Annotated in this window: 59 protein-coding genes and 1 tRNA gene (2 of these 60 cut by a window edge); 39 read left to right on the plus strand and 21 right to left on the minus strand. The window is 65.5% G+C overall.

Annotated features, from left to right (window positions below):
- The 5 genes from AC3FLX_RS14815 to AC3FLX_RS14835 all read left to right on the plus strand — a co-directional run.
- Positions 1 to 20: the 3' end of an FAD-binding oxidoreductase gene (locus tag AC3FLX_RS14815; RefSeq protein ID WP_488697700.1), read on the plus strand. Its footprint begins 1372 nt before the window's first position; only the last 20 of its 1392 coding nucleotides appear in the window; its start codon lies off the left edge, out of view; it ends in the stop codon at positions 18 to 20.
- Between the two features lie 48 nt (positions 21 to 68).
- On the plus strand, positions 69 to 473 hold the full coding sequence (gene arfB / locus AC3FLX_RS14820; RefSeq protein ID WP_488697702.1) for an alternative ribosome rescue aminoacyl-tRNA hydrolase ArfB: 405 nt from the start codon (positions 69 to 71) through the stop codon (positions 471 to 473).
- Positions 474 to 614: 141 nt separating this feature from the next.
- Positions 615 to 3809 (plus strand): bifunctional cytochrome P450/NADPH--P450 reductase, encoded by a 3195-nt coding sequence (locus AC3FLX_RS14825; protein ID WP_488697704.1) that lies wholly within the window; start codon positions 615 to 617, stop codon positions 3807 to 3809.
- Positions 3810 to 3924: 115 nt separating this feature from the next.
- The gene (locus AC3FLX_RS14830; protein WP_488697706.1) at positions 3925 to 5133 is read left to right on the plus strand and encodes an MFS transporter; all 1209 of its coding nucleotides are present in this window, start codon (positions 3925 to 3927) and stop codon (positions 5131 to 5133) included.
- A 33-nt stretch (positions 5134 to 5166) separates the two neighbouring features.
- Entirely contained in the window at positions 5167 to 6201 is a 1035-nt protein-coding gene (locus tag AC3FLX_RS14835; protein ID WP_488697708.1) for a GlxA family transcriptional regulator, read from the plus strand.
- A 32-nt stretch (positions 6202 to 6233) separates the two neighbouring features.
- Here the strand turns inward: AC3FLX_RS14835 and htpX are convergent, their stop codons facing one another.
- The 4 genes from htpX to AC3FLX_RS14855 all read right to left on the minus strand — a co-directional run bounded on the left by htpX (position 6234) and on the right by AC3FLX_RS14855 (position 10888).
- Positions 6234 to 7112, minus strand: a complete 879-nt coding sequence (gene htpX, locus AC3FLX_RS14840) for a protease HtpX (protein WP_488697710.1) — start codon at positions 7110 to 7112, stop codon at positions 6234 to 6236.
- A 115-nt stretch (positions 7113 to 7227) separates the two neighbouring features.
- Positions 7228 to 7593: a hypothetical protein gene (locus AC3FLX_RS14845; RefSeq protein ID WP_488697712.1), complete on the minus strand. Its 366-nt coding sequence runs from the start codon at positions 7591 to 7593 to the stop codon at positions 7228 to 7230.
- Between the two features lie 103 nt (positions 7594 to 7696).
- Positions 7697 to 9367 (minus strand): NAD(P)-binding protein, encoded by a 1671-nt coding sequence (locus tag AC3FLX_RS14850; protein ID WP_488697714.1) that lies wholly within the window; start codon positions 9365 to 9367, stop codon positions 7697 to 7699.
- 9 nt (positions 9368 to 9376) lie between these two features.
- Positions 9377 to 10888 (minus strand): polyamine aminopropyltransferase, encoded by a 1512-nt coding sequence (locus AC3FLX_RS14855; protein ID WP_488697715.1) that lies wholly within the window; start codon positions 10886 to 10888, stop codon positions 9377 to 9379.
- Between the two features lie 171 nt (positions 10889 to 11059).
- Between AC3FLX_RS14855 and AC3FLX_RS14860 the strand changes: the two genes are divergently transcribed.
- From AC3FLX_RS14860 to AC3FLX_RS14895, 8 genes are all read left to right on the plus strand, one after another.
- Positions 11060 to 11446 carry a DUF350 domain-containing protein gene (locus AC3FLX_RS14860; protein WP_488697716.1) on the plus strand — a complete coding sequence of 129 codons (387 nt, stop codon included), beginning with the start codon at positions 11060 to 11062 and terminating at the stop codon, positions 11444 to 11446.
- A 49-nt stretch (positions 11447 to 11495) separates the two neighbouring features.
- Entirely contained in the window at positions 11496 to 12533 is a 1038-nt protein-coding gene (locus AC3FLX_RS14865) for an SPFH domain-containing protein (RefSeq protein WP_488697718.1), read from the plus strand.
- Positions 12534 to 12539: 6 nt separating this feature from the next.
- Positions 12540 to 14117 (plus strand): DUF4178 domain-containing protein, encoded by a 1578-nt coding sequence (locus AC3FLX_RS14870; RefSeq protein WP_488697720.1) that lies wholly within the window; start codon positions 12540 to 12542, stop codon positions 14115 to 14117.
- A 13-nt stretch (positions 14118 to 14130) separates the two neighbouring features.
- The gene (locus AC3FLX_RS14875) at positions 14131 to 14289 is read left to right on the plus strand and encodes a hypothetical protein (RefSeq protein ID WP_488697722.1); all 159 of its coding nucleotides are present in this window, start codon (positions 14131 to 14133) and stop codon (positions 14287 to 14289) included.
- Between the two features lie 12 nt (positions 14290 to 14301).
- On the plus strand, positions 14302 to 14688 hold the full coding sequence (gene speD, locus AC3FLX_RS14880; protein WP_488697724.1) for an adenosylmethionine decarboxylase: 387 nt from the start codon (positions 14302 to 14304) through the stop codon (positions 14686 to 14688).
- A 69-nt stretch (positions 14689 to 14757) separates the two neighbouring features.
- Entirely contained in the window at positions 14758 to 15192 is a 435-nt protein-coding gene (locus AC3FLX_RS14885; RefSeq protein WP_488697726.1) for a Cd(II)/Pb(II)-responsive transcriptional regulator, read from the plus strand.
- Positions 15193 to 15631: 439 nt separating this feature from the next.
- Entirely contained in the window at positions 15632 to 16045 is a 414-nt protein-coding gene (gene rnk, locus AC3FLX_RS14890) for a nucleoside diphosphate kinase regulator (protein ID WP_488697728.1), read from the plus strand.
- Positions 16046 to 16335: 290 nt separating this feature from the next.
- Positions 16336 to 16680 carry a hypothetical protein gene (locus tag AC3FLX_RS14895; RefSeq protein ID WP_488697729.1) on the plus strand — a complete coding sequence of 115 codons (345 nt, stop codon included), beginning with the start codon at positions 16336 to 16338 and terminating at the stop codon, positions 16678 to 16680.
- Positions 16681 to 16847: 167 nt separating this feature from the next.
- Here AC3FLX_RS14895 and ypfJ read toward each other — a convergent pair whose 3' ends face one another.
- From ypfJ to gcl, 6 genes are all read right to left on the minus strand, one after another.
- Positions 16848 to 17741, minus strand: coding sequence for a KPN_02809 family neutral zinc metallopeptidase (gene ypfJ / locus AC3FLX_RS14900; protein WP_488697731.1), 894 nt, complete (start codon positions 17739 to 17741; stop codon positions 16848 to 16850).
- A gap of 192 nt (positions 17742 to 17933) precedes the next feature.
- Positions 17934 to 19400, minus strand: a complete 1467-nt coding sequence (gene pyk, locus AC3FLX_RS14905; RefSeq protein ID WP_488697733.1) for a pyruvate kinase — start codon at positions 19398 to 19400, stop codon at positions 17934 to 17936.
- Between the two features lie 43 nt (positions 19401 to 19443).
- On the minus strand, positions 19444 to 20766 hold the full coding sequence (locus AC3FLX_RS14910) for a glycerate kinase type-2 family protein (protein ID WP_488697734.1): 1323 nt from the start codon (positions 20764 to 20766) through the stop codon (positions 19444 to 19446).
- Positions 20767 to 20843: 77 nt separating this feature from the next.
- Positions 20844 to 21767: a 2-hydroxy-3-oxopropionate reductase gene (locus AC3FLX_RS14915; RefSeq protein WP_092602296.1), complete on the minus strand. Its 924-nt coding sequence runs from the start codon at positions 21765 to 21767 to the stop codon at positions 20844 to 20846.
- A 191-nt stretch (positions 21768 to 21958) separates the two neighbouring features.
- Positions 21959 to 22738 (minus strand): hydroxypyruvate isomerase, encoded by a 780-nt coding sequence (gene hyi, locus AC3FLX_RS14920; RefSeq protein WP_488697737.1) that lies wholly within the window; start codon positions 22736 to 22738, stop codon positions 21959 to 21961.
- Between the two features lie 123 nt (positions 22739 to 22861).
- Complete coding sequence (gene gcl / locus AC3FLX_RS14925; protein WP_488697738.1) at positions 22862 to 24646, minus strand: glyoxylate carboligase; 1785 nt, start codon at positions 24644 to 24646, stop codon at positions 22862 to 22864.
- A 287-nt stretch (positions 24647 to 24933) separates the two neighbouring features.
- On the opposite strand from gcl, the gene AC3FLX_RS14930 reads away from it, so the two are divergent.
- Positions 24934 to 25602 carry a hypothetical protein gene (locus AC3FLX_RS14930; protein ID WP_488697739.1) on the plus strand — a complete coding sequence of 223 codons (669 nt, stop codon included), beginning with the start codon at positions 24934 to 24936 and terminating at the stop codon, positions 25600 to 25602.
- A 114-nt stretch (positions 25603 to 25716) separates the two neighbouring features.
- Positions 25717 to 26667 carry a LysR family transcriptional regulator gene (locus AC3FLX_RS14935; RefSeq protein WP_488697741.1) on the plus strand — a complete coding sequence of 317 codons (951 nt, stop codon included), beginning with the start codon at positions 25717 to 25719 and terminating at the stop codon, positions 26665 to 26667.
- A 330-nt stretch (positions 26668 to 26997) separates the two neighbouring features.
- On the opposite strand, the gene AC3FLX_RS14940 is transcribed toward AC3FLX_RS14935, so the two are convergent.
- Positions 26998 to 27690 (minus strand): GntR family transcriptional regulator, encoded by a 693-nt coding sequence (locus AC3FLX_RS14940; RefSeq protein ID WP_488697865.1) that lies wholly within the window; start codon positions 27688 to 27690, stop codon positions 26998 to 27000.
- A 52-nt stretch (positions 27691 to 27742) separates the two neighbouring features.
- Positions 27743 to 29146: a C4-dicarboxylate transporter DctA gene (locus AC3FLX_RS14945; protein ID WP_488697743.1), complete on the minus strand. Its 1404-nt coding sequence runs from the start codon at positions 29144 to 29146 to the stop codon at positions 27743 to 27745.
- 396 nt (positions 29147 to 29542) lie between these two features.
- On the opposite strand from AC3FLX_RS14945, the gene AC3FLX_RS14950 reads away from it, so the two are divergent.
- Both AC3FLX_RS14950 and AC3FLX_RS14955 read left to right on the plus strand, forming a co-directional pair.
- Positions 29543 to 30799 carry an allantoate amidohydrolase gene (locus AC3FLX_RS14950; RefSeq protein ID WP_488697745.1) on the plus strand — a complete coding sequence of 419 codons (1257 nt, stop codon included), beginning with the start codon at positions 29543 to 29545 and terminating at the stop codon, positions 30797 to 30799.
- Between the two features lie 46 nt (positions 30800 to 30845).
- Positions 30846 to 32114, plus strand: a complete 1269-nt coding sequence (locus AC3FLX_RS14955; protein WP_488697747.1) for a M20/M25/M40 family metallo-hydrolase — start codon at positions 30846 to 30848, stop codon at positions 32112 to 32114.
- Positions 32115 to 32194: 80 nt separating this feature from the next.
- Here AC3FLX_RS14955 and AC3FLX_RS14960 read toward each other — a convergent pair whose 3' ends face one another.
- The gene (locus AC3FLX_RS14960; protein WP_488697748.1) at positions 32195 to 32725 is read right to left on the minus strand and encodes a MarR family winged helix-turn-helix transcriptional regulator; all 531 of its coding nucleotides are present in this window, start codon (positions 32723 to 32725) and stop codon (positions 32195 to 32197) included.
- Positions 32726 to 32784: 59 nt separating this feature from the next.
- On the opposite strand from AC3FLX_RS14960, the gene AC3FLX_RS14965 reads away from it, so the two are divergent.
- From AC3FLX_RS14965 to AC3FLX_RS14975, 3 genes are read left to right on the plus strand one after another with little or no spacing between them, the layout of a single operon-like run.
- Positions 32785 to 33249 carry a carboxymuconolactone decarboxylase family protein gene (locus AC3FLX_RS14965; protein ID WP_488697749.1) on the plus strand — a complete coding sequence of 155 codons (465 nt, stop codon included), beginning with the start codon at positions 32785 to 32787 and terminating at the stop codon, positions 33247 to 33249.
- Positions 33246 to 33695, plus strand: coding sequence for a GNAT family N-acetyltransferase (locus AC3FLX_RS14970; protein ID WP_488697751.1), 450 nt, complete (start codon positions 33246 to 33248; stop codon positions 33693 to 33695). Before AC3FLX_RS14965 ends, AC3FLX_RS14970 begins: the two co-directional genes overlap by 4 nt.
- 12 nt (positions 33696 to 33707) lie before the next feature.
- Positions 33708 to 34331, plus strand: a complete 624-nt coding sequence (locus AC3FLX_RS14975) for an FMN-dependent NADH-azoreductase (RefSeq protein WP_488697752.1) — start codon at positions 33708 to 33710, stop codon at positions 34329 to 34331.
- Here the strand turns inward: AC3FLX_RS14975 and AC3FLX_RS14980 are convergent.
- Positions 34320 to 34901, minus strand: a complete 582-nt coding sequence (locus AC3FLX_RS14980) for a GNAT family N-acetyltransferase (protein ID WP_488697754.1) — start codon at positions 34899 to 34901, stop codon at positions 34320 to 34322. The two genes, AC3FLX_RS14975 and AC3FLX_RS14980, sit on opposite strands and share 12 nt — an antisense overlap.
- Positions 34902 to 35088: 187 nt before the next feature.
- Here AC3FLX_RS14980 and arsC point away from each other — a divergent pair, with 187 nt between their 5' ends.
- Positions 35089 to 35448: an arsenate reductase (glutaredoxin) gene (arsC, locus tag AC3FLX_RS14985; protein WP_488697756.1), complete on the plus strand. Its 360-nt coding sequence runs from the start codon at positions 35089 to 35091 to the stop codon at positions 35446 to 35448.
- Between the two features lie 84 nt (positions 35449 to 35532).
- Here arsC and AC3FLX_RS14990 read toward each other — a convergent pair whose 3' ends face one another.
- The 3 genes from AC3FLX_RS14990 to AC3FLX_RS15000 all read right to left on the minus strand — a co-directional run bounded on the left by AC3FLX_RS14990 (position 35533) and on the right by AC3FLX_RS15000 (position 37264).
- A complete protein-coding gene (locus tag AC3FLX_RS14990) occupies positions 35533 to 35763 on the minus strand; it encodes a hypothetical protein (RefSeq protein WP_153946391.1) in 231 nt (76 codons plus the stop codon).
- Between the two features lie 169 nt (positions 35764 to 35932).
- The gene (locus AC3FLX_RS14995) at positions 35933 to 36610 is read right to left on the minus strand and encodes a 3'-5' exonuclease family protein (protein WP_488697759.1); all 678 of its coding nucleotides are present in this window, start codon (positions 36608 to 36610) and stop codon (positions 35933 to 35935) included.
- Between the two features lie 3 nt (positions 36611 to 36613).
- A complete protein-coding gene (locus tag AC3FLX_RS15000) occupies positions 36614 to 37264 on the minus strand; it encodes an MBL fold metallo-hydrolase (RefSeq protein WP_488697760.1) in 651 nt (216 codons plus the stop codon).
- Positions 37265 to 37564: 300 nt separating this feature from the next.
- Between AC3FLX_RS15000 and AC3FLX_RS15005 the strand changes: the two genes are divergently transcribed.
- Positions 37565 to 38338 (plus strand): septal ring lytic transglycosylase RlpA family protein, encoded by a 774-nt coding sequence (locus AC3FLX_RS15005; protein ID WP_488697762.1) that lies wholly within the window; start codon positions 37565 to 37567, stop codon positions 38336 to 38338.
- Between the two features lie 118 nt (positions 38339 to 38456).
- On the opposite strand, the gene rsmI is transcribed toward AC3FLX_RS15005, so the two are convergent.
- Positions 38457 to 39380, minus strand: coding sequence for a 16S rRNA (cytidine(1402)-2'-O)-methyltransferase (gene rsmI, locus AC3FLX_RS15010; RefSeq protein WP_488697763.1), 924 nt, complete (start codon positions 39378 to 39380; stop codon positions 38457 to 38459).
- 15 nt (positions 39381 to 39395) lie between these two features.
- On the opposite strand from rsmI, the gene AC3FLX_RS15015 reads away from it, so the two are divergent.
- The 16 genes from AC3FLX_RS15015 (at position 39396) to AC3FLX_RS15090 (ending at position 51438) form a co-directional block, all read left to right on the plus strand.
- Positions 39396 to 39818: a YraN family protein gene (locus AC3FLX_RS15015; protein ID WP_488697764.1), complete on the plus strand. Its 423-nt coding sequence runs from the start codon at positions 39396 to 39398 to the stop codon at positions 39816 to 39818.
- A gap of 30 nt (positions 39819 to 39848) precedes the next feature.
- A complete protein-coding gene (locus AC3FLX_RS15020; RefSeq protein ID WP_488697765.1) occupies positions 39849 to 40436 on the plus strand; it encodes a phosphoheptose isomerase in 588 nt (195 codons plus the stop codon).
- A gap of 169 nt (positions 40437 to 40605) precedes the next feature.
- The gene (locus AC3FLX_RS15025; RefSeq protein ID WP_488697767.1) at positions 40606 to 41451 is read left to right on the plus strand and encodes a BON domain-containing protein; all 846 of its coding nucleotides are present in this window, start codon (positions 40606 to 40608) and stop codon (positions 41449 to 41451) included.
- 10 nt (positions 41452 to 41461) lie between these two features.
- Positions 41462 to 41887 carry a c-type cytochrome gene (locus tag AC3FLX_RS15030; RefSeq protein ID WP_488697768.1) on the plus strand — a complete coding sequence of 142 codons (426 nt, stop codon included), beginning with the start codon at positions 41462 to 41464 and terminating at the stop codon, positions 41885 to 41887.
- 5 nt (positions 41888 to 41892) lie between these two features.
- Positions 41893 to 43161: an NAD(P)/FAD-dependent oxidoreductase gene (locus tag AC3FLX_RS15035; RefSeq protein WP_488697770.1), complete on the plus strand. Its 1269-nt coding sequence runs from the start codon at positions 41893 to 41895 to the stop codon at positions 43159 to 43161.
- A gap of 115 nt (positions 43162 to 43276) precedes the next feature.
- Positions 43277 to 44170 carry an EamA family transporter gene (locus AC3FLX_RS15040; RefSeq protein ID WP_488697772.1) on the plus strand — a complete coding sequence of 298 codons (894 nt, stop codon included), beginning with the start codon at positions 43277 to 43279 and terminating at the stop codon, positions 44168 to 44170.
- 289 nt (positions 44171 to 44459) lie between these two features.
- A complete protein-coding gene (locus tag AC3FLX_RS15045) occupies positions 44460 to 44789 on the plus strand; it encodes a c-type cytochrome (RefSeq protein ID WP_488697774.1) in 330 nt (109 codons plus the stop codon).
- Between the two features lie 141 nt (positions 44790 to 44930).
- The gene (gene soxY / locus AC3FLX_RS15050; protein WP_488697776.1) at positions 44931 to 45386 is read left to right on the plus strand and encodes a thiosulfate oxidation carrier protein SoxY; all 456 of its coding nucleotides are present in this window, start codon (positions 44931 to 44933) and stop codon (positions 45384 to 45386) included.
- 63 nt (positions 45387 to 45449) lie between these two features.
- Entirely contained in the window at positions 45450 to 45761 is a 312-nt protein-coding gene (gene soxZ / locus AC3FLX_RS15055) for a thiosulfate oxidation carrier complex protein SoxZ (RefSeq protein WP_488697778.1), read from the plus strand.
- Between the two features lie 28 nt (positions 45762 to 45789).
- Positions 45790 to 46245 carry a DsrE family protein gene (locus AC3FLX_RS15060; RefSeq protein WP_488697780.1) on the plus strand — a complete coding sequence of 152 codons (456 nt, stop codon included), beginning with the start codon at positions 45790 to 45792 and terminating at the stop codon, positions 46243 to 46245.
- Positions 46246 to 46371: 126 nt separating this feature from the next.
- The gene (soxA, locus tag AC3FLX_RS15065; protein ID WP_488697781.1) at positions 46372 to 47223 is read left to right on the plus strand and encodes a sulfur oxidation c-type cytochrome SoxA; all 852 of its coding nucleotides are present in this window, start codon (positions 46372 to 46374) and stop codon (positions 47221 to 47223) included.
- Positions 47224 to 47240: 17 nt separating this feature from the next.
- Positions 47241 to 47897 (plus strand): sulfur oxidation c-type cytochrome SoxX, encoded by a 657-nt coding sequence (soxX, locus tag AC3FLX_RS15070; RefSeq protein WP_488697782.1) that lies wholly within the window; start codon positions 47241 to 47243, stop codon positions 47895 to 47897.
- Between the two features lie 10 nt (positions 47898 to 47907).
- Positions 47908 to 48399, plus strand: a complete 492-nt coding sequence (locus AC3FLX_RS15075; protein WP_488697867.1) for a TlpA disulfide reductase family protein — start codon at positions 47908 to 47910, stop codon at positions 48397 to 48399.
- Positions 48400 to 48430: 31 nt separating this feature from the next.
- Positions 48431 to 50155: a thiosulfohydrolase SoxB gene (soxB, locus tag AC3FLX_RS15080; RefSeq protein ID WP_488697783.1), complete on the plus strand. Its 1725-nt coding sequence runs from the start codon at positions 48431 to 48433 to the stop codon at positions 50153 to 50155.
- Between the two features lie 69 nt (positions 50156 to 50224).
- Positions 50225 to 50300 (plus strand) — tRNA-Ala (locus AC3FLX_RS15085).
- Positions 50301 to 50496: 196 nt separating this feature from the next.
- A complete protein-coding gene (locus AC3FLX_RS15090) occupies positions 50497 to 51438 on the plus strand; it encodes a cation diffusion facilitator family transporter (RefSeq protein WP_488697784.1) in 942 nt (313 codons plus the stop codon).
- Here AC3FLX_RS15090 and AC3FLX_RS15095 read toward each other — a convergent pair.
- Positions 51430 to 52059, minus strand: coding sequence for a LysE family translocator (locus tag AC3FLX_RS15095; RefSeq protein WP_488697786.1), 630 nt, complete (start codon positions 52057 to 52059; stop codon positions 51430 to 51432). The genes AC3FLX_RS15090 and AC3FLX_RS15095 overlap by 9 nt on opposite strands.
- 496 nt (positions 52060 to 52555) lie before the next feature.
- Between AC3FLX_RS15095 and AC3FLX_RS15100 the strand changes: the two genes are divergently transcribed.
- Complete coding sequence (locus AC3FLX_RS15100; RefSeq protein WP_488697788.1) at positions 52556 to 53404, plus strand: CPBP family intramembrane glutamic endopeptidase; 849 nt, start codon at positions 52556 to 52558, stop codon at positions 53402 to 53404.
- Here the strand turns inward: AC3FLX_RS15100 and AC3FLX_RS15105 are convergent.
- Complete coding sequence (locus AC3FLX_RS15105; protein ID WP_488697790.1) at positions 53401 to 54024, minus strand: DNA-3-methyladenine glycosylase I; 624 nt, start codon at positions 54022 to 54024, stop codon at positions 53401 to 53403. The two genes, AC3FLX_RS15100 and AC3FLX_RS15105, sit on opposite strands and share 4 nt — an antisense overlap.
- 173 nt (positions 54025 to 54197) lie before the next feature.
- Positions 54198 to 54834, minus strand: partial view of an MFS transporter gene (locus AC3FLX_RS15110; protein ID WP_488697791.1) — the final stretch only. The gene runs 674 nt beyond the window's last position; 637 of the gene's 1311 nt are visible here — the last part of the coding sequence; its start codon lies beyond the right edge, outside the window; its stop codon occupies positions 54198 to 54200.

A 54834-nucleotide genomic window follows, 5' to 3' on the forward strand; every position in this document is an offset into this window, starting at 1 on the left:
ACATCAAGCCGTCGCCGTGACGCTTGCCGGCACACACCGTTGCGCCATGCGTTGCTATCATGCGCCGCATGGCCGACGACCTGTTCATTCCCCACCACGAGTATGAGATCACCGCGATTCGCGCGCAGGGCGCGGGCGGGCAGAATATCAACAAGGTGTCCAATGCGGTGCACCTGCGCTATGACGTGCGGGGGTCCTCGCTCGCCGCCGATCACAAGGACCGGCTACTGGCCCTGCACGACCATCGCATCACGCGCGACGGGGTGGTGGTGATCAAGGCGCAGCAGCACCGCAGCCTGGAGATGAACCGCGAGGAAGCCATCCGGCGGCTGCACGAGCTGGTGCGCAGCGTGGCCGAGGCCCCGCGTATCCGGCGCGCCACGCGGCCCACGCGGGCATCGAAGGTGCGGCGGGTGGACGCGAAAGTCCAGCGCGGGCAGGTCAAGGCGCTGCGAGGCCGGGTAATCGACTAGAGCCCGCGTCCCGATTCGAACAAAGATTTCAAACGCACGGCGCGGGGGTGTAAAAATGCGTCGATTGGCAGGCATGCTCTGGTCTCGCGCGCTGCTCAGTCACCGCCCTCAAACAGATTTCGACAAGGGACGCCCCCATCCATGTCATCCGTCACCGCTGCCGACGCATTGGAACCGATTCCGCGAGATCCGGGCTGGCCAATCGTTGGCAACCTGTTCCAGATCACACCGGGCGAGGTCGGCCAGCATCTGCTGGCGCGCAGCCGCCATCACGACGGCATTTTCGAACTCGACTTCGCCGGGCGGCGGGTGCCATTCGTGTCGTCGGTGGCACTGGCCGCCGAGATTTGCGATCCGGCGCGCTTTCGGAAAATCATCGGTCCCCCGCTGTCGTATCTGCGCGACATGGCTGGCGACGGACTGTTCACCGCACACAGCGATGAGGCGAACTGGGGCTGCGCGCACCGCATCCTGATGCCGGCGTTCAGCCAGCGCGCGATGAAGGGTTACTTCGACGTGATGCTGCGCGTGGCTAACCGTCTCGTCGAAAAATGGGACCGCAAGGGGCCCGACGCCGACATCGCGGTAGCCGACGACATGACGCGGCTGACCCTCGACACCATCGCGTTATCCGGCTTCGGGTACGACTTCGAATCGTTCGCCAGCGATGAGCTGGACCCGTTCATCGTGGCGATGGTCGGTGCGCTCGAAGAGGCGATGCAAAAGCTGACGCGGTTGCCGATCCAGGACCGCTTCATGGGTCGCGCGCACCGCCAGTTCGCCGAAGACGTGGCCTACATGCGCAACCTCGTGGACGACGTGATCCGGCAGCGGCGCAGCGCACCCCGGCCAGGCATGGACCTGCTGAACCTGATGCTGGAAGCGCACGACCCGGAGACCGACCAGCAGCTTGACGACGCCAATATCCGCAACCAGGTCATCACGTTCCTGATTGCCGGCCACGAAACCACCAGCGGCCTGCTGACATTTACGCTGTACGAACTGCTGCGCAATCCCGGCGTGCTGGCGCAGGCCTATGCGGAAGTGGATGCGGTGTTGCCCGGCGATGCACCGCCGGTCTATGCCGATCTGGCGCGCATGCCAGTGCTCGATCGCATACTCAAGGAGACGCTTCGCCTCTGGCCCACCGCGCCGGCGTTTGCCGTGGCGCCGTTCGAGGATGTTGTGCTGGGCGGCCGCTACCGGCTGCGTCAGAACCGCCGCGTCTCGGTGGTGCTCACTGCGTTGCACCGCGACCCCAAGGTGTGGGAGAACCCGGAGCGATTCGACATCGACCGCTTCCTGCCCGAGAACGAGGCGAAGCTTCCGGCGCACGCCTATATGCCCTTCGGCCACGGCGAGCGGGCGTGTATCGGCCGCCAGTTCGCGCTGACCGAAGCCAAGCTGGCACTGGCGCTGATGCTGCGGAACTTCGCATTCCACGACCCTTACGACTACCAGTTCCGGCTCAAGGAAACGCTGACGATCAAGCCGGACAACCTTATCCTGCGCGCGCGCCGCCGGCGTCCGCATGAGCGGATCGTGACGCAGGCCATCTCGGAGGCCGTGGCCGATACCGGGCAGGCGGAAGTGCGCGGCAATGGGCAGGCCATGACGGTGCTGTGCGCATCGAGCCTGGGCACCGCGCGCGAGCTGGCTGAGCAGATTCATGGTGGCGCGGTGGCGGCGGGCTTCGATGCCACGCTCGCTGACCTGGACGATATCGTCGATGCGCTGCCCACGTCGGGACTGCTGGTCGTCGTGGCCGCCACCTACAACGGCCGCGCGCCCGATTCGGGCCGAAGATTCGAAGCGATGCTCGATGCCGGCCGCGCCGATGACTACCGTGTCGACGGATTGCGGCTGGCGTTGCTCGGTTGCGGCAACTCGCAATGGGCTACATACCAGGCGTTTCCGCGCAGGGTGTTCGATTTCTTCATGCAGGCCGGCGCGGTGCCGTTGCTGCCGCGTGGCGAGGCCGATGGCAATGCCGACTTCGATCAGGCAGCCGAGCGCTGGCTCGCGCAACTGTGGCAGGCACTGCAGGCCGATGGCGCCAACACGGGCAGCGTCGGCGTAGAGGTACAGGTGCGCAGCGTCGACGCGATTCGTGCTGATACGCTGCCGGTCGGCACGCAGCCATTCACGGTGCTGGCCAATACCGAACTGGTCAGCGACCCGGCAGGGCTGTGGGATTTCTCGATCGAAGCGCCGCGTACGTCGACGCGCGAGATCCGCCTGCAACTGCCGTCGGGCGCGACCTACCAGACTGGCGATCATGTCGCGGTCTGGCCGCGCAATGCGGCGAGCGTCGTGACTGATCTGTGCGAGCGGCTCGGCCTCGACGCGGAGGCGATGGTCACGCTGTCGGCGCCGCACGGTGCCGGACGCGGCCTGCCCATCGGCGACGCGCTGCCGCTGCGGCAACTGCTGACGCACTTCGTCGAGTTGCAGGACGTCGTGTCACGCCAGACGCTGCGCGCACTGGCGCAGGCCACGCGCTGCCCGGTCACACGGCAAGCGCTCGAACGGCTGGCTTCCGAAGATGCCGCGGAAGGGTACGCCGCGCGGGTTGCCACGCGGCGCCTGAACGTGCTCGATGTCCTGGCGGCGTACCCGGCGATTGCGCTGACGCTACAGCAACTGCTGGCGTGCACGGTGCCGATGCGGCCGCGCTTCTATTCCATCGCATCCTCGCCGCTGGTGTCGCCGGACGTGGCGACCTTGCTGGTTGGCACGGTCTGGGCGCCCGCGCTATCGGGACGCGGCCAGTTTCGCGGCGTGGCGTCGACGTGGCTGCAAACGCTGCCGCCAGGCGCGCAGGTGTCGGCATCGATTCGCACGCCGAATCCACCATTTGCGCCGCCGTCCGATCCGTCGGTGCCGATGCTGCTGATCGGCCCCGGCACGGGCATCGCACCATTCCGTGGCTTCCTTGAGGAACGTGCGGCCCAGCAGGCGGCCGGGCAACACGTGACACCGGTGCAGCTCTACTTTGGCTGCCGCCATCCCCGGCACGACTGGCTGTTCCACGACGAGGTCGCACGCTGGGCCGATGCCGGCGTGGCGCATGTCCATACCGCTTACTCGGTCGTGCCTGGTGCCGCGCGTTATGTGCAGGATCTGCTGTGGCAGCGCCGTGCGGATGTCTGGCGGCAGCTGCAGGCGGGAGCCGTGGTCTATGTCTGCGGCGATGGCCGCCGCATGGCGCCGGCCGTGCGCCAGACGCTGATCGAGATCGGCGCGGAGCAGGGCGCCATGACGCCCGAAGCGGCATCGGACTGGTTCGCCGCGCTCGTCCAGCAAGGGCGGTACCGGCAAGACGTGTTCAACTGACACGGACCAACGCGCGGCCAGTGGTTTGGCAGGATTCCACGGAACCTTGTCTGTCGGCCGCCGAGTGGGACCCGTACGCTGGAAGTCATCCTCTTGTCCGATTCCGGAGACGCAGATGGCTTCCCTCGCAATGCGGCAGGCGCGCGTGCTGGCACTCTGCCAGGCGCTGTACACGTCCGCGCTATCCGTCGATTTGACCCTGACCGGGCTGGTTGGCTACACGCTGGCGCCCACCAAGGCCCTGGCCACGTTGCCCTTTGCGCTGATCACCGTGGCCTCCGCGTTGACGGCCATTGCCGCCGCGTTCGTGATCGAGCGCTTTGGCCGCCGCTTTGCGTTCTGCCTGGGCGGTGTTGCCTGCATGCTGGGCGGATGGGTGTCGGTTGCCGCGATCTGGCGCCATGATTTCTGGCTGTTCTGTGTTGGCACGGCACTGGTTGGCGTGTTTCAGGCGTTTGCCCGTTTCTACCGGCTTGCGGCGGCCGATGCGGCACCCGTCGCCGAAAAGCCGCGTGCGATCTCGGCGGTACTGACCGGCGGTGTGGTGGCTGCGGTATGCGGGCCAGCCATCGCCGCGTGGAGCGCCGACATGATGCAGCCGACGCCCTTTGCTGGCTCCTATGCCGTGGTGGCCGTGTTCGGCGCGCTGACGGTGATGCTGCTGCTGGTCGCGTATCGGGAATCGCCCGGTGCCGATCATGCTGGGACGGCTGCGGATCATCAGCCCGCGCGGCCGCTTGGCGCCATCGTGCGGCAGCCGGTGTTCCTGGCCTCGTTCGCCAACAACGGCATCGGCAACGCGGTGATGATGTTCATGATGACGGCCACGCCGATCGCGGCAATCGCCTGCCAGCACACGATCACACAGGGTGCGCAGATCATCGAATGGCACCTCGTGGGCATGTATGCGCCTTCGTTCTTCTCGGGCTGGCTGCTGCAACGCTTCGGCAATCCGGCCATGCTGGTGGCGGGCATTGCGCTGTCCGCGCTGGCGGCCGTTGTGGCGTTGTGCTCGACGTCGCTGGTGGCGTTCTACGTCGCGCTGCTGTGCCTTGGTGTCGGGTGGAATTTCATGTTCGTCGGCGGGACGACGCTGCTGACCAGTAGCTATCGACCCTCGGAACGCGCACGCACGCAGGCCGCGAGTGAGTTTTCGACGGCCGTGCTGACGGCGGTGGCCACGCTGGCTGCCGGGCAGGTGCTCAATGTGTGGGGCTGGCAGGGCGTGAACCTGGCGGTGCTGCCGGCCTTGGGTATCGCGCTGGTGATGACGCTGGTGTGGCAGCGCCGGGAAAGAATGACGCTGTCGGCGGCGGGCGTATGATCGCCTGATCCCTGTCAGGCTTCGCCATCGATCATGCACCTCGTCCCAGACCCGCCCCGCGTTGTCGTGATCGTCGCTCCCGACCCAGCTCAGGAGCTGGACGTCACCGGCCCCACCGCGGTCTTCGGCGCTGCCAACAAGCTTTGCGGGCGTGACCAGCCGCCCTACGAGGTACACGTCGCCAGCGTCAGCCAAGACGGCATCATCCACACGGAAAGCGGGCTGCGGATGCTGGCCGACGCGCCGTACCACGAGATCCTCGCCAGGATCGGCAAGCCCGTCGATACGCTGCTGATCTCTGGCGGTGCCGGGCATCGGCAGGCGGCGGACGATGCCAGGCTGATTGGCTGGCTGCGAGACCAGGCGACCACCGTGCGCCGTATGGGCGCGGTGTGCACGGGCGCGTTCGTGCTGTGCCGGACGGGCCTGCTCGATGCACAGCGTGTTACCACGCATTGGCGCCATGCCGAGCGGCTGGCGCAACGGTATCCCCAGCTCACCGTCGATGCCGATCCGATCTGGATTCGGGCAGGGCGTTTCTATACGTCGGCGGGCGTTACAGCGGGAATGGACCTGTCACTGGCGCTGGTCGAGGAAGACCTTGGCCATGCGGTTTCGCTCGACGTCGCGCGTGAGCTGGTGCTGTTTCTGCGCCGGCCAGGAAACCAGGCGCAGTTTTCCACGCTGCTGCGTGCACAAGCCGCGCAAAGCCCCGAGCTGCGCGCGTTGCAGACGTGGATGGCCGACAACCTCGGCCGCGATCTGTCGGTGGGCGCGCTGGCCGAACGTGCGGCGATGAGCCCGCGCAACTTCGCGCGCGTCTTTGCCAAGCAGGTGGGAGAAACGCCGGCGCGCTATGTGGAACGGCTGCGCGTGGAAGCCGTACGGCGGCTGCTGGAAGGCAGCGACCGCCGGCTTGAAGCGATTGCCAACGCCACGGGATTCGGCAACGCCGACGTCATGCGGCAGGCGTTTCTGCGCCATGTGCAGACCACGCCCGAGCGATATCGGGCAGCCTTCCGTGCCGACGGGGCCGGCGGTGCGGGAGAAGACGGCCTGGCGGCGTAGTACCTTGCGGCGCGCCGCCAGCCGTACCCGCATCAGCGGGCGTTTTGCAGTGCGGCGATGCGCGACTCGATCGGCGGGTGGCTTGAGAACAGCGCCATCCACGACTTGCCTCCCGAGATACCCAGGGCCTGCATGTTTTGCGGCAGGCCGTCGGCGTCGAGGCCGCCCAGGCGGCGCAGCGCGGACACCATCGGCGTGGCCGTACCCATCAGGCCAGCAGCGCCGGCATCGGCACGGTACTCGCGATGGCGCGAGAACGCGGCCACGATGATGCTGGCCAGGATGCCGAACACGATCTCGCAGACCACCACCGTGATCATGTAACCGATGCCGGGGCCGCTCGATTCCTCGTCGTTGCGGCGCAGCCACGAGTCGACAAAGTAGCCGACCACGCGCGCCATGAAGATCACGAACGTGTTGACCACGCCCTGGATCAGCGTCAGCGTGACCATGTCGCCATTGGCGACGTGAGCCACCTCGTGCGCCAGCACGGCTTCCACTTCGTCGTGCGACATCGATTGCAGCAGCCCCGTGGACACCGCCACGAGCGAGCTTTTCTTCGACGCGCCGGTGGCAAAGGCGTTGGGCTCGCCGTCGTAGATCGCCACTTCAGGCATCGGCAGGCCCGCGCGCGTGGCCAGCTTCTCCACGGTCTGCATGAGCCAGAGCTCGGTGCTGGTGCTCGGATGGGTGATCACCTGCGCACCGGTGGACCATTTGGCGATGGTCTTGGACATCAGCAGCGAGATGAACGAGCCACCGAAACCCATCAATGCGGCAAAGACCAGCAACATGCCAAGGTTCAGGCCATTGGCGGTCAGGAAGCGGTTCACGCCCAGCAGACTGGCCGTGATACTGAGTACGAGCATGACGGCGATATTGGTCGCCAGGAACAGGAAGATACGTTTCATGGTTGTGGGGCAATACAGGTAAGAACGCGGACGTGGCCGCAGGCGCGCGCGACACGCTTCACACGTGCCAGGCGACAAGGGTAGGCGTGGCACAAGTCAGCCACGCGAAACGGGATCAGCCGCGCGGTGGACGCGGCAGCAGGGGCAGGTCGGGATCAGGCAGCGCGGCGGCTGCATAGCGGGGCACCGCACCGCGCGCGATGGATGTCACGACGCGCGGCATGGGCGCGGGCAACAGTTGCTCGGCAAAGTCGGGGCCAGGTGGCGTCGGCTCGGCGCCGTCGGCCGGCATCGAGGTATCCGACGATACCGGCGTGGCGAAGTCGGCCTGATCGGCCGCCACGGCTGCGCTGGTGACAGCCGCGCCGTTGTCCTGCGCAATGGCCACCGCATGCGGGGTATGCACCAGATCGGCGACTGATACGGACGCGCCAATGCTCGCCCAGGCCTGCAGTGGCAGGAAGGCAAGCAGCACGATCATCAACAGGAGCCGAAGCGGGTGCACGGGGGCGGGTGACGCACAAGACAAAAACGATGCGTCGATTCTACAGGATGGCGGGCGGGCCGGTTGGGCGCGCCGTGCACTATCCGACGATTCTCAATGCGGCGCGCGTGCCCCACCAGGCGGCTTCCTCGAAGACCGACAGGCCGGACAGGTCGGCGTGCGCGAACAGGACTTGTCCATCGGCCGCGCGCAGGGCGGCGACACCGGCGTTGGACAGGAAGCCGGGCACGGGCGTCGTCATGGCATGGCCGCGCGCGGTGATCTCCACGGCGTCGGCATGGCGCCAGAATTCGCGCCCATAGACGGATTTCAGGTCGGTGACGGCCAGCTCCATCAGCGCGGCGGGTGATGCGTCGACCAGCCAGCGGCGCACCGCGTCCGGATCGCGGCCATTGGGCACGCCCGCCTGCGCATCGAGCGGGCAATATGCGGTGAACGCCGTTTGTGCCGGACGCGCCTGCCGAATCCACTGATGCGTGGCCACCACATAGCCCAGGCCGCGCGAGCCGTGCACGACGTTGTCCCAGGCCAGCGGCACGCCCGCCTGCTCCTGCGGATAGCCGCGCAGATGGAAGCTCGACACCAGCCACGGCGCGTGATGCTGCAGATGCACGGCGGGGTCGAATCCCAGCGGCCGCAGCGGCATCAGATGCGCGGCCACGTGCAACGGCATCGCGCAAATCACCCGGCGCGCCACGATGCACGACAGCCTGGGCGGGCGGCCGAAGCCATCGGGCCATTCCGCGTAAAGGATGCTAACGCCCCGCGTGGATGGCTCGATGCGGATCGCCGTGCCGCGCTGCCGCCAGGGATGCGACGCACCCAGGCGCGCATCGATCCTCGCCGTCAGCCGCGTCACCAGGCCGTGCAGACCATCGGGCCAGGTCAGCACGGCACCGTCGGCGGCGTTGCTGGCGTGGCCGCCACGGCTGGCGAAGTAGTGCAGACCGGCCCACGCGGAAACCACGTCGGCGCCGGCGCCATAGTCGTCGCGGCAGCAGTAGTCGGCGTACCAGTGCAAGGTCGGTGCCGTGTAGCCCTGCGCTTCGAGCCATTGTCGAAACGTCTGGCGGTCGAGTGCCAGCCACGCGGGGTCGCGCGAGGATTCGGCCAGCGGTATGGCGAATACTTTGCGGCCGTCGTTGCCGACGGCGATGCGCAGTTGATCGACCTGGGCAAGAAACCGCGCATGCTGGTCGTGATGAACGTCGCTGTCTGGCAGCAGGCCATCCTGCCACGCGCCGTCGTGGAACAGGCGCTCCTCGGGCGCGTGCACCAGTGCGCGCTCGTCAAAGCGCGGGCGGGCATCGAATGGATCGCGCTCGATCACGCCCACGTCGGCCAGCATCTCGCGCACATGGGTGGACTCCGCCGAGGGCAGGGGCAGGTAGTGCGCGCCGCGCGGAAAGCCGATATCGCCAAAGCGCCCGCCCGCCGCATTGCCACCGAACTCCGGACCCTCCAGCATGACGAAGTCACGCAACCCCGCGCGCGACAGTTGCCACGCCGCCGAAATGCCACCGACGCCGCTTCCAAGAATCGCCACATCCACGCGCCGCTCGCCGGTGGGCGGCGGCCAGTGCCGCGCGTCGCGCAGGGCGTGGCCTTCGGCCATGCCGGGGCGCAGCACGATGGGCGATGGCTCACGCAGGCCCAGGCCCGCCAGGAAGTGCGCGGCATCGTCGCCGATGCGTTCGCAACCGGCCAGTGTGGTGCCCGCCGCAGCAATCAGAAAGCGCCGTCGGTCCATCGTTTTGCGTTATCGGATGACGTTGCGCCAGTCCTGCTCGAAGTCATGCACCAGCGTCTGTTCGTTGAGCCGGTTTGCCTGGCCTTCACGCGGTGCCATGTCGGCGGGAAAACTGAACATCAGCTTCGTGCTGTCGGCGTCGAGGAATTTCAATGGCACGTCATAGCGCGACGGCGGCGCATAGTCGGCGCGCTTGCCGGCGATGATGAAACCCCATTCGCCAAACGACGGCACGTAGGTGTGGTACGGCCAGGTATGCAGGCCGGCCTCGCGCAGCGTGGCGGCGATATCCCAGAACGAGCGCGGCGCGTAGTAGGGCGAGGTCGACTGCACCACTGCGTAGCCTTTCTCCGCCAGGTGGCGCGACAGCAGCCGGTACATCGGCACCGAGTACAGCTTGCCGAGGCCGAAGTTCGAAGGGTCGGGCAGGTCGACGATGATCGCATCGAAGCTGTCCTGGCTCTGCTCCAGCCACTGCGCGGCGTCGGCATTGACCACGGTTACGCGCTTGTCGCCAAGCGATCCCTGGTTCAGCGCGCGTAGCGGCTCGCTGCGCGAGAACAGCGTGGTCATGGCCGGGTCCAGGTCCACCAGCGTCACATGTTCGATGCGCGGGTACTTGAGGATTTCGCGCAGCGCCAGCCCGTCGCCGCCGCCGATCACCAGCACGCGCCGCGCCCAGGGCAATGCCTGCAGCACCGGGTGCACCAGTGCCTCGTGATAGCGGTGTTCGTCGCGCGAGGAGAACTGCAGGTTGCCGTTGATGTAAAGGCGCAGGTCGTCCTTCCAGCGCGTAATCACCAGCCGCTGGTAGGGCGTGGTCTCGCTGTGGATGATCTCGTCGCCGAACATGCCGCGCTCGGCCCAGCGTGTGAGGTGCGTGGAGCCAGCAAAGCCCGCGGTCAGCAGCGCGAACACGATGCCGGCGCGCAGCGTGCGTAGCGTGGTGCCCTGTATCTCGTCACGAAAGATGCGTAGCGTGAACAGCGCCACCGCGACATTGAGCATGCCAAACAGGAAGCCCGTGCGCGACAGGCCCAGCCGTGGCGCCAGTACCAGCGGAAATACCAGCGACACGGCGAGCGCGCCGAGGTAGTCGAACGTCAACACGCGGCTGACCAATTCGCTGAACTGGGCACGGCGCGCATTGAGGATGCGCATGACCAGCGGAATCTCCATCCCCACCAGCAGCCCGATCACGAACACCAGCGCGTAGAGCGCGGTGCGGAATGGCGCGGACAACCACGCGAACACCACGAACAGCAGCGCCGCCGAGATGCCTCCCAGCAGGCCGACCAGGATTTCGATGTCGATAAAACGCGACAGTACGTCTTCGTCCTTCACGTACCTGGACAGCCATGAGCCGACGCCCATCGCAAACAGGTAGCAGCCTATGATGGAAGAAAACTGAAGGATCGAATCGCCCAGCAGATAGCTGGAGAGGGCACCGGCAATCAGTTCGTAGCCAAGCCCGCAGGAGGCCACGATCAACACCGACAGGACAAGGGTACGGTCGCGCATGGGCGGCGGCGTGCAGCAGAAGAAAAGCCGGCACGCAACACGCGTCCGGCGTTGTCAGAATTACTTCTATTGGAATAAATGCGGCTGCGGATATACTTTGCCGCAACCATATTTGCGGCATCGCATCGGCAGGACGGGAACCCCCAACCACACGTCAAGAACGACCCGAACATGCAACCTATCTATGCCTACGTCGAGCATCTGCTTGCAAGCCTTGTGCTGCTGGTCGTGTTCGTCGGAGTCTACACCAGGATCACGCCGTTCCACGAGTTCACGCTGATCCGCCAAGGCAATATCGCGGCGGCGCTGTCGCTGGGCGGTAGCACGCTCGGTTTCTGTTTTACGCTGTCATCGAGCATCCAGCACAACGACACCTTCCTGATGTTCCTGGTGTGGTCGCTGGGGGCGCTGGTGGTACAGGCCGTGGTCTATGCCGCGCTGGCGCGCGCGCTGCCGGACATGGACGCGGCCATCGAATCGAACAACATTGCGATGGGCGGCCTGATGGGCACGATGTCGCTCACGGTTGGCGTGCTCAACGCCGCCTGCCTGTCCTGAAGCCGGACGGTACGCGCGGCAAACCATTCACCCTTCGAGAGGTGCGGACATGAGTATCGGGTCATTCATCAAGAAGCAGTTCATCGACATCCTCCAGTGGACCGAGGACGCCGACGGCGTACTGGCCTGGCGTTATCCGATGGAGGACATGGAGATCCAGTACGGCGGCAGCCTGACGGTGCGTGAATCGCAGATGGCGGTCTTCGTCAACGAAGGCAAGATCGCCGATGTGTTCGGTCCGGGCATGTACAAGCTGACCACGCAGACGCTGCCGGTGCTGACGTACCTGAAGAACTGGGACAAGCTCTTCGAATCGCCGTTCAAGTCCGACGTCTACTTCTTCAGCACGCGGCTGCAGATTGGCCGCAAGTGGGGCACGGCGCAGCCGATCACGATCCGCGACGCGGACTTCGGCATGGTGCGGCTGCGCGCGTTTGGTCTGTACTCGTACAAGATTGCCGATCCAAAACTGTTCTACACCGAGATCAGCGGCACGCGCGCCGAGTACTCGCGTGACGAAGTGGAAGAGCAACTGCGCAACCTGCTGATCGCCACGATGACCAGCACGCTGGGCGCGTCGTCGATCCCGTTCCTGGACATGGCGGCCAACCAGACGCTGATGGCGCAGACCATCCGCGAAAAACTGGTGCCCGAGTTCGCGCGTTACGGTGTGGCACTGGACAACTTCGCGGTGACCAACGTGTCGCTGCCCGAGGAGTTGCAGAAGGCCATCGACACGCGCATCTCGATGGGCATGATGGGCGATATGGCCAAGTACACGCAGTACCAGGTGGCCAGCTCGATTCCGCTGGCGGCACAGAACGAAGGTGGCGTGGCCGGCCTGGGCGCGGGCCTGGCGGCAGGTGCGGTGATGGGCCAGGCGATGGCCGGCGGACTGGTCGGGGGCGTGGCCGGAGCGCCGGGCGCCCCCGCGCCAGCGGCCGGTGCCGCCGGTGCCGCGGCGCCCGCTGCCGACGACCCGGCCGCGCGGCTTGGCAAGCTCAAGGAACTGCTCGACAAGGGCCTGATTTCGCAGGTGGAGTTCGACTCGGCCAAGGCGGAGATCCTGAAGAAACTGGTCGGCTGATTCCGGATGCAAACGGTCAACTGTCCGGGCTGCGGCGCGGAGGTCAGCTTTCGCTCGTCCGCCGCGGTCATGGCGGTCTGCGAGTATTGCCACAGCACGTTGCTGCGCGAGGCCGACCAGGTACGCGATATCGGCAAGATGTCGGCCGTGCTGGAGGACTACACACCGCTCCAGATCAATTCCAGCGGCGTGTGGCAGGGGCAGGGCTTCACGCTCGTGGGCCGTATCCAGTTGCGCTACGACGCGGGCTTGTGGAACGAGTGGTATCTGCTTTTCGACGACGGTACGGATGGCTGGCTGGCCGATGCGTCGGGGCAATACATGCTCACGCGGCAGGTGCCACAAGAGGAGGCGAAGAAGGCCTCGGTCAGCAAGGCGCCCACGTTCGATCACCTGCGTCCCGGCGAGGCGCTGTTCTTCGGCAACCTGCGCTACATCGCCAGCGATGTGCGCGTCGCGCGCTGCACCGGCGGCGAAGGCGAGTTGCCCTTCAAGGTGGGCAGTGGCTGGACCGCGCAGGTGGCCGATTTCCGTGAGTCGGGCAAGTTTCTGACGCTGGACTATGCCGATGGCTATCCGCCGGCGGTCTACAAGGGCGAGGCCGTTTTGCTGCCGCAGCTCAAGGCCCAGTTCCTGCGCGAGTCCGATGCCATCGGCCGCACCGCCGACCGGTATCGCGGCAAGGCGGTGCCGCTGTCTTGCCCGAACTGCGGCAGCCCGATCAGCTGGCGCCCGGGCGTGGCGAACTTCGTGGTGTGTGCGAGCTGCCACAGCGAAGTCGATTGCACGACGTCGACGGCGATCGTGCTCGAAAAGCATGCCGAGATCGAAGCGCTCAAGACCAGCCTGACGCCTGGCGAGATCGGCAACATCGACGGCAAGCCATACGCGGTGCTGGGGCTGCTCCAGTGCATCGACGATGACGAAGACGAGGCGTCCACGTGGGTCGAGTACCTGCTGTTCAACGAGCAGGCCGGCTTTATGTGGCTGGTGGAGCAGGATGCCGGCTGGGATCGCGTGCATGTGCTCGACGTCTGGCCAGACACCGCGCAATCGTCGGTCGCCGTGCTGATGGGCCAGAAGTACGAGAAAGGCTACGCGTACCGGAGCACGGTGCTGTATGCCGCCGGTACGTTCAACTGGCGCGTACAGGCGGGCGATGTGACGCACCTGACCGAGTTCGGCCCGCCAGCGCGGCGTTTGACACGCGAGGCAACCGCGACCGAGATCGTCTGGACGCGCTCGACCACGGTCAGCCGCACGCAGCTGGCGCAATGGTTCAAGGGCAACAAGGCACTGGCGGAAGCGAGCAGGCTGCCCGAGCAGAAGCGCGATGCGCCGGCCGGCGGCGATCTGGCCTATTGCCGCCGTATCGCGTGGGGCACGGTCCTGGTGATGTGGCTGCTCAACGCGCCGATGGCGTTCTTCGGACGCGGCAATTTCACCGGGCTGGTGCTCGGCACGCTGCTGCTCTGGTTGCCGCTCTGGGTCGTGCGCTACATCTCCGATCCGGGATCGCGGCGGCGCGATAGCGATGGTGGCGATGCCGATTCAGGCGACGGTGATGGCGGTGGTGGCGATTAAGAAAGGCTGATACGTGCGATTTCTGTTCCTGGTCTACGGACTCATCATCCTGTTCAGCGTCACGTTCTACACGATGGCGTCGATGGGCTATTCGTCGGCGTCGGGAGGGTCGGCGCGCGGCTGGAGCGGTTCGAGCGGCAGCGGCTGGTCATCCGGCGGCGGTCACAAATAGATATAGACATCGATGAACGCGCCCCGGCTTGATTGCCCAACCGTTCTTGGCCGCCACCTGCTGCTGGACATGCGTGGCGTGCACGCCGCGTTGCTGACGGATGCGGCGGCGATCGAACGCGTGCTGCGGGATGCCGCGCTGGCGGCGGGCGCCACCCCGGTCGATGCACGGCTGCATCATTTCGGGCCAGGACTCGGCGTCACCGGCGTGCTGCTGCTCAAGGAATCCCATATCAGCATCCACACCTGGCCCGAGTACGGTTATGCGGCCGTGGATATCTTCATGTGCGGCACCGCGCGGCCCGAACTCGGGGTCGATGTCATCGTCGGCACCCTGTGCCCGGCCGACTGGCAGGTGCGAGACCATGCGCGCGGCCCGGGTTTTGCGCGTTCCGCCTGACGGGTCTACACTGCGTGCTTAACCCTGTAATCGCTACAGGGATCGAGGAACCAACGCGGAGATCCGGCCATGCGCATCGGCGAACTGTCGCGCCATAGCGGTTGCGACGTGGAAACCATCCGGTATTACGAGCGCGAAGGGCTGCTTGACGCCCCGCAGCGTGAAGACAACGGCTACCGCCGCTACGGCGACGGCCATCTTGTGCAGCTCAATTTCGTGCGCCACTGCCGGTCGCTGGGCATGAGCCTGGCCGATGTGCGCCGGCTGCGCGATTTCCAGCGCAATCCGTCGCTGGCCTGCGACGACATCGACACATTGCTGGATCGCCAGATCGAGCAGATCCACGCACAGCGTGTGTCGCTGGAAGCGCTGGAGACGCAGTTGCGCGCGTTGCGGCACACCTGCGAAAACCCGAATCCGCATCCGGCCAGCGAATGCGGCATTCTGCAGAACCTGCAGCAGGCAGCCGAAGGCGCCGCATGCGAATGCCATCCACGGCATTGATTCATCTCATACTGCCTGGGCGTTCCCCCGCGTCAGCGGGGAATCGTCCTGGCCGCCGTCACGGCGGGCCTGTGCTAGCATGGCCGTTCGCGTCGCATTGACGCTTATTCGTTACACAGAAAATTCTCACGATGTCTCGCCACTTTCCGTCCGCCGCACTTGTTCTGGTCCGCGCCATGCGACCGGCGCGCGCGCGCACGGTGGCGCAGCCCATCACCGCCAGCCGCCGGATCAACGCCCCGCTTGATCCCGCCCGGTTCCCGGCCTGACCGACCCCATTCCTAAGTAGCAAGGGTCCGGTGCCGAACCGGGCCGGAGCCACCAGCTTTTCCGCTGTAGAGCTTGCCAGCGCCCGTGCGGTGCTGGTCCGAACGATTTCCCCACGGCTGCCGTCCGCGTCGCACCGACGCGACGTCCGCCGCCTTTGCGAGAGGCACACATGGCAAAGACCAAGAACCCGACCCTCTATCTCACAGAACTCGACGTGACCCGCCTGGAAGGCATCGCCAGCCGCGCCGGCACCGCCGAACTCGACGAGATGCTCGATGAATTGCTGGCACGCGCGGCCATCGTCGCGCCCGATGCGATCCCGAAGGATGTCGTCACGATGAACTCGCGTGTCGTATGCACGCTGGAGGGAGAAGCGTCTCCGCGCGAGTGGACACTGGCTTACCCCGATGACGCCGACCTGGCGGCGGGCCGGCTGTCGGTACTGTCGCCGATCGGTCAGGCGCTGCTCGGCGCGCGCGCCGGCAACACTGTCGACTATCGCCTGCCCAACGGCAGCGCCCAGCGCGTGACCATTGTCAGCATTGCGTTCCAGCCCGAAGCGAGCGGGCAGTACACGCTCTAGGCGCGTGCAAGAACCCGGGCCACCCGCACTCTTTCGTACCGAAGGGTAGGTGGCCTGTTCCGTACTGCGGAATTCCCAGCCTGGCTGCCGTTCGGTGGCCGCCCCGAACCGTTCATCCACAGACCCAGCGTTTCACGGCGTGCAACGCACCATTCGTCGCAGCGGTATTTCTCGTAGAACTACTAGCCACTAACCTTCACTCCGTGCTCGTATCGCTACACAGATAGCGCGTCCGGGCAGCAGTCAGCTGTGTCCATAAAAAAGTTGTGAATCAGTTGAAGGAGTCCCAGATGAACGCCAAACGTATCCTTGGCGGCGCTCTCATGCTCGCCGCGTTTGCCGCGTCGGCAGCGATTGCCGCGCCAGCCACGACCAAGAAGGTCGGGAAGTTCGACGTGTACGCCGACGCCGCGCGCACCGGCAAGTTCGACACGTTCAGTGAAGGTTCGAAGATCGGCAAGTACGACACCTACACGGACGGAGCCCGTCAGGGCAAGTTCGACTCGTTCGGTGAAGGTGCACGTACCGGCAAGTTCGACAGCTTCAGCGAAGGCTCGCACGCATTCAGCGGCGAGATCTCCGGCTCGGCGCTGGATAATTCGCGCAACGGCGATCTGTACGGCTACAAGGTCTGATGACCTGTCCCGCCAGAACGCAAATCGGCGGCCCCGTGTCACCCCTGGGCCGCCGATTCTGATTTCCGGTTTCTCTCCCACCTGCGCGACCGACCTCCTCCTTCTCTCTCCGTCGCGCAGGTGATTTTTCCCGCCTGCAGTTCCTGCTCCGCTTCTTCCCAATCCCTTTACAGTTGCCGCGCGGCAAAGGTGTCGCATTTGCGGATGTCGCCGGTTGACAGCCCCTGGCGCAGCCAACGCACACGCTGCTCGCTGGTGCCGTGCGTGAACGCCTCGGGCACCACATAGCCCTGCGCCTGCCGTTGCAATCGGTCGTCGCCAATGGCGGCGGCGGCCTTCAAGCCCTGTTCGATATCGCCTGGCTCCAGCAGCTGCTGGTTCAGCTTGCCAGCGGTGGCGGCCCAGACGCCAGCCAGGCAGTCGGCCTGCAATTCCATGCGTACGGAAAGCTGGTTGGCCTGCGCCTCGCCCATGCGGCGTCGCGCGGCGTCCACTTTGCCGGATACGCCCAGCAGATTCTGCACATGGTGGCCAATCTCATGCGCGATCACATACGCCTGGGCAAAATCGCCGCCCGCGCCAAAACGCTGACGCAGTTCGTTGTAGAACGCGAGGTCGATATAGACCTTCTGGTCGGCCGGGCAGTAGAACGGACCCATTGCCGACTGGCCCGTGCCGCACGCGGTGGGCGTCGCGCCGCTGAACATCACCAGCGTGGGTGGGGCGTAGCGGCGGTTCAGATCGGTCTCGAAGATGTGTTCCCAGGTGCGCTCGGTGTTACCAAGTACCTTGCGCGTGAACACGGACAACTGGTCGGTCGCGGGCGGCCGGTGCGTTTGTGACTGTGACTGCGACTGCGGCACCTGCTGCTGTTGCTGCTGCAGCGCCGATCCTCCCTGCAGGATCAGAGACGGATCGATGCCGAAGAAATAAGACGCGGCCAGCGCGATGATGACCGTGCCGATCCCGATCGACTTGCCGCCAATGGGAAAGCCGCCTCCGCCACCGCCACCGCGGCGGTCTTCTACATTCTGGCTTTCGGCTTCGTCATCGAGACGCATGTTTTCACGCTCCGTCGGAGGGACTGTTGATGCCGATGGAGTATAGCAACGGCGCCTTGCAGCAGGCGGCCGTGCACAAATCGTTACCTTGAAAAAAGAAGCCGCCCGCAAGCACCGGGCTATGGTGCGCGGACGGCCGGTAGGCAGGCGGTCAACCTGCCCGACTCAGGGAAAAAAGATGTCGCGGGCGCGTCAGACCGTGGCCGATGCGGGTGCCTTGCTGATATCGAGCACGGCTACCTCGGTGCCGACTTCGGCCACACGCAGCAGGTTGGTGGTACCACCCTGGCCAAACGGCATGCCGGCGGCGATCGTGATCTGGTCGCCCGGCGCGGCATAGCCCTCCACCAGCGCGGCACGCGCGGCCGCCTCCACCATTTCGTCGACGCTCTGCACGTCCGGACTCACCGTGGAGTGCACGCCCCAGGTAATGGCCAGGCGGCGCGCGATATCCAGGTTCGGCGTGATGCTGACGATGGGCGCGCACGGCCGCTCACGCGCGGCGCGCAACGCGGTGGCGCCGGACGACGTGTACGTAACCGTCGCCTTGGCGCCGATGATCTGGGTGACCTCGCGCAGCGCGGCGCAGATGGCGTCCTGACGCGTGGAAAGCGGCACCTCGTGCTGGGCATCGATCATGTTGCGGTAGAGCGGATCACGCTCGACCTCCGCGATGATGCGGTCCATGATCGACACGGCCGGCACCGGATGGCGGCCGTTCGCCGATTCGGCCGACAGCATCACCGCGTCGGCGCCGTCGTAGATGGCGCTCGCCACATCGGATGCCTCGGCGCGCGTGGGCACCGGCGAGTCGATCATCGACTCCAGCATCTGCGTGGCGATCACCACCGGCTTGCCGAGCTGACGGCAGACACGCAGGATGCGCTTCTGCACGCCGGGCACGCGCTCGGGCGGCAGTTCCACGCCCAGGTCGCCGCGCGCCACCATGACCGCGTCGGACACACGCACGATTTCGTCGAGCTGCTGCAGCGCGGCCGGCTTCTCGATCTTCGACAGCACGCCGGCGCGCGTGCCGATGATTTCGCGCGCTTCCACGATATCCGACGGACGTTGCACGAATGACAGCGCGATCCAGTCGGCGCCCAGCTCCAGCGCAAACGCCAGGTCGCGGCGGTCCTTGTCGGTCAGCGCCGGAATCGGAATGACGGCATCGGGCACGTTCACGCCCTTGCGGTCCGACAGCGTGCCGTTGTTGGCCACGCGCGTGGTGATGCTGCCGCTCGACACGGCCTCGATGTTCAGGCGCACCTTGCCGTCGTCGATCAGCAGAGACTGACCCGCGCTGGCCGCCTTGAACAGTTCGGGGTGCGGCAGGTACACGCGCGTGCCATCGCCCGGCGTGGGATCGCTGTCGAGCACGAACGGGTCCCCGGCGCGCACCGCCACCTTGCCCGCGGCAAACGTGCCGATGCGCAGCTTCGGGCCTTGCAGGTCGGCCAGGATCGCGATCGGGCGGCCGGTCTCCGCTTCCACCTGCCGTACGGCGTCATACCGCGCGCGGTGGTCCTCATGGTTGCCGTGGCTGAAGTTCAGGCGGAACACATCGGCCCCGGCATCGAACAGCTGGCGGATGACCGCGATGTCCGAGCTGGCCGGGCCCAGGGTGGCGACGATCTTGGCTTTGCGCTGGCGTCTCATGAATGTCTCCTTCTCCATCCTCTTTGTGCTGTGGCTCGCGATCTCAAACGATCAGGATCGCGCGGAAATCGTTGACGTTGGTACGGGTCGGGCCGGTGACGATCAGGTCGTCGATGCCGGCAAAAAAACCGTAGCCGTCGTTGTTGTCCAGGTGCGCACGGGCGGACAGGCCGCGCGATGCGGCGCGCGTCAGCGTGTCGGGGCCAAGCAGCGCACCGGCGTTGTCTTCGGAGCCGTCGATGCCGTCGGTGTCGCCGGCAATCGCGTGCACACCGGGCAGGCCATCGAGCGCCACGGCGAGCGACAGCAGGAACTCGGCGTTGCGGCCACCGCGGCCATTGCCGCGCACCGTGACCGTGGTCTCGCCACCGGACAGGATCACGCATGGCTTCTGGAATGGCTGGCCATACGCCGCGACCTGACGGGCGATGGCGGCATGCACTTCGGCCACGTCGCGGGCTTCGCCCTCGATGCTGTCGGACAGGATGTGCGCGGTCAGACCCAGTTCGCGGGCGCGGGCGGCAGCGGCTTCCAGCGATTGCTGCGCGCTGGCCAGCGTGACACTGCGATGGCCTTCGAAGCGTGCGTCGCCGGGTTTGGGCGTTTCGCCGGCACCGGATTCCAGATGCGCGCGCACGTTGGCCGGCACGTCGATGTTGTACTTGGCGATGACCGCGAGCGCGTCGGCGCAGGTGGTGGCATCGGGCAGCGTCGGGCCGCTGGCGATCAGCGTCGGATCATCGCCGGGAATATCGGAAATCAGCAGTGTTTCCACGCGCGCCGGTGCGCAGGCCAGGGCCAGCCGTCCACCCTTGAGCGCGGACAGATGCTTGCGCACGCAGTTCATCTCGCCGATGCTGGCGCCGCTGCGCAGCAGCGCCTTGTTCACGGCCTGCTTGTCGGCCAGCGTCAGGCCGGGAGCGGGAGCGGCCAGCAGCGCGGAACCGCCGCCGGAAATCAGGCACAGCACGAGGTCGTCGGCGGTCAGGCCCTGCACCAGTTCCACCATGCGTTGCGCGGCCTGCTGGCCCGCTGCATCGGGTACGGGGTGGGCGGCTTCGACGACTTCGATGCGCTTGCAATCGGCGCCGTGGTCGTAGCGTGTCACCACCAGCCCCGACAGCTCGCCTTGCCAGTGCGCTTCCACGGCCTGCGCCATCGCGGCGGCGGCCTTGCCGGCACCGATTACCACGGTGCGCCCCTTCGGCGGTTGCGGCAGGTGGGGCGGCAGGCAGTGGCTGGCGCTCACGGCGGCCACTGCCGTGTCGAACAGGTCGCGCAGCAGGGCACGGGCCTGGGCAGGGTTGCGAAAGTCGGTCTGCCGCTGCGGAGAAAGCAAGGCGGCGTTGGCGTCGGTGGCGTACATGCGAATCCTGAGGAATGCTTGCGGAAATACGGCGCAGCCGCCCTCCCGCGAAGACGGCTGCGATGCTGCTGGGGAACTTACTTCGCGGCCTTGGCGATCTCGTGGTTCGACATGATTTCGATCGCGCGGCACAGGGCCGAGTGGTCGAGCTTGCCGTAGCCGTTGGCGGCGCAGGCGTTGAACAGTTCCTGCGCGGCCGACGTGTTCGGCAGCGACACGCCCAGCGTCTTGGCGCCCTGCAGTGCCAGGTTCAGGTCCTTCTGGTGCAGTTCGATACGGAAGCCCGGATCGAAGGTGCGCTTGACCATGCGCTCGCCGTGCACTTCAAGAATCCGCGAAGCCGCAAAGCCGCCCATCAGCGCCTGGCGCACCTTGGCCGGATCGGCGCCGGCCTTCGACGCGAACAACAGCGCTTCGGACACGGCCTGGATGTTCAGTGCCACGATGATCTGGTTGGCCACCTTGGTGGTCTGGCCATCGCCGTTGCCGCCCACCAGCGTGATGTTCTTGCCCATCAGCTCGAACAGCGGCTTCACTTCGTCGAACGCTTCCGACGGGCCGCCGACCATGATCGTCAACGATGCGGCCTTGGCACCGACTTCGCCACCCGATACCGGCGCGTCCAGGTACGAGGCGCCCAGCTTGTTGATGCGCGCGGCAAAGTCCTTGGTGGCGATGGGCGAGATCGAGCTCATGTCGACCACGATCTTGCCGTAGGTGGCTTCCTTGCCAGCGGCCTTGAACGCGGCGGCGATACCCTTTTCGGCGAACAGCACGGCTTCCACATGCGGGGTGTCCGGCACCATGACGATCACGATGTCGGCGCGCTTTGCCACTTCCTCGGCGCTGGTGCAGACGGTCACGCCGGCATCGACCAGGGCCTGCGGGGCCGGGTTCACGTCATGCACGAACAGCGTGTGGCCGGCGGCGCGCAGATGGCCCGCCATCGGGGCGCCCATGATGCCCAGACCGATGAAGCCGACGTTACGTTGGTTTGCCATGTTGATGTCTCCTCTGAGATTAACGAATTCGTTTCAATTGCTGATGGGTTTCTCCCCTCTCCCATTCATGGGAGAGGGGCGGGGGAGAGGGCGGGGCAGTTCAAATTGCGACCGTCGGCAAGCAGAGCCTTGTGGCCCTCTCCCCCAACCCCTCTCCCGCAAGCGGGAGAGGGGAGTAGATCCGGGGTGCTTCAAACGCCGTGCGCCGCGCGCCAGCCAAGGCCGGCTTCCGTCGTCGTCTTCGGCTTGTACTCGCAGCCGATCCAGCCCTGGTAGCCGATCTCGTCGAGGAAGCGGAACAGGTACTGGTAGTTCAGTTCGCCGGTGCCCGGCTCGTTGCGGCCCGGGTTGTCGGCCAGTTGCACGTGGCGGATCTTCGGCAGGTTGGCGCGGATCGTGTTGGCGATCTCGCCCTCCATGCGCTGCATGTGATAGATGTCGTACTGCACGTAGAGATTGGGCGCGTTGACCTGACCGATCAGATCGACGGCCTGCTGCGTGCGGGACAGGAAGAAGCCGGGAATGTCGAACGTGTTGATCGGCTCGGCCAGCAGATCGATCTGTTCCTTGGCCAGCGCGTTGGCGGCGAAGCGCAGGTTCTCGACCAGCGTTTCGTTGGCCTGCTCGCGCTTGACGTTCTGGGGCAGGATGCCGACCAGGCAGTTCAGTTGACGCACGCCCAGCACCTTCGCGTACTTGATGGCTTCGCCCACGCCGTCCTGGAATTCGCCCACGCGATCCGGGTGGCACGCGATGCCGCGCTCACCGGCTTCCCACTTGCCGGCCGGCAGGTTGTGCAGCACCAGGTCCAGCTGGAAGCGGCTCAGGCGGTCTGCGATCTGATCGGCGTGGAAGGCGTACGGAAACAGAAACTCCACGCCACGGAATCCGGCGCGGGCGGCGGCCTCGAAGCGGTCCAGGAAGCCCACTTCGTTGAACAGCATCGTCAGGTTGGCTGCGAGCTTTGGCATTGTGATGTCTCTCTCGGTGTTGGGAAAAACGGTGCCCCGCCCGCCCCGGTGGAGCGGGGCGGAGGGGCGTACTGCTGAAACGGTGTCTGGCTCGGCTCGTATGCGAGTCTTCAGGCCCGAGACTTACGCGGTGGTGGTCTCTTCGGCCAGGATCGCTTCTTCGGTGTCTTCCAGGTCTTCGATCGGCTCGAACTCGTTGATGTTGTCGATCTCCGTGCCCATCGCGATGTTGGTCACGCGTTCCAGGATCACCTCGACAACCACCGGCACCGAGAACTCGGCCATCAGGTCGCGCGCTTCGGCAAAGGCGGGGGCGATGTCTTCCGGCTTGAACACGCGGATCGCCTTGCAGCCCAGCCCTTCCACGACCTTCACGTGATCCACGCCATAGCCTTCCAGCTCCGGCGCGTTGATGTTGTCGAAGGCCAACTGCACGCAGTAGTCCATCTCGAAGTTGCGCTGCGCCTGGCGGATCAGGCCCAGGTACGAGTTGTTCACCACCACGTGGATGTACGGCACCTTGAACTGCGCGGCCACGGCCAGTTCCTCGATCATGAACTGGAAGTCGTAGTCACCCGAGATGGCCACGATGTCCGAGTTCGGCGAGGCGGTCTTCACGCCGATCGCGGCGGGAATCGTCCAGCCCAGCGGGCCGGCCTGGCCGCAGTTGATCCAGTGACGCGGCTGGTTCACCGACAGGAACTGCGCGGCGGCGATCTGCGACAGGCCGATCGTCGTCACGTAGCGCACGTCGCGCGGGAAGTACTGGTTCATCTCGCGGTACACGCGCTGCGGCTTGACCGGCACGTTGTCGAAGTCGCTCTTGCGCTTCATCGTGCGGCGGCGCTTCTGCACGTCGGCCACCCAGGCCTTGCGGCACGGCAGGCGGCCGGCCATCTTCATTTCGCGCGCCACTTCCACGAACAGCTCCAGCGCGGCCTTGGCATCCGACACGATGCCGAGGTCCGGACCGAATACGCGGCCGATCTGCGTGGGTTCGATATCGACGTGCACGAACTTGCGGCCGCGCGTGTAGACGTCGATGCTGCCGGTGTGGCGGTTGGCCCAGCGGTTGCCGATGCCCATCACGAAGTCCGATGCCAGCAGCGTGGCATTGCCGTAGCGGTGCGACGTTTGCAGACCCACCATGCCGGCTTGCAGCGGGTGGTCGTCGGCCAACACGCCCCAGCCCATCAGCGTCGGCACGACCGGCACATTGACCAGTTCGGCGAACTCGACCAGCAGCTCATTGGCATTGGCGTTGATCACGCCGCCACCGCAGACGATCAGCGGGCGCTCGGCCTGGTTCAGCATGCTGATGGCCTTTTCGATCTGCGCGCGGCTGGCGGCCGGCTTGTACGGCTGCAGCGGCTCGTACGTTTCCGGATCGAATTCGATCTCGGCCACTTGCACGTCGAACGGCAGGTCGATCAGCACGGGACCCGGACGGCCCGAGCGCATCAGGTGGAACGCCTGCTGGAACACCTGCGGCACCAGTGCCGGCTCGCGCACGGTGACGGCCCACTTGGTCACGGGCTTGGCGATCGATTCGATATCGACGGCCTGGAAATCTTCCTTGTACAGGCGGGCGCGCGGCGCCTGGCCGGTGATGCACAGGATGGGAATCGAATCGGCCCAGGCCGAGTACAGGCCCGTGATCATGTCGGTGCCAGCGGGGCCGGACGTGCCGACGCAGACGCCGATGTTGCCGGGTTCGGCACGGGTGTAGCCCTCGGCCATGTGCGAGGCGCCTTCCACGTGGCGCGCCAGCAGGTGGCGGATGGAACCGGCCTTGCGCATCGCCGAGTAAAACGGGTTGATGGCGGCGCCGGGCACGCCGAACGCGGTGGTAATGCCTTCCTTCTCCAGCACGGCGATGGCCGCGTCGACTGCTCTCATCTTCGGCATGTCTCTCTCCAGTACGCTTGAAAACAATGAGTGGGATTCGTTCTGGCGTTGATGCTATGCCCGCAGCGGCCTGTGGATAAACAGAAGGGCGATCAGTTGATTCGATACCTGACGTATGGAATGGTGCAGCATCCGACTTTGAGAAGTGCATCAAAAGATACGTTGGGGCCGCCGTCCGAGTGGCTCCCCCGAGACGTGGGGATCGGTCAATTTGGTACGGTTTTCCCCTATCGGGGGTAGCGGTGCCCGGGTCAAAATAGCGGGTTTGGAATTGCCCTGTCTGACCCATGTACACGCGGTTGCCGACCACTTACGAACTGATGGAAGCACTGCAGACGACGCCGGCCGACAAGTCGCCGGACAGCCGTCTGGCGACCGTGTTGTGGGCCGGGTTCGTCCTCGCGCTCGTGCCGTCTATGGTGGCGGGCGGCGGGCTGGTCTGGTGGCATCAGGTTTTGCTGCAACCGCCGCCGGAGTGGCTGCCGCAGGCGTTTCACGTGCTGCTGGCCATCAGCGGCGTGTTCTACGTTGGGGCATGGCTGATGCGGCTGCTGGCGCGTCGTGATGCACTGCGGCATCCGATGCATTGGCTGTCGCGCCGCGTCGATGCCCAGAACGACGTGGAAAACGCGCTCTTGCTGCGCCTGGGGCGGATTTCGCCACTGCAGCTGCGTGCACGGCAGCGCCGCATCCTGCTGCAAGCCCGGCTCTGGGAGGGCGGAGCGCGCACGGTGGCGCTTGTCCTGGCGCTGGCGCCGGCAGCCGTGGTGCTGGCCGACGGCCTGTCGGTGGTAAAGCCCGGTCACGGACCCGCGCTGGTGGCCATCTACGGTGCGGTGCTGGTACTCGGCGCCGCGCTGGCCCTGTTCGCGCAGCTTCAATGCAGCGCACCGTTGCGGCGGCTGGCCTATGTGCTGGGTGAGGCCGCGGAAATCAACGCGAAGCTCGGCCGCTAGCCGAGCGCTCCCGACAGGTTCATTGCTCCGCCCGGATGCACGGCATCGCAAGGCGGGGATATCGCATCATGGCTCCAATGCCTCACAATGTGGCGGCAGGAGACAAATGGCGTTATGGACAAACTCAAACAAATCGAAGCATTCATCGCCGTGGTGGAACATGGCAGCATGGCCGCGGCGGCCCTGACGCAGAACGTGACGCCGGTCATGATCGGCCGGCGCATCAACGCGCTGGAGGCGCGAATCGGCGTGAAGCTGCTGCATCGCTCCACCCGGCGCATCGTGGTCACGGAGCAGGGCGCCGCGTTCATGGAGCAGTGCAAGAAAGCGCTATCCGACCTCGACCGCGCCGAAATGCTGATTGCCGAAGGCAAGCACAAGGCCACCGGCCACCTGATCGTTTCGGCACCGGCCGCGTTCGGCCGCAAGCATGTGGCGCCGCATGCGCCGGCCTTCTTGGCGGCCAACCCCGAAGTCCAGATCTCGTTCAATCTCACCGACCGCGTGGTGGACCTGGTGCGCGAGGGCTATGACCTGGGTATCCGCATCGGCGGCGCGATCGATCCGAATTTCGTAGCCATCAAGCTGGCGACGAACAAGCGCGTGGTGTGCGGCACGCCCGCTTACTTTGCCAAGCATGGCGTGCCGCATACGCTCGAAGACCTGGAAAAGCACAACTGCCTGGCGTTCAACCTGCAGGGTGGCCAACAGCGCGGCTGGTACTTTCAGCAGAACGGCAAGACCGTGACCGTGCGGGTGCGCGGCAACCTCGACTGCAATGACGGCGAACTGCTGCATCGCTGGACCGGCGAAAGCCTCGGGCTGGGCTGGCGCTCGACGTGGGAAATCCTGCCCCAGCTCGAAAGCGGAGAACTGATCACGGTACTTGATGAATTCGCGTTGCCGGATTACGACATCCTGGCCGTGTACCCGCAGCAGCGTCCGGTGCCGGCCAAGATCCGCTTCTTCATCGAACACCTGAAGCAGGCTTTCGCAAAGCCGGGATATTGGACCGAGCGTGGCAGTAGCTGGACGCCAGGGACGCTTGCCGCCAGCGCGCAATGACAGGCCATCGGCAGTAGGGAAGCGGCGAACAAAAGGCGAAGTACGGAAGGGACGGCGAAGTACGAAAGGGGAGACGTACGAAAGGGGAGACGTACGGAAGGGGAGGCGTACGGAAGGGGAGGCGTACGGAAGGGGAGGCGTACGGAAGGGGACGTACAGAAAGCGACGCACAAAAGAAAAAGCCCGCAGCCATTGCGGTCTGCGGGCAGCCCTTCTTGCGAAGGACGGGGAGAGCTCATGAAGTGCGCCCCCGCAACTTCATGGCGAGAGGAATGATGCGCCTCCTACCCCGTTTTCGTCCTTGATGGCGATCAACCCAGTTGCATCGACCTACGCAAGCAACGCGGCAACCAGGTCCTTGCCGCGCGCGCTGGCTGGCGTTTCCTCAAAATGCAACGCGCTTTCGACGTGGTTCAGGTGCTCCACCATCAGCGCCACCGCGCGGTCGGCGTCGCCGGCCTTGGCCGCTTCGATGAACGCGCGATGCTCGTCGGAAGAGCACGTGGCATCGCGACGGCTCTGGTACAGCATCGTGATCACCGCACTGCGCATCGACAGCTCGCGCATGATTTCGGTCAGCACGTTGTTGCCCGCCACTTCGGCCAGCACGATATGGAAGTCGCCCAGCAGGCGCGTGCGCGTCTGCGCGTCGTTGCCTGCCAGCGACTTGCGTTCGGCCACCAAATGCTTCTCGATGCGCTTGTAGTCGGCCGCCGTCGCCTTGGCGACGAATTCGCGGGCCAGGGCGGCTTCCAGGATGCGGCGCACGGCAAAAACCTCGCGCGCCTCTTCCGCGCTCGGCTTGGCCACGAACGCGCCCTTGTCCGGCACGATCTGGATGACCTTGTCCTTGGACAGCATCAGCAGTGCCGCGCGCACCTTGGTACGGCTCACGCGATACACGCTGGCGAGCGCTTCCTCGCGCAGCTTGGTGCCGGGCGGCAGCCGGTGCGAGACAATCGCCGCGACGATATCGTCGGCGATCGCCTCGGCGGTCATGTCTGGATCGATGTGCTCGGGCATGGTGAGCGCGCGTCTCTTGCCGGACATGCGCGGTGACTGGGATGGCGCGATTCTACCGCCCCGAGGCCGCGCCGGGCAGCGGTGCCGGTACCGGGACTTCCCCGGAGCCTTCCACCAACGCCGACAGGCCTTCGTCCAGCTCGCCGGTCGGGATCGTGCCGTTGAGCACACCGTGGGCGCGTTCGCGGTCGATATCGCGCTCCCACGCCGCCACCACGACGGTAGCCACGCAGTTGCCAATCAGGTTACCCACCGCACGGGCGATGCCGATGAACCAGTCCACCGACAGCACCAGCACCAGGCCGATGGCCGGAATGGCCGGGTGCGCCGACAGCGTGGCCGCCAGGATCACGATGGCCGAGCCGGGAATGCCGTGCGCGCCCTTGGACGTGACCAGCGCCACCGCCAGGATGCCGAGCAGATCGCCCAGCGCCAGCGGCGTGTTGGTGGCTTGCGCGATGAAGACCGCGGCCAGCGTCAGGTAGATCGAAAACGCATCGAGGTTGAACGAGTAGCCAGTGGGAATCACCAGGCCCACCACCGACTTCTTGATGCCCATGTATTCGAGCTTCTTCATGACCTGCGGCAGCACGCTGTCAGACGACGCCGTGCCCAGCACCACCAGCAGTTCCGCGCGCAGATAGCGGATCAGCTTGAGCACCGAGAAGCCGCACAGGCGCATGACCAGGCCCAGCACGCCGAGCACGAAGATCAGCACGGCGCCGTAGAACAGGATCACCAGGAACCCAAGCTGCTTGAGCGAGCCGATGCCGTACTTGCCCACCGTGAACGCCACGGCGCCCAGCACGCCCAGCGGCGCCAGCTTGATGATGAACCCCATCATCTTGAACAGCGCGCCGGAGAAGTTGTCGATCAGCTTTACCAGCGGCCGGGCAGGCTCGCCAACCACCGACAACGCGCAGCCGAACAGCACGGAGACCAGCAGTACCTGCAGCACGTCTCCACTGGTGAACGCGCCCATGATCGTGTTCGGGATCAACTTCATCAGGAAGTCGACCGTCCCCGCGCTTTTCACCTTGTCTGCCGACTCGATGTATGCGGCCATCGCCGAAGCGTCGAGATTGTGCGGGTTCACATTCATGCCCGTGCCGGGCCGGAACACGTAGGCCAGCGCGATACCCAGTGCCAGCGCGATGGTGGTGACGATCTCGAAGTAGACCACCGCCTTGATGCCCACGCGCCCCACCTTCTTGAGTTCGCCGGCACCGCAGATGCCGCCTACCACCACACAGAAGACCACCGGGCCAATCAGCATCTTGATCAGCTTGATGAAGCCATCGCCAAGCGGCTTGAGCTTGGCGGCGAACTCGGGAAACGCCAGCCCTAGCAGGGTGCCGAGCGCCAGGGCAATCAGCACCTGGCCAAAGAGGGAACGGGTGAAGCGGGTGTGCAGGCGTGCGTTGGCGGCGCGCTGCGGGGGTACGACATGCTGCATCGTTGTCTCCGTGCCGGGCCTGGTCCGTGGCGGCTGGGGATCGCCATCGGCCGGCCCTGATCTGGTTCAGGAATGCCCGCCGTCACATGCCTGTCGACTGGCGGGCTGGCATGCACCTGTGGCAATCGCCCTGAGAGCGTTGCCTTGCGCGGAAAGCCTCCCTGTTGAGGCGGAATTCGCGCTATCCACTTGTTGGGACCGGATTGTCCGCGGCGGATTGTCGGTGCGTGGAGGCTAATATAGTGCATATCATTTTTGTATGCAATTTTTGAATTCACTGTGCTAACATGAATCGCACAGAATAGAGAGCACGGCCCCGGGCGCCCGCCCGGACTGGCAGGTTTGCCAGGCATCCTTCGACCGGGCTCAGGCACTAGCAGCAGGAGAGACACGCACATGGCAGCAACCCCTACGCCGTTGTCCGCTGACACCGGTACCCGCATCATGGCCTGGGCCGATGCCCTGGCCGTTCACACCGAACAGCCCGGGCTTCTCACCCGTACCTACCTGACCGACGCCCACCACGGCGCGGCCGCGCAGCTGACCGAATGGATGCAGGCGGCCGGCATGACCGTGCGCCGCGACGCCGCCGGCAACGTGATCGGCCGCTACGAAGGCACTGCACCGGACGCTCCCGCGCTGCTGACCGGTTCGCACTTCGACACCGTGCGCGACGCGGGCCGCTTCGACGGCAATCTCGGCGTGATCCTGCCCACTGCCTGCGTGGCCGAGTGGAACCGCCAGGGCAAGCGCTTTCCGTTTGCGATCGAAGTAGTTGGGTTTGCCGAGGAAGAGGGCGTACGTTTCAAGGCCACGCTGCTGGGCAGCCGGGCCATCGCCGGTACGTTCGATACCAACGTGCTGGACAACCTCGACGATTCCGGCAAGACCATGCGCGATGTCATGCGCGAAGCCGGCTTCGACGCCGCGCAGCTGCCGGCTGCCAAGCACGATCGCAGCAAGGTGCTGGGCTTTATCGAAGTGCATATCGAACAGGGTCCGGTGCTGCTGAACGAAGGCCTGCCCGTGGGCGTGGTCACCGCGATCTCGGGCGCCACGCGCTTTATCGTCGAACTCGAAGGACTGGCCGGCCACGCCGGCACGGTGCCGATGGACATGCGCCGCGACGCCGCGATGGCCGGCGCGGAGATCGGCCTGTTCATCGAAAAACGCTGCGGTGGCAAGCCGGGCCTGGTGGGCACCGTTGGACAGTTCAACGTACCGAACGGTGCCACGAATGTGGTGCCGGGCCGTGCGACGTTTTCCATCGATATCCGCGCCGGCGTCGATGCCGAGCGCCAGGCCGCCGTCAACGATGTGCTGGCCGAAATCGAACGTGTCTGCGCGCGCCGCAATGTGCGCGCGCAGATCCGCAAGACGCATGAGGCGGCCAGCGTGCCGTGCGCGCCGTGGCTGCAGTCGCAATGGGCCGCTGCCGTGGATCGCCAGGGCGTGCCCGTGCGTCACCTGCCCTCCGGTGCCGGCCATGACGCTATGGCTATCTCCGCCATCGCCGATGTGGCCATGCTGTTCGTTCGCTGCGGCAACGGCGGCATCAGCCACCACCCCACCGAGACCATGACGGCCGAAGACGCCCAGACAGCGGCGCGCGTGTTCACGGACTTCGTCGAACACTTCCACCGTCCCCAGTAAGGCTTCCTGAAAGCCACCACGCATCGAAAATTCCAGAGATACGAAGATGACCGCACGAGACAACATGAATCCGATCGAAACCACGCTGACCCAGTACATCGACCAGCACCGTCCCCAGCAGGAAGCCTTCCTGGCGGAACTGGTCAAGGTGCCGTCGGACAACCCGGCCGGGGATTGCGATGCCCACGGCAAGCGCGCCAAGGAGCTGCTGGAAGGACTCGGTTTCAAGGTGGAAGCGCACAAGGTGCCTGAAAACCTGGTCAAGGCGGCCGGCATGATCAGCGCCACGAACCTGCTGGTGCGCAAGACGTTTGGCAAGGGCGGCCCGACCATTGCGATGAATGCGCACGGCGACGTGGTGCCCCCCGGCCTGGGCTGGACCAAGGACCCGTACGGCGGCGAGATCGCCGATAGCGAACATGGTCCGGTGATGTTCGGCCGTGGCGTGGCGGTATCGAAGTCGGACTTCGCCACCTATGCCTACGCCGTGCTGGCGCTGCAGGAAGCCGAGAAGCAGGGCGCGAAGATCAACGGCACCGTCGAACTGCAATTCACGTACGACGAGGAAACCGGCGGCGACATCGGCCCGAAGTTCCTGCTTGACGAAGGTCTGACCAAGCCCGACTACGCGATCTCGGCCGGTTTCTCCTACGGCATCACGTCGGCCCACAACGGCTGCCTGCACGTGGAAGTGACCGTGAAGGGCAAGCAGGGCCACGCCGCCATGCCGCACACCGGCGTGGACGCCATTGAAGCCGCCACGCACATCCTGCACGCGGTCTACGGCCTGCGTGCCGAGCTTGCCAAGCGCAAGAGCAAGGTGCCGGGCATCGACACCGCCACGCTGAACGTTGGCCTGATCAAGGGCGGCATCAACACGAACGTGGTGCCTGACCTCGTTACGTTCCGCGTCGATCGACGCATGATTCCGGAAGAGATCGGCTTCGACGCCGAAGGCGAACTGCGCGCGGTGGTGGAGAAGGCCGCCAAGGATCGGCCGGGTATCGAAGTGAAGGTTGAGCGCATCATCCAGGCCGAGCCGCTGTCGGAACTGCCGGGCGTGGAAAAGCTGATCGGCGCGCTGAAGACGCGCGCGGAATCGGTGTTCGGCGTGGAGATTCCGGTGCAGGGCGTGCCGCTCTACACCGACGCGCGCCACTACACGAGCCGTGGCATCCCGACCGTGCTGTACGGCGCCGGCCCGCGCACGCTGATGGAAGCGCGCGGCCACAACTCCGATGAAAACCTGCGCCTGAACGATCTGAACCGTGCCACGAAGGTGGTGGCGCTGGCGCTGTCGGACCTGATGGGCTGAGCCATCGGGCACGGTATCGAACCCTGTAGTACCCCCTTGTTGTGATGATGGCCCGCTGGCAGTTGCCGGCGGGCCTTTTTTCATTCCGCGCGCATCGGTTCGGTATCCCCATCCACGGGTACCGCAAGGCTGACCAGCCAGCGCCGTACGATCTGTTCCTCGGCCGGCGTTAGTCCGGCGCGCAGATCCTTGTCCACCTCGTTTGCGCGCACCTTGCACTGGGCCAGCAGCGCCTTGCCGCCTTCGGTCAGCGCAATGGTCTGGATGCGGCCATGCACCGGATGCGGCTGGCGTTCGATGGCTCCCATTTTTTCGAGGTTGCCCATGATCACGCTGACCGTCTGCGGCGTCAGCATCGCCAGCCGCGCGACGTCGGCGCCGGAAATGCCCGGATACGCGCCAAGCATCGTCAGCACGAAAAACTGCGGAAGCGTGACGCCAAGGTCCGCAAGCGTGCGTTCCATCCGCAACCGATTGGCCGCGCTGGCCTGCCGCAGCAGGTAGGCCAGGTAGCCGCTTTCGCCACGCTTGCCTTCGCCAGGCGCCGGGATCTCCACAGCCGGAGGCGTTTCGCGCGTCTTTCTCCCTTTTGGAGCAGGGGTCTTTGCCATATTGTCAGAGTTCTTACATTAATCTTCGAACTCTGACATCTTACCGCAAGGAGCGCACGATGGATTTTCAGTCTTTCACGCAGGCAGCCCCCGATGTGTACGCATCGCTGGGCGGCGTCAGCAAGGCAGTGACGGCCTCCGGTCTGGACAAGGCACTGACCGAACTGGTCAAGCTGCGTGTCTCGCAGATCAACGGCTGCGCCTTCTGCCTGCAGTTCCACCTGAACATCGCGCGCAAGCTTGATATCGATCCGCGCAAGTTCGACCTGCTGGCCGGCTGGCGCGATGCGGGCATCTATTCCGACCGCGAAGCAGCGGCGCTGGGATGGGCCGAGTCGCTGACATCGCTGACCGATCCGGCCGCGCGCGACGCCGCGCTTGCGCAGGCGCGCACCGTGTTCGATGAAAAGGAACTGGTGAACCTGGCCGCCACGATTGCGTCGATCCACGCATGGAACCGCATCGCAGTCGGCCTGCACTTTCCGCCGCCGCCGGCCGAAGCAGCACGTGGGAGCCAGGCATGAGCGCGAACGCTATCGGGCAGATCCAGATCCGCCGGCTGGAAACGGTGGAAGAAGTAGCGGCAGCCTTCCCGCTGATGCACCAGTTGCGTCCGCATCTGACGGACGCGACCGAACTGGTCACGCGCTGGCGCCGGCAGATCGGCGACGGCTACCATCTGGCGGGGCTGTGGGATGAAGACAAGCTGGTGGCCCTGGCTGGTTATCGCTTTGCCGACAACCTGATCGTCGGACACCACATGTATGTGGATGACCTGGTCACCGACGCCAACGCGCGCAGCGGTGGGTACGGGCGCCAACTGATGGACTGGCTCAAGGCCGAGACCGAAGCGGCCGGCTGCACGCAGCTCGTGCTCGATACGCCGCTGACCAATGTGCTCGGCCATCGCTTCTACTACCGCAACGGACTGCTGGCGCGGGCGCTGCGCTTCTACTTTCCGATCGACTGAACCGGCTCACCTATGGCAACCCTGCTTCACCTGAACGTCAGCCCGCGCGGCGAGACATCGACCAGCCGGCGCGCGGGCCAGCTGGTGCGCGAGCAACTGGCCGCGCATCACGGCGAACTGACCGTGATCGAACGCGACCTGGCCGCCAACCCGCTGCCGCCGATCGACGCGGCATTCACCCACGCCAACATGATGGTGGCGGCGAAGCGCCACGATGCGGACCCGGCCGCGCTGGCGCTGTCCGAAACGCTGATCGCGGAGCTGCAGGCCGCCGACATCGTGCTGATCACGACGCCCATGCATAACTTCACGGTGCCGGCCACGCTGAAGACCTGGATCGATCTCGTCGTCAGGCCGGAGCGCACGTTCGCCGGTACGCCACAGGGCAAGCAAGGGCTGCTGCGCGACCGTCCGGTGCTGGCCGTGGTGTCCTGCGGCGGGCGGTTCTCGGACGATGCCGCGAGTCAGCGCGACTTCTTCACGCCGTATCTGACCTACGTGCTGGACACGATCGGTCTCAAGCGCGTCGAAGTCGTGCGCATGGAAAGCATGGCGCGCGGCTCCGACCACGTGGCGCGCGCCTTCGATCAACTGCGAACCTGGTGCACCAACGCGGTGCCGTCGCTACTGGCGTAGCGCGTCCGGTTCGGGCAGCGTGCTGTTGCCAACGCCGAGCGGCCGCTGCATCAGCAGGGTGTCGATCCATTGCCCATGTTTGAGGCCGACCGATTCGAGCCGGCCCACCGTGCGAAAGCCAAGCCGTTCGTGCACAGCCACCGAGCCCGCGCCTTCGCCGCTGGAAGTCAGCGCCACCACGGCCACCATCTGACGCCACGGACCGGTCTCGCAGCGCGCGATCAGTTCGGCCAGCAAGGCGCGGCCGAGTCCTTCGCCCATATGGCGGTGATCGATGTAGATCGAGTCCTCGATGGCGAACCGGTAGGCGCTGCGGGCACGGTAGCTCGATGCATAGGCATAACCCAGCAGTTCGCCATCGCGCTCGGCCACGATGTAGGGCAGGCCCTTTCGTTGGACTTCGGCAAAGCGCAGCCGCATATCGTCGACGGTGGGTTCGGTTTCCTCGAACGAGGCACGGCCATGCCGGACGTGGTGCGCGTAGATGGCCTGGATGGCGGCAACGTCGTCAGCGGTGGCATCGCGCAGGTGGAACGGCTTGCGGGAAGGTGCGGCAGCGGAATCGGACACGGTTTCTCTGGTTGACGGGACGGCCGCGGCGGGACGCAGGCGGCCATCGACTATGGATGTTCATGCACATGCACGATGCATGCCGGCGTGCCCCGCACCTTGCCGCGCCAGCATGGTGCACGCCGGTGGCGCGGCTGTATAGTGCGGGATATTCGAACGCACCGTAAGCCGGCTGGAGGACGCCCTCATGATCACGATCTACCACAACCCCCGTTGCTCCAAATCGCGCGAAACGCTGACGCTGGTGGAGACGGCGGCGCAGCGTCTGGGCGAGCCCGTGGAGGTCGTTGAATATCTGAAGACGCCGCCGTCGCTGTCGACGCTGCGGCAGCTGCATACGATGCTGGGCGTACCCGTGCGCGAGATGATCCGCGATGGCGAGGCGGTGTACAAGGAGTTGGATCTGGCCGATTCGGGCCTGACCGATGCCGAGCTGCTGGCCGCCGTGGCGGACAACCCGATCCTGCTGCAACGTCCGGTGGTGGTCCGCAACCGCCGCGCCGTGATCGGCCGGCCGCCGGAGAACGTCGCGCCCCTGCTGGAGTGATACTGCTGCGCCGCACAAAATAGAACCGGCCTCCCCAAGGGAGGCCGGCCGGTCAGTTGCCGATTCGCTTCAGGCGAGTCGTCGTTATTCAACACCCAGCCAGTGCATGGCCTCCTGACCGAAACTGATGCCAGCCAACACCACGAGCAGCACGATCGCGGTGACAGCGCTGACATAGATGAGTGCCTTGGCGACTTCAGCGTCTTCCGTGGAAGAATGGAAGTGCGAAACAACGTTGGTGCGCGCGTGGGAGCGGTGCGGCCAGTGCAGCCTGCCGGACAGGTCCTTGAGATGAAGGTCTGGATGGAATCGCATGGTGACACCTCCTCGCATCCGCCTGCGGACGGCCGCGCTCACATGGCCATCGCCCGGCCATTCTCTCCTTCCAATATAGGAGACGCCGCGAAAATGTGGTGTCGGTGTCGCGCCGACGCCTGTGTGCCGGCGCACCAATGCCGCCGGCGCCGGCATCCTTCGTTCGAAACTATCCCTTGGCGGCAGGCGGAAGTGAAGATCCGCTTTCAATGGCATCCGCGGCGGAGCTGGCGTCGGCAGCCGATGCCAGCTCCGCGAGCCGGCCTTCGCGTGTGCGCAGTTCTGCGAGCATGTTGCAGAACATGGCTCCCTGCTCCAGTGCGTCGTCCAGCGCGACGTGGGTATGGGGCAGCGGGTCGTGCCAGTGCTCGGGGAAGGCAGCCTTGACCGATTTGCGGTACGGCCGTCCCGTCAACGCGAATCCCAGCGTCTTGATGTCCAGCGCGGCCCAGCCAAACGGCGATCGTCCGGCAAAGCGCATCATGTACCAGAACATCCAGGTGAAATCGAAACCGGCGGGAAAGGCGATGAAAACGGGCTTGCCCGGCAGTTTTTCCACCCATTCGACGTAACGCGGCAGCACGTCCTCGGGGCGTTCGAGGTCTCGCCGGCAGGCTGCCCAGGCCTCGGGCTGCGTCTTCCACCATTGCATCTGCGCCGGATGGCCGGCCGCGCCAGGCAGCGTTTCCAGGTTGGCCGAGAAGGTGCCGATGACGGTCTTGTCCGCCAGCATCGCGGCCGACGCAAACGACAGCATCGAGTGGGGGCCGGGAATCGGGCCATCCGCCTCGATGTCGGTGCTGACGTAGATCTCGGGGCGCGTATCGGGCGGCTGCTTCTTTGCCATGCGTCAGGCGGCGTCGATCAGGTGATCGGCGACAAACGGGTTGTTGCGGCGTTCCTCGCCAAACGTCGACACCGGGCCGTGACCCGGCACGAAGGTTACGTCGTTGCCCAGCGGCCAGAGCCGCGTGCGGATCGAGCGGATCAGGTCGGCGTGGTTGCCGCGCGGAAAATCGGTGCGGCCGATCGACCCGGCGAACAGCACGTCGCCCACAATTGCCAGCCGGTTCGCCGGCGAGAAGAACACCACGTGGCCGGGGGTGTGGCCGGGGCAGTGGTAGACCTCCAGCGTTTCATTGCCGAACGTGACCGAGTCGCCGTTCTGCAGCCAGCGGTTTGGCTCAAAGACTTCCGCCTGGCCAAAGCCGAAGCGGCGCGTCTGTTCCGGCAACTGATCGATCCAGAAACGCTCGTCTTCGTGCGGCCCCTCGATCGGCACGCCGAACTGGCGGGACAGCGCGGCCGCGCCGGCACAGTGATCGACGTGGCCGTGCGTCAGGAAGATCTTCTCCAGCGTGACCCCATGTTCCTCGATGGCCGCGGTGATGCGGTTCAGGTCGCCACCGGGATCGCATACGGCCGCGCGCTGCGTGGCTTCATCAATCAGCAGCGAACAGTTCTGCTGGAACGGCGTGACTGGGATCAGGAGGACTTTCATTTTTGTGATCGGTAAGGCGGTCCGGGCGTGGGCAGATGCGGCCCAGGAAGGTGGGTCATTGTAGCCGCCGATTGGTGGGCTGACCGATGCGCCGATGGTCAAGAGAACCGTCCCTGCAACGTTTGAATCGCGCTTGAGAATCATCTGAAAGTTGCATATCAGGCACCTTGATGCGGCGCTGCGGCATTCGGCGCAATCCCTTGTCAGAGCGTCGATTGCGGGGAATTGACCGGCGTTGTAACAGATTTCGTAACAAAATCAAGGCACTAGCTTCAAACGACCGGTGTTAGACTGCGCGCCATGCTCAGTCTCCCCGTATTCCGTCCGGGGCCCGTGCGCGAGGCAGCGCCCGGCTCCAACCGCTTCTTTCGTCAGTGCGCGATCATCGTATCGGCGCTGGTGATGGCTGCGTGCGCGACGCCCCCGGGCGGCGACGCGGATACGGCATCGAACACGACGGGCGCGATTTCCACCAAGTCCGCCAAGTCGAAGACGACCCGCCCCGGCACCGGCGCAGCCAGTTCGGCCAAGGCGGACGATCGCGGCAACTGGAACCTGTTCGGCTTCCAGGACGATAACGCGCCGTCGCAGTCGTCGATCGACGGCCTGCGCGCTGACATGGGTACGTTTGAGCAGCGCGGCATGGCATCGTGGTACGGCAAGGGCTTTCATGGCCGCAAGACCGCCAACGGCGAGCGCTTCGATATGCGTGCCATGACGGCGGCTCATCCGTCGCTGCCGCTCGATAGCTGGGTGCTGGTGCGCAATATGCGCAACAACAAGGTGGCCGTGGTGCGTATCAACGATCGCGGTCCCTATCACGGCGGCCGTATCCTCGATTTGTCGTACGCGGCGGCCAAGCGCCTGAACTTCGTCGATCACGGCGCCACGCAGGTGGAGATCCGCCGGCTGTCGCGTACCGAGGTCGCGGCACTGGGACCGAACATCGAGGCGGGCGGCACGGAAGCCGGTGACGGCAGCGGGGCCGACGAGGTACCGGATACGGCCAACACGCTGGTGCCGACGAAGTCGAAGGCCAAGGCGAAAGCCAGACCCGTCAAGCACAAGAAGTAAGACGATGCGGACCGGCCGGCACCCGACTATCGCGCTACCGTCCTCCCGCCCGCTGCTTTCTCGTCAGATAAGAAATTTCTCAAACGGCACGACCCTCCAGGTCGTGCCGTTTGTCTTTTCATGCGTCCGGTTCACTGTCCGCGCTGTCCGCGCGTTGGGCGAGCGCCAGCTTGTACAGCGCATCGGTCTTGGCCCCGGTAATGGCGGCGGCCAGCTTGGCGGCACGCTTGGCAGGCAGCTCGGGCAGCAGCAGCTTCAGCACGCGTTCGGCTTCCGGGTCGGGCGTATCGTCACCGGCGCCTTCGGCACGGCCAGCGCCTTCCACCACCAGCACGAACTCCCCCTTTCCACGCGCCGCTTCGGCGGCCAGCCAGGCGGGCGCATCGGCCACGGTCATGACCGGCGTTTCCTCGAACAGCTTGGTCAGTTCGCGCCCGATCAGCAGCCTGCGCGTGCCGGGCAATCCTTCGGCCAGAGCGGCCAGGGTGTCGGCGATGCGGTGCGGCGCTTCGTAGATGACCCACGCGTGGTCGAGCGCGGCCAGCTTTGCGATGGCGTCCTGGCGGGCCTTGGGCTTGCCGGGCAGGAACCCGACGAACGTGAAGCGGCCTTCGCCAGCTTCGAGCATGTCCCCGGCCACGGACAGCGCCGTGACGGCGGCGCTGGGCCCGGGCAGCGGTACCACCTTCAGGCCCGCCGCGCGGACCGCCTCGACGAGCCGGGCACCGGGATCGGAAATGCCTGGCGTGCCGGCATCGGACACGCACGCAATCCGCTCGCCCGCGGCCAGCCGCTCGACGATGCGCACGGCCGCCTCCCGCTCGTTGTGTTCGTGCACCGCGACCAGCGGCCGCTGCAGCCCCACGCGCGACAGCAGCTGGCCGGTATTGCGCGTGTCCTCGCAGGCGATGGCGTCGGCCAGGCCGAGCACATGAAGCGCGCGCAGCGACAGGTCCGCGACATTCCCGATCGGCGTGGCCACGATGTACAGCGTACCGGGGGGGTAGGTCTGGCCGACGGCCAGCTGGGTCCAGTCACTCATGCTTGAGAACTTCCGTTGATTCGCTCATTCAAATCCACCACGCCAGCCGTCGCGCGTACGACGACGGAAAGCGGCGCGCTGGCCGAAGACCATGCGCTGGCGTATCTGCGCCGGCAGGGGCTGGCGCAGGTTGTGCGCAATTATCGCTGCAAAGGCGGCGAAATCGACCTGATCATGCGCGCCGGAGACGGTACGCTTGTATTCGTGGAGGTCCGGCAACGCCGTGGCCGGGGCTTTGGGGGCGCCGCGCAGAGCATCACGCCGGCCAAGCAGCGCCGCGTCCTGCATGCGGCGGCGCACTACCTGGCCACCCTGGATAGCGTGCCGCCATGCCGGGTGGATGTGGTTGCCCTGGACGGCGGTCGGATCGACTGGCTGCCCGGCGCGTTCGATCTCTCGTCGGCGGATGGGAACGGCGGCGCGGACGCTGCGTCATAATGCGCGGGATAGTGCAGATGTCACCAGATCATGAGTATTGACAGTATCGAACAACATTTCCTGGATAGCGCCGAAACCAAGCGGCAGGCTGCCGCGCTGATGGCGCCGCATATCGACGCCGCCGTGGAGCGGATGGTGGCGGCGCTGACCAGCGGCAACAAGATCCTGGTGTGCGGCAACGGCGGGTCCGCGGCCGACGCCCAGCACTTTGCCGCCGAGCTGATCGGCCGCTTCGAGCGCGAGCGGCCGGGCCTGGCAGCCATCGCCCTGACCACCGACAGTTCGATCCTTACGGCCATCGGCAACGACTACGATTTTTCGGTGGTGTTTTCCAAGCAGGTGGAAGCGCTGGGCCAGCCGGGCGACATCCTGCTGGCACTGTCGACGTCGGGCGACTCCGCGAATGTCGTGGCGGCCATCCAGGCTGCTCACCAGCGCGATATGGGCGTGGTCGCGCTGACCGGCAAGGGCGGCGGACGGGTTGCCACGCTGCTCGATGAATTCGATATCCACCTTTGCGCGCCGAGCGATCGCACCGCACGCATCCAGGAAGTGCATCTGCTGACACTGCACTGCCTGTGCGACGGCATCGACGAGGCGCTGCTGGGCGAAGCATGAAGTATCGGGCAGCGTGGCAAAGCGGAGTTATCCCCGGATATCCACAAGGCTGCCCACAACCTATGCACAGGAATCGCCGTGTCTTCCACAGCCTTATCCACAGGCACGGCGAAAACCTGGATCTGTCACCCGTTGCAGGCATCATTTCCACCCAGACACCAACAAACGCATGACGAACGTGACCAATCAAAAAAAGACTTCTCCCGCCCGCATGGCCCGTACCGCCGTTACCGTGGCCGCACTGCTGGTGTCCGCCACGCAGCTGGCCGGCTGCTTTCCCGTGCTGGCGGGCGCGGTGGGCACCGGCGTGGTGATGGCCACGGATCGCCGCCCAACCGGCACGCAGGCCATTGACCGCGGCCTGCAGGTGGAAATCGACAGCACGCTGAGCCAGCGCTACAGCAGTAGCCAGGCGCGGGTCAACACGACCGTGTACAACCGCAAGGTGCTGTTGACTGGCGAGGCGTCGAACGCCGAGATCAAGCAGCAGATTGAGCAGTACGCGCGCGGCCGGGAGAACACCCGCGACGTGATCAACGAGCTGGAACTGAAGGCGTCGCCCGATTTCATGACCCGCAGCAACGACACGTACCTGACCAGCAAGGTCAAGACGCTGCTGGTCACCGCGGACGGCGTGCCGGCCAACTCGATCAAGGTCACCACGGAAAAGGGCGTCGTGTACCTGATGGGCGTCGTGACCACGACCGAGGGCGACAAGGCGACCGACGTGGCACGCAACGCCAGCGGCGTTCAAAAGGTGGTCAAGGTATTCGACTACGTGACCGAAGCCGAACGTGCGCGCCTGGATCAGGCCTCCAGCTCGCAGAACGGCAACCCGGGCAGCGAGGCCGTGGGTACGCCGGCGCCGGTGCAGAGTGTGCCGGGCAGCCAGCCGAACGCGCCGGTCACGTCCGACGCGCCCGCATCGATGGGTACGTCGGGCACAACCACCAGCCCCGTGACCGCGCCGGTATCGTCCCCGGTGGCGCTGCCGCCGGGCCGCAACCTGCCGTAAGGAAAGCACCGTGAACCCCCTGCTGCGATTACCGTTCTCCCGACGTTGGATGGCCGGCATCGCGGCGGGGTTGTGCGCCGCGCCGCTGATGGCGCAGCCGCCAGCCTCGGCACCATCGACGCCTTCAACCCCTTCAGCGCCGATGACCGGCGGGCCGGCCGATACCGGCAAGTTGACCATCGAGGTCCAGCGGTCGCGTACCGAGCAGGCGCGCAACCAGGCGGCGTCGTGCGCGGTCTGCCACGGCCCCGACGGCCGGCCGCCGGCGGGCAGCCCGGTGCCAGCGCTGGCCGGGCGCCCACAGGCCGAGCTGATTGAGCTGATGCTCAATTTCAAGAACGGCAAACGCCCGGGAACCGTGATGCCGCAGATCGCCAAGGGCTATAGCGATACCGAGATCATCGCCATTGCCGCGTGGTTTGCGGACCAGAAATAGATCGCATGCATCGACGATCCGTACTGAAGGCGGCGCTTGCCGCCACGGCCCTGGGTGGCCTCTCCGTGCGCCAGGCGCGTGCCGCCGCCGCGGCGCGGGTGGTGGTGATCGGGGGTGGCTATGGTGGTGCCACGGCCGCACGCTACCTGCGCACGTGGAGCCGCGGCGCCGTGGACGTGACACTGGTGGAGCCGGATGCCGCGTTCGTCTCATGTCCATTGTCGAACCTTGTGGTGGCGGGCTACCAGCAGATGGCCGACATCACGTTGCCGTATGACACCCTGGTCAGGCGGCATGGCGTGAAGCATGTCCGTGATACGGCTGCCGCCATCGACACCGCGAAGCGCGTGGTCCGGCTGGCCGGTGGCGCAACCTTGCCCTATGACCGTCTCGTGCTGTCCCCTGGCGTGGAAATGCAGACCAGCGCGATTGCCGGCCTGGCTGGCCCCGGTGGCGACCAGATCGTCCATGCCTGGAAGGCTGGTCCGCAGACCGACGTCCTGCGCCGCCAGCTGGCCGATATGCGCGACGGCGGCACCTTTGCCATCACGATTCCGCTGGCGCCTTACCGCTGTCCGCCCGGACCCTACGAGCGCGCCTGCCTGGTGGCGGACTACCTCAAGCAGCACAAGCCGCGCAGCAAGGTGCTGGTATTCGACGCGAATCCGGACATTACGTCGAAGGGTGCGCTGTTCCGGCAGGTCTGGGAATCGCGCTACAAGGGTCTGATCGAATACCGGCCGCAGCATGAGACCGTGGGCGTAGACCCCGCCACCCGCACGATCCGGTTCGATGTGCAGGACGACGAAAAGGTGGACGTGGTGAACGTGCTGCCGCCGCAGCGTGCCGGTGCCATCGCCGTCGCGGCCGGGCTGGCTACCGCCAACGCGCGCTGGTGCGAGGTCCATTTCCTGACGATGGCGTCCAATGCGGCGCCGGAAATACATGTGCTGGGCGATGCGGTGCAGATCGCGCCGCTGATGCCCAAGTCCGGAACGATGGCCAACCAGCACGGCAAGGTCGCCGCGGCGGCCATCCTGCAGTTGCTGGCCGGCCGCGAGCCGGACCCGGTGCCGCTTTATACCAACACCTGCTACAGCTTCACGTCGTCGACCGAGGCCATCCATATCGCCAGCGTCCATCGCTATGACGCGGCGCAGAAGACGATGCTGACCGTGCCGGGTTCCGGCGGGCTGTCCACGGCGCCGAGCGCGCTGGAGGGACAGTACGGCGTTGCGTGGGCACGCAGCATCTGGGCCGACATGCTCGGGTAGGCCGCGCCGGCCGGACACAAAACCGCAAGATCGTGCAATGCGCCATCGGTGCCGGCTGCTACGCTAGCCGTGCCGGACGTCCCGCCCCCAGGGACGCGGCGCTCTTTCATCGATCATGCAAGCCAAAGACCGTCTGCTCGCCCTCGCCATCATCGTGGTCTGGGGTGTCAATTTCGTCGTCATCAAGGTAGGCCTTGCCGGCGTGCCCCCGATGCTGCTGGGTACGCTCCGCTTCAGCCTGGTGGTGTTCCCGGCCATCTTCTTCATCCCGCGCCCGCGTATTCCGCTGCGCATGCTGGTGGCGTATGGCGCGTCGATCAGCCTGGGCCAGTTCGCATTCCTGTTCTATGCGATGGCCGTGGGCATGCCTGCCGGGCTGGCTTCGCTGGTGCTGCAGTCGCAGGTGTTCTTCACCGTGGCCATTGCCGCGCTGTGGCTGGGCGAACCGCTGCGCTGGCACAACCTGGCCGGCATGGCTATCGCCGCCGGCGGCCTGGCATTGATCGGCAGTGGCGCGGCGCATGGCCCCGGCGGCATGACGGTGGCGGGCTTCCTGCTGACGCTGTGCGCGGCGCTGTGCTGGGCCACCGGCAATATCGTCAGCAAGAAGATCGGCCCCGTGGACCTGCTGGGTCTGGTGGTGTGGGGTGCGCTGATCCCGATCGTGCCGTTCGCGCTGTTGTCACTCTGGTTCGAAGGGCCGGCACGCATCGCCGACGCGCTGACCCATGTGTCCGGCAAGGGTGTGTTCGCCGTTTGCTACCTGGCATTCGCCGCGACGATCTTCGGCTACACGATGTGGGGACGCCTGCTGACGCGGTACGCCGCCAGCAAGGTGGCGCCGCTGACACTGCTGGTGCCGGTGGTGGGGCTGTTGTCGGCCCACCTGCTGCTGGGTGAAGACCTGGCGGCGGCGCAATGGGTGGGTGCGGTGGTGGTCATGGCCGGTTTGCTTCTGAACGTATTCGGCAACCGGCTGTGGGCGGGCAGGGCGCTGGCGCGCCGATAGCGTTCACCCTTCCGTCAGCACCGAATAATTCGAGGGTTAACCCGTAATAGGGCGACATTTCCCAACACTTTTGGGCATATGGTTATCACTGTCGCATCCGTATACGCGCCTTGACTTCAGGCAAAATAGCGGACTGGCCGCATATGCCCGGGAGCCCTCAACGATCACCGCAGAGGCACTCCTGAGAAGCCCGCCCCAACGGCGGCCAGCGCGCGCCGCGCCGCGGAGTTTGTCCAGAGCGCGGGCATTTGCCGTCCCCACGGCTCTCATATAGTTTGGAGCACAACACATGAAGCAGTTTGTCATCGCCGCCGCGCTGCTGGCCGCCGCCGCGTCCGCGCACGCCGCCGTCGACGCCGCCAAGGCCCAGGCCATCGCCAACAAGAACGCCTGCATGGGCTGCCACCAGATCGACAAGAAGCTGGTCGGCCCGGCCTACAAGGAAGTGGCTGCCAAGTACAAGGGTGACAAGGACGCCCTGACGAAGCTGTCGGCCAAGGTGAAGAACGGCGGTTCGGGCATTTGGGGTCCGGTGCCGATGCCGGCCAACTCCGCCGTCAGCGACGCCGATATCAAGACCGTGGTGGAGTGGATCCTGGCCGGCGCACCGGCCAAGTAATCCAGTCTCGCCTGGGTGGGCTGGCCGGCGTTGCCGGCGGCCTGCCAAGTTAGTCATGCATGGATAGAACAGGCACGCGCCGGCGACGCACCGGCACGATGGGGTCGACAGGAAACCGGGTAGTACGGGAAACACAGCAAGATGAACGCAAAACGACGAGATGTACTGCGGATGACCGCCGTACTGTCGCTGATGGCGGCCACTGGCCTGATCAGCGAGGCACAGGCCGCTGAATGGAACAAGACCGCCTTTGATGGCAAGAGCGTCGCCGACGTGATCAAGGCACTGGGCGGCAGCGGCACCGAGAAGAGCAGCGCCATCGTCTTCAACGCACCCGACATCGCCGAGAACGGCTCCGTGGTGCCGGTGGCGGTGACGAGCAACATCCCGGACACCGAGCAGATCGCCATTCTGGTGGAAAAGAATCCGAACACGCTGGCAGCCGACTTCACGATCCCGGCCGGCACCGAGCCGTTCGTGTCCACGCGCGTGAAGATGGGCCAGACGTCCGTGGTACATGCCGCGGTGAAGGCCGGCGGCAAGTGGTACGTGGCATCGAAGGAAATCAAGGTCACGCTGGGCGGTTGCGGCGGCTGAGCGCCGTTACACCGTTCACCTTTCGAGACCAGATTTCCACATACCTGCTGACAGGAGAAGCACATGGCAGACCCGATGCGCGTTCGCGCCACTGAAAACGGCGGCGTCGTAGACGTCAAGATTCTGATGAAGCACGACATGGAAACCGGCCAGCGCAAGGATTCGGCCGGTAAGACGATTCCGGCCTGGCATATCCAGACCGTGATCGCGTCGTACAAGGGCAAGGAAGTCTTCCACGCCCAGTTCGGTCCGGCCGTGTCGAAAGATCCGTTCCTGAACTTCAAGTTCAAGGGCGGCGCCAAGGGCGACAAGGTCACCGTGACCTGGGTCGACAACCGAGGCGACAAGCGTACCGACGAAGCCACCATCGCCTGACCGCCTGAACGGGCGAAGGAGAAGCAGCATGCGCCGAGCATTTATTCGCGCCACGGCCGCCCTGGCCGCAATCGGGCTGACCGCCAAGGCGTCGGCCCAGCAGGCCCCGGCGGCTTCGTCCGCAAAGGGTCGCGTCAAGGTGGTGTACCAGTTGTCCGACGGTATCGACCAGGCCGTGCGGGCCATGTCCAACCTGCGCAACCATCTGAACGGCGCGCCCGACACGAAGATCGTGGTGGTGGCGTTCGGCTATGGCGTGGACTTCCTGCTGGAAGGCGCCAAGGACGCGCGCGGCAACACGTTCGAAGCCGCGGTGGCGGCGCTCAGTTCGTCGGGCGTGGAATTCCGCGCCTGCCGCAACACGCTGACCGCGCGCCGGATTTCGGAGCAGAGCCTGCTGATGGATGCCAAGGTCGTGCCGGCCGGCGTGGTGGAGATCGCCCGCCTGCAGTTCGACGAAGGCTACGCCTATATCAAGCCGTGATGGACCGCGTGGCCCGGCTGCGGGTCACCGTTCAATGACAAGCCGTCCGGCAACGAGCCGCCGGACCTGCACAAGAAGGCCGTCCGCCTGCCGACCATGCGGCGCGATGGCGAGGAGAACCCCCCAATGGTTACCGTGCGCAACATCCGCCGCCTGCGCCGCACCGTGGCCCCCGCGCTCGTAGCGCTGGGCGCCGCGGCCGCCGTCACCGCGACAGTGTCCGGCCCCGCGCTGGCGCAGGACAACACCGCCGAGGAAATCGCCAAGTACCGTCAGATGCTGGCCGAAGGCAATCCCGCCGAGCTGTGGGAAGCCGCCGGCGAGGAACTGTGGAAAAAGCCAGCCGGCCCGAAGAACGCGTCGCTGGAGCAATGCGACCTGGGCAAGGGTCCGGGCGTGACCAAGGGGGCGTATGCCGAACTGCCGCGCTACTTCAAGGACGCCAACAAGGTGATGGACCTGGAGCAGCGCCTGGCGTACTGCCGCGTGACGCTGCAGGGCCTGACGCAGGAAGAGGCGATGAAGAATCCGTTCTCGTCGCAGGGCAAGCCGTCGGACATCGAGCGGCTGGCCGCATTCCTCACCGGTGAGTCGCGAGGCGTGAAGATGAACGTCCAGCTCAAGCACCCGGAAGAAAAGCGCGTCTATGCGCTCGGCCAGAAGATGTTCTTCTATCGTGGCGGCGCCTACGACTTTGCCTGCGCCACCTGCCACGCCGTGGATGGCCAGCGCATCCGCCTGCAGGACCTGCCGAACCTGATGACGGAGAAGGGCGCCCAGGCTGCCTATACGACGTGGCCGGCCTACCGTGTGTCGCAGGGCGAGGTCCGCACGATGCAACACCGCCTGTACGACTGCCTGCGCCAGCAGCGCTTTCCCGAGCCGGCCTATGGCTCCGATGTGATCACCGCACTGACGATGTTCCTGGCGAAGAACGCCAACGGCGGCACGTACGACGGCCCGAACATGAAGCGCTGAGCAGGGAGCAGAACAACATGAAGACACTCCAAAAGATGGCGCTGGCCGCGCTGGTGCTGCTGGCCGCTTCGGGCGCGCATGCGCAAACCGCCGCCAAGGGCGCCAAGGCCGACAAGCCGGTCAAGGTCACCGACGCCGACGTGCGCCAGATGATCGAATCGTCGTTCACGTCCAAGGGGCCAGCCACGGTCGAAGGCGTGATCAACCAGGACGCCACGCAGAAGGCCTGCAGCCAGTATCCGGACCGCCTGCACGTGCCCGCCGCCGTGGCCAAGAAGGTGGAAGCGGCCGAGCTGAAGCAGGTGAAGTACCCGGCCGACAACAACTTCCTGGGCGACTGGAAGGAAGGCGAGAAGATCGCCCAGAACGGTCGCGGCATGCAGTTTTCCGATCAGGTTGGCGCGCCCAACGGTGCCAACTGCTATGCGTGCCATCAGCTGACCAAGGCAGAGATCTCGTTCGGCAACATCGGCCCATCGCTCTACAACTACGGCAAGCTGCGCGGCAACTCGCCCGATGTGGTGCGCTACACGTGGGGCAAGATCTGGGACTCGAACGCTTACAGCGCGTGCTCGAACATGCCGCGCTTTGGCCATAAGGGCATCCTGACCGAACAGCAGATCCGCGACGTGATGGCACTGCTGCTGGACCCGGCGTCGCCGGTCAACCAGTAATACGGCAATGATGCGGGCACGGCGCGTGGCGATGGCCTGGCTGCTGGCCGTGCTCGGCATGGCCGGTACGTTCGCGCAGGCCGCGGAGGTGGGCGATACCATCCGCCTGCCCGATGTGAAACTGCTCGACGGACGCACGGTGCCCGCATCGCAATGGGCGGGCAAGCCGGTCGTGATCGAATTCTGGGCGTCGTGGTGCCCGTTCTGCGCGCTGCAGAACCCGCGCCTTCAGGCGCTCTACGACAAGACACGCGGCACGAAGCTGCAGGTGCTGACCATCAGCATCGACAAGCAGCCGCAGGAAGCCGGGGCGTACCTGAAGCAGCGTGGTTACACGTTCCCCGCGGCGATGGATTCCGATGCACTGCGCAGTGCCTTTGGCGCCCGCAAGGGCCTGCCCGAGCTATATGTGCTCGATGGCCAGGGGCGTGTCGTGCAGAAGGAGGTCGGCGAAATGATCGACGACGACGTGGCTGCACTGGCGCGCTACGGCAAGCCGTAGCCGGCTGCCGACGAATCAAACGGATAACAGCATGAACCGACGCGAGTTCCTGCAGGTGCTGGCCGTGGCCGGCGCCGGAGGCATGACATTTTCCGGTGGCGACGCCCAGGCGGCCCAAGCGGCCGGACGGCTCTATGACGTGCCGCGTTTCGGCAACGTCCACCTGCTGCACTTCACCGATTGCCACGCACAGCTGAAACCGGTGCATTTCCGCGAACCGAGCGTGAACCTGGGTGTGGCCGAATGGGCGGGCAAGCCGCCGCATCTGGTGGGCGACGCATTCCTGCGCCAGTACGGCATTCGGCCCGGCAGCGCCACGGCACACGCCTTCACGTACCTCGATTTCACGGAAGCGGCACGCCGCTTTGGCAAGGTGGGCGGGTTTGCCCATCTGTCGACGCTGGTCCAGCACATGAAGGCCAGCCGGCCCGGCGCGCTGCTGCTGGACGGTGGCGACACCTGGCAAGGCTCCGCCACGGCACTGTGGACGAAGGGGCAGGACATGGTCGATGCCGCGCTGCTGCTTGGCGTCGATGTGATGACCCCCCACTGGGAAATGACGCTCGGCGCGGAGCGCGTGAAGCAGATCGTCGACAACGATTTCAAGGGCAAGGTCTCGTTTCTGGCCCAGAACGTAAAGACCAATGATTTCGGCGATCCGGTCTTCGATCCGTACGTGATCCGGGAGATGAACGGCGTGCCCGTGGCCATCATCGGCCAGGCCTTTCCGTACACGCCGATCGCCAACCCGCGCTACCTGGTGCCGGACTGGACCTTCGGCATCCAGGAAGAGAACCTGCAGCAGGTTATCGACGAAGTGCGCGGCAAGGGCGCCAAGGTAGTGGTGCTGCTGTCGCACAACGGCATGGACGTGGACCTGAAGCTGGCCTCGCGCGTGCGCGGCCTCGACGCCATCCTGGGCGGCCATACTCACGACGGCGTGCCGGTACCAGTGCCGGTGAAGAATGCTGGCGGCGTGACGCTGGTGACCAACGCCGGTTCGAACGGCAAGTTCCTGGGCATGCTCGATTTCGACGTCCGCAATGGCAAGGTGGCCGACTTCCGCTACAAGCTGCTGCCGGTTTTCGCCAACTACCTGCCCGCCGATCCGAAGATGGACGCACTGATCCAAAAGGTGCGCGCGCCCTACGAGAGCAAACTCGGCGAAGTGCTGGCCGTAAATCGTGGCTTGCTGTACCGGCGCGGCAACTTCAATGGCACCTTCGATCAGCTGATTCTGGATGGCCTGATGACGGTGCAGGACGCACAGATCGCGTTTTCGCCGGGCTTCCGCTGGGGCACCACGCTGCTGCCGGGGGAGAACATCACGATGGAAGCGCTGATGGACCAGACCGCCATCACCTACCCGTACACGACCGTGACCCCGATGACGGGCGAAACGATCAAGACGATCCTCGAAGACGTGGCGGACAACCTGTTCAACCCTGACCCGTACTACCAGCAGGGCGGAGACATGGTGCGCGTGGGCGGTTTGCAATACACGATCGACCCGAACCAGCCGATCGGCAAGCGCATCACGGACATGCGCCTGGCCGGACAACCCATCGACGCGGGCAAGACTTACAAGGTAGCCGGCTGGGCCCCCGTTTCCGAAGAAGCCCGCCAGGCCGGTGGCGCCCCAATCTGGGACGTAATGGCCCAGTGGCTGCGCGCCAGCAAGGAAGTCAGCGCTCGCCCGCTGAACCTGCCCAAGGTAGTGGGAATGGACGGAAATGCGGGGATGGCAGCGGCTTGAGTTGGGTCTAAAGTGTTGGCTGGATGCGATTGAAAGGCCGCTCGGGATTCGGCTACAATCAGTCGCTACGGGCCGATAGCTCAGCTGGGAGAGCGCTGCGTTCGCAATGCAGAGGTCGGGAGTTCGATCCTCCTTCGGTCCACCAGATACACAGTCAAAAGGGCTCGGAATATTTCCGGGCCCTTTTGCTTTTTGCGCATCAGGCCCGGATCCGCGCGCTGCTGTTCGGCGCAAGGCTTCAGGAAAAGCAAGCGCATCTGTCAGCGCGACGAATGCTGACGGATCGGAAACGTGTGCAGAAGTGCTACCTTTGCACCTAACGCTTGTCATCGATACCGCTCATGCGCGAACCGCACGACGCCCCAGCTCTGGGCACCGATTCCCTCGACGCCGAAGCCCGCCATCTCGCAGGCCGCCGGTCCACGCTCGTCAGCGTCTTCGTTAACATTGGCCTGACGATAGGCCAGGGAGTGATCGGGGTCATCGCCGGTTCTCAGGCGCTGGTGGCCGATTCACTTCATTCCTTGTCCGATCTCGTTTCCGACTTCGTCGTGCTGTTTGCCGGCCATCACAGCCGCAAGGGGGCCGACATCGATCATCCGTACGGGCATCAGCGTTTCGAGACCGCCGCATCGCTGGCGCTGGGCGCGCTGCTGTTGGCGGTGGGTGTCGGCATGCTGTGGGCGGCGGTCGGCAAGATCCAGCATCCCGAGGGTGCCCAGCCGGTGCAGACCGTGGCGCTATGGGTGGCGATCGGGGCGCTGGCTGCCAAGGAGGGCCTGTTCCGATACATGCTGCGCGTGGCGGAGCAGGTCAGGTCGAGCATGCTCGTGGCCAATGCCTGGCATGCGCGGTCAGATGCTGCATCGTCCCTGGTGGTGGCGCTTGGTATCGGCGGCAATCTGCTCGGGTATCACGTGCTCGACCCCGTGGCGGCCATTGTCGTTGGCCTGATGGTGTCACGTATGGGCCTGCGCTTTGGGTGGGATGCGATGAGCGACCTGATGGATCGCGCCGCCGACGAGGATGTGGTGGCCGACCTGCGCGCCGCCATGCTGGAAACGCCCGGCGTGCTGGGCTTGCATGACCTGAAGACACGCAAGATGGGCGACATGATCCTGGTCGACGTGCATCTGGAGATCCAGGCCGACCTGACCGTCGAGCAGGGCCATGCGATAGCGACCGAGGCACGTCGCCGCGCGATGGAGCGCGACGACGTACTCAATGTGATGACGCACGTGGACCCGGTCAGAGTCCCGCAGGCTGAATCCGTCTCAGCGTAGATCGCTGCGGCGATACAAGCTCAATCCCACCGCCAGGAACGCCAGCATTCCCGCGCAGCCGCGGTTGATCCACTGCACCGCGCGCGCGGACATCGTGCGCATGGCGTGCCGGCCGCCGAACGCATAGATCGACATCATCACGATATCCATCAATGCAGCGATCACGGCCAGAATCACGTACTGCATGGCCACTGGCTTATCCGCGTGCACGAACTGCGGCACGAAGGCCGAGGTGAACAGGATGGTCTTGGGATTCGACAGTGCCACGAACAGCGCGCGCAGGAACGCGGCCCGGCCGCTTGCCGATGTTGCATCCGCCGTGGCGACCAGCGCCTGCGTAGGCGAGCGCCACATCGAAATGGCAAGGTAGAGCAGGTAGGCGGCGCCGATCCATTTGATCGCCGTGAACAGCTGCTCGGAAGCCAGCAGTACCGCGCCCAGCCCGCAGCCGACCGCGCCAATCAGGATCAGGTCAGCCAGCGCGGCACCGGCGATGCCGCAGGCGGCCACGCGCATCGGCCGGGTGGCGCCATTGCTCAGGGCCAGCAACATCGTGGGGCCAGGGGTGACCATGACTGCCGTCACGGCAATCAGGTAGAGAAACAGGGTTGTGCTATCCATCGAACGCTCTCCGGCAGGCTCCGTATCGGCGAGGCGTCAGTGTGTGCCGATTTGCGCGGATATGCACGCGCTTCCTGTGGACATCCCCGGCCCAAGCCTGGGGACAACCGCGTGAACTCCCTGGGGGCGGCCGTTGGGCCGTATACGAACAACTCGGCACGTATACGTGGAGCGGAGCGCGGGGGTCTGTAGTTACCCACGCCGGTACACGTCAGCACCACGTACTTGCCCATACGGTTATCTGTTCTGTAACAGTCTGATTGGAAAGACAAAAGACCGGTTATCCACCGCGCCGGGTCAGTGTTAACCATTACTACTACTATTTATGTATACGTAAACAATGTCGGTATACGTATACGGACCATTGCGTGGCTCGCATCGACACGCGTCGCCTGCGGCATTGCGCTATCGCAATACCCCTCCACAGCACGTCCCGGCCGGCAGGAACGGCATCCTAGAATGTCGACTTTCCTGCACTGCCACGCCGCCACCTCCGATGAACCGTCCCGCGTCCGACATCCAGCCTATCTCGCTGCAATGGGCGCTGGCCCTGACCTTCGTTGCCTGGTTCGTGGAAGTCATGCTGTCGATGCTGCTGCGGCCCATGCTGATGCGTCACGGCCTGCAGTTCATGTCGGCCGCCTCGCTGGTTCGCATCCTGGCCTGCGGCGCCGTGTTCAGCGTGATGTTGCATCTGAGCGGGCTGTCGTACCGCCGGCTCTTTCACGACGGCAAGTCGAGTGCGATGGCGACGATCGGCCTGCTGGGCGCGCCCATCCTGATGACGGTGCCGCTGATCGTGCTGCTCGATGGCGTGATGATGCAGTTGCTCGAAAAAGTGCTGCCGTTGTCGGCCAGCGAAGCGGCGATGTTCGAGTCGATGAGCGGAGGCCTCGGTGCCTGGGTGCTGTCCTGTGCGATTGCGCCGATGGTCGAGGAGATGTTCTTCCGCGGGATCATTCTGCGCGGCATGCTCAAGCGTTATTCGCAGACCGATGCCATCGTCTATTCGGCATTCGTTTTCGGGCTGATGCACCTGAACGTCTATCAGTTCGTGATCGCATTCGCGGTGGGCATCCTGGCCGCCGCGTTCTATGTGCGCACGAATTCGCTCTGGCCCGGCATCGTGCTCCATGCCGGCATCAATACGACGATTACCGTACTCAGCGAGGCAGGCGGGGACGCGGGCACCGAGACTTCCTTGTGGATATGGAGCCTCGCCGTGGTTGCCGGCCTGATCGGCACGGTTGCGCTGCGCCGGATGCTGTGGCGGCCGGCGACCGGCGCGCCTCAAGCCGGGCAGGCCAGCGCCGATACGGAAGGCCCGCCGCCCGATGCCGCCTAGCGCGGCACCTTGAACGCCTTGCGCGCGCGCAGCACCTCGCCGCGCGTCGTGCATCCGTCCATATGGTCGTTGACCAGGCCCATCGCCTGCATCAGCGCATACATCGTGGTCGGACCGACGAACTTCCATCCACGCTTCTTGAGATCCTTCGACAATGCGGTGGACTCGGGGCTGACGGCCATCGTGCGCAGCACCTCGGGCGTGAGCTTCTTCGGCCGGCTCTTTGCATCCGGCTCGAATTTCCAGAAATAGGCCGCCAGCGATGGTTCGGTCTTCAGCAGTTCCTGCGCGCACTTCGCGTTGTGGATGGCGGCCTCGATCTTGCCGCGATGGCGTACGATGCCGGCGTCACCGAGCAGCCGCTCCACGTCGCGCTCGGTGAAGCGCGCAACCTTGTCGATTTCGAAATTGGCAAATGCCTTGCGGAACGCCTCGCGCTTGCGCAGGATCGTCAGCCAGCTCAGGCCAGACTGGAAACCCTCCAGGCACAGCTTTTCGAACAGCCGCCGGTCGTCGTCGACCGGAAAGCCCCACTCGTTGTCGTGATAGTGGCAGTAGTCCTCCAGGTCACCGCACCAACCGCAGCGTACCTGGCTCTGCGGCGCGGACTTCGTTGTCATTCGCCTTGGCTCCTTTGTCGATGGCGCGCACGGGCGCCGCAGCGATCATGCGCCTGCCAGTGCACGGCGTAAAGACAGAAACCGGCTGATTCCGGACATCCAACTGACAAAACGTGGACGAAAAAAAGCCAACCCGAAGGTTGGCTTTTTCATCCGCGAGGCAGGATTGCCGGTCAGGCCAGCTTCTTGCCCGTGCGGTCGTGCATGAACGCCAGCGCCACAATGCTGATGGCGGCGGCGACGATCACGTAGAAGGCCGGGGCCAGCTTGTTGTGCGTCGACTCGATCAGCCACGTCACGATCAGCGGGGCAAAGCCGCCGAAGATCGTAACGGCGAAGTTGTAGGCCAGCGACAGGCCCGTGGAGCGCACTTCGGTCGGGAACTGTTCGGCCAGCACGGCGGGCGCCGGTCCGGTGAACGCGGCCAGCAGAATGCCCAGCACGATCTGCACCTGCAGCAGCGTGGCGGTGGTCGGCGACACGTTGAGCCAGTGGAACAGCGGGTACGCCAGCACCAGGATGGCCAATGCCACGACGGTGAGCATGCGCTTGCGGCCCACGCGATCGGACAGCATGCCCATCAGCGGGCACAACACCAGGATGATCGCGCCGCAGATGGCGGTGGACTGGAACGTCGCGCCCAGCGGCAGGCCCAGCTGCTGCTTGGCGTAGGACGGCATGTAGAACACCAGCACGTAGGTGCAGACCGTCCACAGGATGGTCACGCCCAGCCCGGCCAGCACTTCGCGCGGATGGTCGCGCAGCACCTGCGACAGCGGCGAGAACTTGACGTTGCTGGCGCGGCGTTCG

The organism is Cupriavidus sp. 291-E7 (genome assembly GCF_057798835.1).

Excerpts from the sequence above, each read along its gene's own strand:
- AC3FLX_RS15025 (WP_488697767.1), top strand. The coding sequence starts at position 40,606 with ATGACGAACGTGACCAATCAAAAAAAGACTTCTCCCGCCCGCATGGCC.
- gcl (WP_488697738.1), bottom strand. The coding sequence starts at position 24,646 with ATGCCGAAGATGAGAGCAGTCGACGCGGCCATCGCCGTGCTGGAGAAG.
- soxA (WP_488697781.1), top strand. The coding sequence starts at position 46,372 with ATGGTTACCGTGCGCAACATCCGCCGCCTGCGCCGCACCGTGGCCCCC.
- AC3FLX_RS14855 (WP_488697715.1), bottom strand. The coding sequence starts at position 10,888 with ATGCGCGACCGTACCCTTGTCCTGTCGGTGTTGATCGTGGCCTCCTGC.
- AC3FLX_RS14870 (WP_488697720.1), top strand. The coding sequence starts at position 12,540 with ATGCAAACGGTCAACTGTCCGGGCTGCGGCGCGGAGGTCAGCTTTCGC.
- AC3FLX_RS14965 (WP_488697749.1), top strand. The coding sequence starts at position 32,785 with ATGGATTTTCAGTCTTTCACGCAGGCAGCCCCCGATGTGTACGCATCG.
- AC3FLX_RS15045 (WP_488697774.1), top strand. The coding sequence starts at position 44,460 with ATGAAGCAGTTTGTCATCGCCGCCGCGCTGCTGGCCGCCGCCGCGTCC.
- soxB (WP_488697783.1), top strand. The coding sequence starts at position 48,431 with ATGAACCGACGCGAGTTCCTGCAGGTGCTGGCCGTGGCCGGCGCCGGA.
- AC3FLX_RS15035 (WP_488697770.1), top strand. The coding sequence starts at position 41,893 with ATGCATCGACGATCCGTACTGAAGGCGGCGCTTGCCGCCACGGCCCTG.
- AC3FLX_RS15020 (WP_488697765.1), top strand. The coding sequence starts at position 39,849 with ATGAGTATTGACAGTATCGAACAACATTTCCTGGATAGCGCCGAAACC.
- AC3FLX_RS14950 (WP_488697745.1), top strand. The coding sequence starts at position 29,543 with ATGGCAGCAACCCCTACGCCGTTGTCCGCTGACACCGGTACCCGCATC.
- AC3FLX_RS14955 (WP_488697747.1), top strand. The coding sequence starts at position 30,846 with ATGACCGCACGAGACAACATGAATCCGATCGAAACCACGCTGACCCAG.
- pyk (WP_488697733.1), bottom strand. The coding sequence starts at position 19,400 with ATGAGACGCCAGCGCAAAGCCAAGATCGTCGCCACCCTGGGCCCGGCC.
- soxZ (WP_488697778.1), top strand. The coding sequence starts at position 45,450 with ATGGCAGACCCGATGCGCGTTCGCGCCACTGAAAACGGCGGCGTCGTA.
- AC3FLX_RS14860 (WP_488697716.1), top strand. The coding sequence starts at position 11,060 with ATGCAACCTATCTATGCCTACGTCGAGCATCTGCTTGCAAGCCTTGTG.
- htpX (WP_488697710.1), bottom strand. The coding sequence starts at position 7,112 with ATGAAACGTATCTTCCTGTTCCTGGCGACCAATATCGCCGTCATGCTC.
- AC3FLX_RS14830 (WP_488697706.1), top strand. The coding sequence starts at position 3,925 with ATGGCTTCCCTCGCAATGCGGCAGGCGCGCGTGCTGGCACTCTGCCAG.
- AC3FLX_RS14935 (WP_488697741.1), top strand. The coding sequence starts at position 25,717 with ATGGACAAACTCAAACAAATCGAAGCATTCATCGCCGTGGTGGAACAT.
- AC3FLX_RS14835 (WP_488697708.1), top strand. The coding sequence starts at position 5,167 with ATGCACCTCGTCCCAGACCCGCCCCGCGTTGTCGTGATCGTCGCTCCC.
- AC3FLX_RS15095 (WP_488697786.1), bottom strand. The coding sequence starts at position 52,059 with ATGGATAGCACAACCCTGTTTCTCTACCTGATTGCCGTGACGGCAGTC.
- AC3FLX_RS14945 (WP_488697743.1), bottom strand. The coding sequence starts at position 29,146 with ATGCAGCATGTCGTACCCCCGCAGCGCGCCGCCAACGCACGCCTGCAC.
- rnk (WP_488697728.1), top strand. The coding sequence starts at position 15,632 with ATGGCAAAGACCAAGAACCCGACCCTCTATCTCACAGAACTCGACGTG.
- arfB (WP_488697702.1), top strand. The coding sequence starts at position 69 with ATGGCCGACGACCTGTTCATTCCCCACCACGAGTATGAGATCACCGCG.
- soxX (WP_488697782.1), top strand. The coding sequence starts at position 47,241 with ATGAAGACACTCCAAAAGATGGCGCTGGCCGCGCTGGTGCTGCTGGCC.
- AC3FLX_RS14930 (WP_488697739.1), top strand. The coding sequence starts at position 24,934 with ATGTACACGCGGTTGCCGACCACTTACGAACTGATGGAAGCACTGCAG.
- AC3FLX_RS14885 (WP_488697726.1), top strand. The coding sequence starts at position 14,758 with ATGCGCATCGGCGAACTGTCGCGCCATAGCGGTTGCGACGTGGAAACC.
- AC3FLX_RS14995 (WP_488697759.1), bottom strand. The coding sequence starts at position 36,610 with ATGGCAAAGAAGCAGCCGCCCGATACGCGCCCCGAGATCTACGTCAGC.
- ypfJ (WP_488697731.1), bottom strand. The coding sequence starts at position 17,741 with ATGCGTCTCGATGACGAAGCCGAAAGCCAGAATGTAGAAGACCGCCGC.
- AC3FLX_RS15060 (WP_488697780.1), top strand. The coding sequence starts at position 45,790 with ATGCGCCGAGCATTTATTCGCGCCACGGCCGCCCTGGCCGCAATCGGG.
- hyi (WP_488697737.1), bottom strand. The coding sequence starts at position 22,738 with ATGCCAAAGCTCGCAGCCAACCTGACGATGCTGTTCAACGAAGTGGGC.
- arsC (WP_488697756.1), top strand. The coding sequence starts at position 35,089 with ATGATCACGATCTACCACAACCCCCGTTGCTCCAAATCGCGCGAAACG.
- AC3FLX_RS14825 (WP_488697704.1), top strand. The coding sequence starts at position 615 with ATGTCATCCGTCACCGCTGCCGACGCATTGGAACCGATTCCGCGAGAT.
- AC3FLX_RS14990 (WP_153946391.1), bottom strand. The coding sequence starts at position 35,763 with ATGCGATTCCATCCAGACCTTCATCTCAAGGACCTGTCCGGCAGGCTG.
- AC3FLX_RS14865 (WP_488697718.1), top strand. The coding sequence starts at position 11,496 with ATGAGTATCGGGTCATTCATCAAGAAGCAGTTCATCGACATCCTCCAG.
- AC3FLX_RS14960 (WP_488697748.1), bottom strand. The coding sequence starts at position 32,725 with ATGGCAAAGACCCCTGCTCCAAAAGGGAGAAAGACGCGCGAAACGCCT.
- AC3FLX_RS15090 (WP_488697784.1), top strand. The coding sequence starts at position 50,497 with ATGCGCGAACCGCACGACGCCCCAGCTCTGGGCACCGATTCCCTCGAC.
- speD (WP_488697724.1), top strand. The coding sequence starts at position 14,302 with ATGAACGCGCCCCGGCTTGATTGCCCAACCGTTCTTGGCCGCCACCTG.
- AC3FLX_RS15000 (WP_488697760.1), bottom strand. The coding sequence starts at position 37,264 with ATGAAAGTCCTCCTGATCCCAGTCACGCCGTTCCAGCAGAACTGTTCG.
- AC3FLX_RS15075 (WP_488697867.1), top strand. The coding sequence starts at position 47,908 with ATGCGGGCACGGCGCGTGGCGATGGCCTGGCTGCTGGCCGTGCTCGGC.
- AC3FLX_RS14910 (WP_488697734.1), bottom strand. The coding sequence starts at position 20,766 with ATGTACGCCACCGACGCCAACGCCGCCTTGCTTTCTCCGCAGCGGCAG.
- AC3FLX_RS15005 (WP_488697762.1), top strand. The coding sequence starts at position 37,565 with ATGCTCAGTCTCCCCGTATTCCGTCCGGGGCCCGTGCGCGAGGCAGCG.
- rsmI (WP_488697763.1), bottom strand. The coding sequence starts at position 39,380 with ATGAGTGACTGGACCCAGCTGGCCGTCGGCCAGACCTACCCCCCCGGT.
- AC3FLX_RS14915 (WP_092602296.1), bottom strand. The coding sequence starts at position 21,767 with ATGGCAAACCAACGTAACGTCGGCTTCATCGGTCTGGGCATCATGGGC.
- soxY (WP_488697776.1), top strand. The coding sequence starts at position 44,931 with ATGAACGCAAAACGACGAGATGTACTGCGGATGACCGCCGTACTGTCG.
- AC3FLX_RS14970 (WP_488697751.1), top strand. The coding sequence starts at position 33,246 with ATGAGCGCGAACGCTATCGGGCAGATCCAGATCCGCCGGCTGGAAACG.
- AC3FLX_RS14940 (WP_488697865.1), bottom strand. The coding sequence starts at position 27,690 with ATGCCCGAGCACATCGATCCAGACATGACCGCCGAGGCGATCGCCGAC.
- AC3FLX_RS15105 (WP_488697790.1), bottom strand. The coding sequence starts at position 54,024 with ATGACAACGAAGTCCGCGCCGCAGAGCCAGGTACGCTGCGGTTGGTGC.
- AC3FLX_RS14975 (WP_488697752.1), top strand. The coding sequence starts at position 33,708 with ATGGCAACCCTGCTTCACCTGAACGTCAGCCCGCGCGGCGAGACATCG.
- AC3FLX_RS15100 (WP_488697788.1), top strand. The coding sequence starts at position 52,556 with ATGAACCGTCCCGCGTCCGACATCCAGCCTATCTCGCTGCAATGGGCG.
- AC3FLX_RS15040 (WP_488697772.1), top strand. The coding sequence starts at position 43,277 with ATGCAAGCCAAAGACCGTCTGCTCGCCCTCGCCATCATCGTGGTCTGG.
- AC3FLX_RS14845 (WP_488697712.1), bottom strand. The coding sequence starts at position 7,593 with ATGATCGTGCTGCTTGCCTTCCTGCCACTGCAGGCCTGGGCGAGCATT.
- AC3FLX_RS14895 (WP_488697729.1), top strand. The coding sequence starts at position 16,336 with ATGAACGCCAAACGTATCCTTGGCGGCGCTCTCATGCTCGCCGCGTTT.
- AC3FLX_RS14850 (WP_488697714.1), bottom strand. The coding sequence starts at position 9,367 with ATGGACCGACGGCGCTTTCTGATTGCTGCGGCGGGCACCACACTGGCC.